The sequence below is a fragment of the Cyclobacterium sp. SOCE241 genome (genome assembly GCF_056867545.1).
This window is the reverse complement of sequence record NZ_CP149779.1, coordinates 4,383,024-4,440,694: the sequence shown is the minus strand read 5'-3', so window position 1 is coordinate 4,440,694 and position 57,671 is coordinate 4,383,024. Positions and strand designations below refer to the sequence as shown.

Sequence of the window (57,671 nt, the reverse complement as noted above, 5' to 3'; positions counted from 1 at the left end):
TGTGAAGCAATTTTCACAAAAAGATTCCATTGAAAAAATAGTTCAAATAAAAGAACATCTCCATGTATTACCAACAAAGCTTAATATTTCTGGCAATATAAATCCCGAAAAACGCCATAGAGGCATCTACGAAATCGTTGTCTACAATTCTAAATTGGATATTTCTGGAACATTTAATCAATTTGACCTGAAAGCACTTGATATCCAAACTGAAGACATTTTATTTGATCAGGTGCAATTTGTAGTGGGAATAAATGATCTCAGAGGAATCGAAAAACAAGTAAGTTTGAATTGGAACAAGGAAAAAGTCTCTTTCAATTCTGGTGTACCTACCAATGATATCGTGGGTAGCGGCATCAATGCTTCTTTGGCGATCAACCCAAATGTTGATAAAATCTACAATTTTGATTTGAGTCTAGACTTAAAAGGAAGTCAAAAATTGTATTTCACCCCGGTTGGCAAAGTAACGGACATCAATTTATCCTCAGAATGGTCCAATCCAAGTTTTAATGGCGCATTTCTTCCGGACAATAGAGAAGTTAATGATAAAGGGTTCAATGCGGATTGGAACATCCTGCATTTAAATAGAAACTACCCTCAAATATGGGCCGGAAGCCGACATTCCATTGATCCCTCTTCTTTTGGAATAGACCTACTCCTGCCAGTCGACAATTATCAAAAAACCTACAGATCCATCAGATATGCAATCTTATTTATTGGCTTTACTTTTCTTGTATTTTTCTTTATTGAGGTCCTAAATAAAATTTTTATTCACCCAATCCAATACATCCTGGTTGGGGTTTCATTGATTGTTTTTTACACGCTTTTACTATCCATTTCCGAACACCTGAGATTTAATCTCGCCTTTATTGTTTCGGCTATTGCAACTTTGTCCCTAATCGCGGGATACGTAAGGGCCATCTTAAAATCCGGTAAATTAACGATGCTGATCACAGGAATTTTAGCAGTGCTTTATACCTTCATTTTTGTAATTATTCAGCTTCAGGACTATGCGCTTCTGATTGGAAGTATCGGTTTATTCATTATTCTGGGGTTGGTAATGTACTTCTCACGTAAGATTGATTGGTACAATATTAACTTGGAGGGAGAAAAATAGTAATCCTACCATTCACTGCGAAGAGTAATTGTCCAAGGTTTCACATATCCTTTCTCGGAAAATGCGGAATCTTGGTTTGAAAGACTGATACCTCCATGCGGTGGGGGGAACCCATGGGTACTAATACCTATTATTCCGCAGGCTATGACTAGAGGAAATATTTTACCTTTTAAATTTAATGAATCATCCTCCCAAAAGAAGAAATAAAGAACTACAACCCATTTTGAGGAATTAATTATTTATCGTAATATTGCAATCAAACAATAAGAAAAGATGGGTTTAGCCAAAACAGAGATATTTACCGACAAACAAAACGAAATTGCCTTGTTTGCAAAAGCATTTGGGCATCCTGCGCGCGTATCTATTTTACAATTTTTGTTTAAAATTGACTCCTGCGTTTGTAGAGATATTGTAAATGAAATTGGACTGGCCCAACCCACCATATCCCAACACCTAAAAGAATTAAAACATTTAGGCTTAATCAAAGGAAATGTGGAAGGAACAAGCGTTTGTTATTGCATAAATGAGGAAAAATGGGCGGCCATGAAATCAATTATGTCCGAATTTCTAAATCAAGATGCCTCAAACAATTCAAATTGCTGCTAAACTGAAATTAATACTATCCATGTTAGCCATAAATGCCTATTTGAAACTATCCAATACTCAATAGGCCGAATGGCACCACAAAACAATAAAGAAGCAACCAGAGTATTTTAACATTCGATTTATATCGTCCAATCACTAGAAATTTATAACCCTGAGCTACTATGTTAACCAGCCAACCACAACTTTTTCCAGAAATTATTACTACCATCCGGAATTTAAAACCGAAGAATATTACAGCTGAGCGAAAATTGATTCTGAAGCCACTCATAGATTTTATTCAGGCCAAAGTTGAAAGCCAACAAGAGATTCAGCTTAATTTTATTTGCACCCACAATTCCCGTAGAAGTCATCTTTCTCAGGTTTGGGCTCAAGTGATGGCCTATAATTTTAAAATAAATAATTTGTATTGCTATTCCGGAGGAACAGAAGCTACTGCACTTTTTCCCAAAGTAGCGGAAACCCTTCAAAAATCTGGGCTTCTTATTCAAAACCTCTCCGAGCAAGAAAATCCTGTATATGGCATCAAATACGCATCCAATCAACATCCAATTATAGGGTTTTCAAAAAGTATGACGATGCATTCAATCCCACATCCAATTTTGCAGCTATAATGACATGTTCTCAAGCTGATGCAGGCTGTCCTTTTATCCCGGGGGCTGAGAAACGGATACCTATCACTTTTGATGATCCCAAGGCATTTGACAACAGGCCGGAACAAGATGAAAAGTACATGGAGAGAAGCCTGCAGATTGCTACTGAGATGTACCATGTTTTCTCTGAAATCAAGTTGTAAATAGCAGCACTAGTTCAACAATGCCTCAGACCTACCTATTGATTGCTACCATGCTTTCTATAAATTGGGGCTTGAAACTTGTAAGGAATAAAATGAAGATCATAAATATTGGGCAGACCCAAGCGTGAAAAGGTAGTAACCCAAATTAAATCTATTTTGAGATAAAGTTTTGCTGACACACTGTCCCTTTTCCGCTATTAAATTTTCATTTTTTAAATCTTTTACTTAAATCCAATATCTGCCATATTGCTGGGCTAATTCCCGTCGATTGTCAAAGAATTGCGTTATTTTTGTGGTTGAGCAAAATTCAACGTCGTGTACAAAAAAATCATAAAGCCTCTTCTTTTCCTAAAAAACCCGGAATCTGCACATCATTTTACATTTTCCTGGATCAAGACATTGTTCAACCTTCCGTTGCTTAAACAAACCATCCGAGGGAGCTTTGCCTTCGAACATAAGACGTTGGAGAGGGAAGTGTTTGGTCTAAAGTTTAAAAACCCAATAGGTTTGGCTGCAGGTTTCGATAAAGATGCCAAGCTTATAGATGAAATGTCACTATTGGGTTTCGGTTTTATTGAAATTGGAACCTTGACTCCAAAGCCACAGGAAGGAAACCCCAAGCCTAGAATGTTTCGATTGCCACAAGACCAGGCATTAATCAACAGGATGGGCTTCAATAATGGAGGGGTTGCTGAAGCTGTAGAAAGGCTAAAAAACAGGAATTCCGATGTTTTGGTAGGAGGAAATATCGGAAAAAATAAAGTCACCGCAAATAAGGATGCCATTTTAGATTACCTTTTTTGTCTACATGCATTGCATGCCCATGTAGATTATTTTGTGGTGAATGTTAGCTCTCCCAATACCCCCAATTTGCGGGAATTGCAGGAAAAAGAGCCCCTAAAGAAACTATTGTCGGTGGTGAATGAAGCCAATTATACCTATGACAAACCTAGGCCTATTCTTCTAAAAATTGCTCCGGATCTAACAAACGGACAGTTGGACGATATTATATCAATTGTGAAAGAAACCAAGATTGCGGGTGTCATTGCTACCAATACGACCATTGACAGGGAGGTATTGAAAACTCCTACGAAAGAAGTTGAAGCCATAGGTGCAGGTGGAATTAGTGGGAAAGTATTGAACGAAAGAAGCACAGAGGTCATTAGGTACCTTACCCAAAAATCAGAAAATGCCTTTCCAGTAATAGGAGTCGGGGGAATTTTTACAGTGGAAGACGCCAAAGCAAAATTGGAGGCAGGGGCTAGTCTAATCCAGATTTATACTGGTATGATTTATGAGGGGCCCAGCTTAGTAAAGCGATTGAAAAAAGGCCTGGTAAATAATTCAGTACAATAGCAGAACTTTTATATTACCATAGCAAGCATTAAATTACATCCCTACAGTGGAGAAAGGAAGGACCATGGCTGCAAATACATATAAGAAAAATACATTCAAAAAGAAGGAGACTTCTGGAAAATCAGCCCCTAAAAGTAAAAAGAAATTCAACTGGGCATTTTTCAGTGATAAGCGATGGAGTTTATCTTTTGGAATCATCTTTATGATGTTTTCAGTATTTATGTTTTTGGCTTTTTGAGCTATTTATTTGTTGGGCAAGCAGATCAAAGCCTGGTCAATGCCTCAGGTATGCCTGTTCGCACCAAGGCCGGTGAAACCCAAAACCTATTGGGCTATACAGGTGCTGTGATGAGTTATTTTATGATATATCGCTGGTTTGGCATCGCTGCATTATTCTTCCCCCATTTTTATTTTTTGGGGATACAAATTATCATTCAAAAACTCCTTGGTTTCACTTACTAGATATGCAGGATTTTCCCTTTTCTTTTTGGTATGGTTGGGGCTATTAATGGGTTATTTGGTTCACCTTATTGATGGTTACAATTATCTGGCTTTTCTTAGCGGGGGTTTGGTTATGAACTGGCCATCCTTTCAGACGCATTTCTTGGCTGGGGAACTTTTATCCTAATATTTGGGTCTTTGTTGATCTTTGTTATCGTATTTTTCAATGTAGATCAAATCACATGGTTTAATCATTCTGAAAAGGAGAACTTACAAGACGAGGATTCGGAAAATGAACAAGCAATGCTTGATCGACAAACCTTTATTTCAGAAGAAGAAATTGAGGAAAAGGACAATTTTGAACATCTTGAAGCTGAAGACTTAGAAAATACTGAACCCTTGGAGGAAGAAGATAAAGCTGAAACAAACAGCTGGAAAGTCACCCATTCCAAAAAGCCTAATCCTCCAGCAAAAAAAGACGCAGCGGAACCGGCTTTCAAGGTCGAAGACACCACAAAAGACGGTCCTGTGGAAACAAAAGATCCATTGGCAGAAAATAATTTTGTAGTCAAAAATAAAGAGAATGAGGAAAAAACAGCGGAGATGGTTGAAAACCTGGATCCTTATGATCCTACAATCGACCTGCCCAGCTATCAGTTTCCTACCCTCTCCCTACTCAATGAATACGATCAACAGAAGGTAACTGTAACCAGACAGGAACTCGAGGAAAACAAAAATAAGATCGTTGAAACACTGGTGAATTTTAAGATCGGCATCCAAGAGATCAAAGCTACAATAGGTCCAACGGTCACATTATATGAGATCATTCCTGACCCCGGTGTAAAAATCAGTAAGATTAAAAATCTTGAGGATGACATTGCCCTTAGTTTAGCTGCTTTGGGGATCCGGATCATTGCTCCTATCCCCGGCAAAGGCACAATAGGTATAGAAGTTCCAAACAAAAACAGGGAATTGGTGGCTGCCCGTTCAGTATTGGGTACAGAGAAGTTTATGAAGAGTGATAAGGATCTTCCTGTGGCTCTGGGTAAAACCATTTCCAATGAAGTGTTTGTAGTTGATCTGGCCAAAATGCCTCACCTACTTATGGCAGGTGCAACGGGTCAAGGTAAATCAGTAGGCTTAAATATGATTCTTGCTTCCCTAATATACAAGAAGCACCCCTCCCAGCTAAAACTTATTTTGGTGGATCCTAAAAAAGTGGAATTAACACTTTTCAATAAAATAGAAAGACATTTCCTAGCCAAACTTCCCAATGCTGAAGAGGCCATTATCACAGATACCAAGAAGGTAATTTATACTTTGAATTCCCTCTGCATAGAGATGGACAACCGGTATGATCTATTAAAAGATGCGGGCTGTAGAAATTTGAAGGAATACAATGCAAAGTTTGTTTCAAGGAAGTTAAATCCTGACAAAGGGCACAGGTTTATGCCCTATATTGTTTTGGTAATTGATGAATTGGCAGACCTTATGATGACTGCTGGAAAAGAAATTGAAGGCCCTATTGCCAGGCTCGCCCAATTGGCCAGAGCCATCGGTATCCACCTTGTGCTTGCCACCCAAAGGCCATCAGTAAATGTGATTACGGGTATAATTAAAGCCAACTTCCCTGCTAGATTATCCTTTAGGGTAACCAGTAAAATTGATAGCCGGACCATCCTGGATGCAGGAGGGGCAGAACAGTTAATTGGCATGGGAGACATGCTTCTTTCAATGGGTTCTGATGTGATTCGTTTGCAGTGTGCCTTCCTCGACACGCCAGAAGTGGATGCTGTTTGTGACTGGATAGGTGACCAAAGGGGTTACTCCGATGCCTACCTCTTGCCGGAATTTGTTGGCGAGGATGGAGAAAGTGGCTTGGGAGAAGTGGACCTTTCTGAGCGGGATGCACTATTTGATGATGCAGCCAGACTTATTGTGATGCACCAACAAGGGAGCACTTCTTTAATCCAAAGAAAACTGAAGCTGGGATACAATCGTGCAGGGAGAATAATTGATCAATTGGAAGCAGCCGGAATTGTAGGGGCTTTTGAGGGTAGTAAAGCTAGGGAAGTATTGGTCCAGGATGAAAATACTTTGGAACAGTTATTGAATAACCTTTAAAATATATTGATTTGTAAAATGTTTAGTAAAAAAATAATCACCATAATTCTGCTTTTCCACTGCTTTTCCACTGCTTTATTTGCGCAAAGCGATGCCAAAGCTGTAGAAATACTTTCTAAGGTTAGCGAAAATTATAAAAGCCTTAACGGTTTCACTGGGCTTTTTGAATACAGTTATTCTACAGAAGATGAAGGACTTATTCAAACCAACACAGGAAATGTAACTGTAAAAGGAAATAAATACAGGCTTACACTTGATGACCAAGAAATATTTAATAACGGAAAAACTGTGTGGACGCTTATAAAATCTACCAAATACAAAGAGGTCACCATAAACAATGTTGAAGATGATGCAGATGAACTCACACCATCCAATGTATACAACATTTACAAGAAAGGATACACCTCTCAACTAATTGGTAGCAGTGAAATCAATGGGACTCCGGCGCATGAAATATTACTGACTTCTGATAAAACCAATGCCAGATTTAAACGAATCAAGCTTTATATCGATAAAGCTAAAAATGAAATATTGGCTTGGGAAATTAAAGATGATGTAGGAGGAACATTTAAATATACTTTTAAAGAGTTGAATCCCAATGTAAAGATTGTGGATGATTACTTTGTATTTAAAGTAAGTGAAAATCAAGATGTAGAGGTAATTGACTTGAGGTAATCTCTCGGATTTAATATTTCCCATCTCTTTTTTATAAATTTGCCCCATGACATCTCAAGAAATTTTTGCCCAAATACAAAAAAATCCTCCTTTTTATGTGTTGGCTTAGACCCGGACATACAACGAATCCCAAAACACTTACTAAAGGAAGAAGACCCTGTTTTCACCTTTAATAAGGTAATTATCGACCAGACCATAGATCAAGCTGTGGCTTACAAGCCTAATTTAGCATTCTATGAGGCAATGGGTCCTGCAGGTTTAGAAACGTTAGCCAAAACATTGGAATACCTTCCTAAAGATGTGTTTACCATAGCTGACGCAAAAAGAGGAGATATTGGAAATACCTCCCGCCTGTATGCCAAGGCATTTTTTGAACAAATGAATTTTGATGCCATCACAGTAGCTCCCTATATGGGAGAAGACAGTGTGGGACCTTTTTAGAGTTTGATGGGAAATGGGTAATCCTTCTAGCCCTGACTTCAAACCAAGGCAGCAAAGACTTTCAAGTCATAAAAAACCAATCCAACCAACCCCTATATGCTTCTGTTTTAGAAAAAAGCAAAGCTTGGGGAACCACTGAAAACATGATGTATGTGGTAGGCGCCACTAGGGGTGAGTCTATTGCTGAAGTAAGGAAGTTGGTTCCTGATCATTTTCTCCTTGTTCCGGGAGTCGGTGCCCAAGGAGGTAGTTTGGAAGAAGTAGCCAAGTTTGGAATGAACAATCAATGTGGCCTATTGGTAAATTCATCAAGAGGAATTATTTATGCCTCCTCGGGCGAAGATTTTGGTAAAGCTGCCAAAAAAGAAGCGATCCTCCTCCAAGAGGCTATGGCACAGCAACTGAACATTTACTGTAAGTAAATTATTCAGTCCGATTATTTCGATTTCTTTATATTTTTAGGTAATTTCATACAGGAGATATGAAATAAACCTATGTTTCGTTTTCAAGAGGATTTTCTTCAGCTTATTTGGAAATACCAGTATTTTGATAAAAATACATTGGAAACTGAAGGAGGTAGCCCCATTCTTATTCACAAAATTGGTTTTCATAACCAACATGAAGGTCCTGATTTCAAAGAAGCAGAAATTTCCCTAGGAGGCATCCGCCATTTTGGTCATATAGAAATACACCTTCGCACTTCCGATTGGAAAAACCATAAGCATGACGCAGACAACGCCTATAATGCAGTAATTCTACATGTAGTTTGGCAACATGATGAGGATGTGAAAAGAAAGGATGGGACCGTGATACCCACCTTGGTTCTAGAAGGAAAAGTATTGCTGGATGTAATCAGGAATTACCAAAGACTACAAAATTCCACTAAAAAACTTCTATGTACAGATAGCCTCCCTGAGCTTTCTTCAATTTTAAAATTTTCCATGTTGGAAAAAGCCCTTGTCGAACGGCTCCAAAGCAAAAGTGACCAAGTATTGGATCTATTAAAAGAAAACGGAAACGATTGGGAGGAAACGGCCTATCAATGGCTATTTTTTCTTTCGGTTTTAAAACCAACAGCATCCCCATGCTAAAATTGGCACAAAGCCTACCTTATAGGCTGATTAAAAAGAATGCAGGCAATATCAAACAAATAGAAGCGCTGATCTTCGGTCAGGCCGGCTTGTTCACTCCTTCCTTAGATTTAGACCAAACCTATGAAAAGGGCTTACAGGCAGAGTATGGTTATTTGCAAAACAAATATTCTCTTAAAAGAAATCTCTTCCCATCAGAATGGAAGTTTATGAAGGTGAGACCTAGCAATTTTCCATCCCTTAGATTGGCACAGCTTTCAGACTTGCTTAACCGAAGTCCCCATCTTTTCGACTTGGTACTTCATGAATTGGACAGCAGCCAATCCATTGCACGCATCTTTGACTTGACTGTTAGTGAATACTGGAAAAAGCATTATCACTTTGGTAAGCCAAAGACCCAAGCTACCCATGGAAAATTAACCCAAAACATCTTGGGACTTTTGGTTATCAATTATGTAGTGCCCCTTTGGTATGCCTACGGGAGATTTGCAGACCTCTCAGTCTGGCAAGAAAAATGCTTTAATCTACTCCAGGAAATTTCCGCAGAAAACAACAGCATAATTCAAATTTATCAAGCTGTGGGCTGGCCGGCCCTTAATGCCTATGACAGCCAAGGCATGCTTGGACTCTACCATCAGTATTGTTCCAAACGCATGTGTTTGCATTGTAAAATAGGCCAAAACCTACTTAGACCCAATTTAAAATGATCTTTTGCATAGGTTGGTAATTTCCATTAATTTTGTACTTCTAAAACTATATTATGGAAAAACCAATCATTATCTTCGGTGCCAAGGGAATTGCACATCCTGCATTAGAAATTTTCAATAGTCATGATGCTGTAGTCTATGGTTTTTTGGATGATGATGCGAGCCTTCACCAAAAGAAATTAACAATGTTGCCATTCTTGGAAAGCTGGAAGACGACGGCTTTCTTAAACTTATCGGAAAAAAATGTGAAGCATTTGTTGCTGTAGATGATCCTAAGTACAGAGAAAGTTTGGTAAAACTACTCAATGAAAGAAGGAAAGTGCAGCCTGTAAATGCGCTTCACAGGTTGGCTTATATTTCTACTGATGCAGGCATTGGTCATGGTAATTTTATCAATGCTAAAGTAACAATAGGTGCAGGGGCAGAAATTGGGAACCACTGTATTTTACATACCAATGCAACCATAGAGCATCAAGCCAAAATAGGTGATTTTGTACAAGTAGGTGCAGGAGCTGTGATTAACTCCGGTGTGACCATAGAAAATGGAGTATTTATAGGCTCTGGTGTGACCATTGTCTCAGGAGTTAAAATAGGTAAGAATGCCAGAATAGGTGCAGGTTCCGTAGTCATAGCGGATATTGAAGCCAAACAAACTGTGTTTGGAAACCCGGCACAAGTGATAGATAAATAAATTTATTTCTTTTATTAAACAAGTAACACCCTGTCGGAAACAGGGCTTAAGTTATGGATTACAACATTTTATTGTATTACTGCTATGCCCAAATCGAGGATTTGGAAGCATACCGTGAAGAACACCACTTATTTTGTGTTGAAAACAATATAAGGGGACGCATTATCATTTCTTCTGAAGGTCTAAATGGAACAGTTTCAGGTTTGAAGGAAGACTGTGAAAAGTACATGGCCTATGTAAAAGCCGACCCTCGATTTGCCGACACGGAATTCAAAATTGATGAGCACAACGAACATGCTTTTGCAAAAATCAATGTTCGCGCCAAGGAAGAAATAGTTCACTCAGGCCTACGACACCTTAACCCCAGAGAAAAGACAGGAAAGCACCTAGAACCTGCAGCTTTTAAGGCCTTAAAAGACCAAGAAGATGTAGTTATTTTAGATGTTCGATCAAATTACGAGCATGAGTTAGGTCATTTTAAGAATGCTGTACGACTGGACATTGACAATTTTCGGGATTTTCCCGAAAAAGTAAAAGAACTGGAACACCTCAAAAACAAAAAGTACTTACCTACTGTACCGGAGGAATCAAATGTGAGAAGGCATCAGCTTTCTTGTTAGAGCAAGGTTTTGAAGATGTATATCAGCTTCACGGGGGAATTATCAAATATGGAATGGAAGCCGGCGGAGAAGACTTCGAAGGTAAATGCTATGTATTTGACAATAGGCTGGCTGTGGATGTAAATAAGGTAAACCCCAAAACAGTTTCACAGTGTTTTGTTTGCGGCACCTTGTCTGACAGGATGGTCAACTGTGCAAACCCTGAGTGCAATGTTCATGTTCCCATTTGTGAGTCTTGTGGTTGGGAAATGGAAGGTGCTTGCTCAGAAAGCTGCAAGACTTCCCCACAGAAAAGACCTTATAATGGTACCGGTTACTACCAAAAAAACACCAATGGCTATAATCCATACAAGGGGTTGTACCAAAAGCCAAATGCAAATAAAATAAAAACCACCCTCCATGCTAAGTCCGATACCTGAGTCGGAACTTATCATCAATCCTGATGGAAGTATTTACCACCTCCGCCTCAAACCGGGGCAGGTGGCAGATACGATCATTACGGTAGGAGACCCAAACCGTGTGGCAAAGGTATCTTCTCACTTTGACCGCATCGATCTTCAAGTCAGTCACCGAGAATTTGTCACCCATACCGGCTGGTACAAAAATAAAAGAATCAGCGTAATCAGTACCGGCATGGGAACTGACAATGTGGAAATCTTTATGACGGAGTTGGATGCCTTATTTAATGTGGATTTTAATTCTCGCCTACCCAATTCTAGCCAAAAAAAGCTAAATATTGTAAGAATTGGTACATCCGGAAGCATGCAAAGCACCTTACCGGAAGGGAGTATTCTTGCCAGCTCAAAAGCCGTAGGCTTAGATACCTTAATGGCTTTTTATTCCATCCCTCAAACCGATATCGAGCAGCAAATCGCCGATGAAGTTCAATTGCGGCTGGGATTACCATTTAAGCCTTATTGCGTTAGTGGATCTGAAGCGCTTCTAAAGAAAATAGGTAAAGACCTTCCTTCAGGTATTACTGTTACTTGTCCGGGATTCTTTGGCCCTCAGGGCAGAGAAGTAAGATTAAAGCCTCGAATACCTGAAATCTTCGATTTATTAGGGAAGCATCCATTTCAAAATGAAGCCTTTACCAATTTTGAAATGGAAACTGCAGGTTATTATGCCATGGGTAAAATGCTGGGCCATGAAGTCCTTAGCATGAATGCCATTGTTGCCAATCGCATCTCCGGAAAATTCTCTGCAGATCCTAGTGGGGTCGTTGACAAGTTAATTGTTTCAGTCTTGGAAAAACTCTAGCGCCTCCCATTGAAACCGCAAGCTTACAAATTTGCCAATCAATCAGGAAATTCCGTCAAGTTCACTAAGTTCCAGCCATCTCATCTCCAAGGCTTCTATTTTTTCGTCCAAGCCTTCTATTTCAATTGACCATTCCATAAGTTCCTCGTGATTCTCAGTCCCTTGATTGATCTTTTGAATATAAGTTTCTTTTTTTGCCGTCAATTGCTCTAGCGTTGCCGAAATTTCCTCAAACTCCTTCTTTTCTTTAAAAGTAGCTTTGGTGCTTTCCTTTTCTGATGTTTTCGCTGCAACAGCTTTTTTTCTGCCCCCTGCTTAGGTGCCTCAGCTTTAGCCGCCTTTTGTTTTTCCCTTAGGTCTGTATAATTTCCCGGAAAATCACTGATCTGCCCATTCCCTTCAAAAACAAAGAGGTGGTCAACTAGCCGATCCATGAAATACCTATCATGGGAAACAATTACCAAACATCCCGGAAATACATCCAAAAACTCCTCAAGAGTATTGAGGGTTACAATATCTAAATCATTGGTTGGCTCATCCAGAATAAGGAAGTTGGGGCTCTTTACTAAAATCAATAGCAATTGAAGCCTTCTTCTCTCTCCCCCACTCAGCTTGGCAATGTGTGTATGTTGTTGCTTGGGTGGAAAACCAAATTGAGTCAAGAATTGGCTAACGGTGATAGTTGCCCCTCCGGCTACCGTAACTACTTCTGCCACTTCCTTTACAATATCAATCAACCTTAAGGTTTCATCAAAGCTATCCTCCTCTTGCTTGTAATAACCAAAGGCGGTGGTTTGCCCGATGGTTACGGAGCCCTTATCAGGATCATTTTTCCCAATGAGCATATTCAAAAAAGTGGTTTTCCCTGCTCCATTTGGGCCTACTATCCCTACCTTGTCTCCCTTTTTAAAAGTGTAACTAAAATCTTCGATCAGCTTTAGGTCACCATACGATTTATGGATTTTCTCTATCTCCACTATTTTCTTTCCAAGTCTTTGAGCAGTTACCTCCAGACTGATGTCTCTTTCCTCTTGTTTTTTGAAAGCTTTCTCCTTGGTATCATTGAAGGCTTCCACCCTATATTTGGCTTTGGTTCCTCTTGCTTTGGGTTGTCTTCTTATCCAATCAAGTTCCTTTTTATAAAGACTTTTTGCTTTTTCCTGTTCTGTGGCCTGATTGGCTTTTCTTTCTGCCTTTTTCTCTAAAAAATAACTGTAATTTCCTGCATACCGATACAATTCACCATTTTCTAGTTCTAGGATATTATTGGTCACCTTATCCAAAAAATACCTATCGTGTGTCACCATTAAAAGTGAGAGGTTAGATTTGGAAAGGTATTCTTCCAGCCATTCGATAGTTTCCAAATCCAGGTGGTTGGTGGGTTCATCGAGAAGCAATAAGTCCGGGAAGTGAAGAATAGCTCTGGCAATGGCTACTCTTTTTCGCTGCCCTCCACTGAGTGCAGACACTTGAAGCCCCGTATCATGAAGCCCAAGTTTTCCTAAGACTTCATTGATCTGGTATTCAAAATCCCAGGCTTGCAGCCGATCCATCTTTTCGAAGATTGGTTGGAGAGCTTCACTGTTATCTTCTCCTCCTTCTGCTTTAAGCATCAGGGCCTGGTACTCATGAATTACTTGAATGATTTCATTGTCAGGGTCATCAAATATGGTTTGATAAATGCTTTTCTCTCCGGCAAAAACCGGGTTTTGATGCACATAGGCCATTTTGATTTCCTGGTTGATGACCACTTGTCCTGCATCCGCAATTTCCTCCCCCATAATGATTTTCATCAAGGTGGATTTTCCTGCTCCATTTATTCCAACTAAAGCGGTTTTTTGTCCTTGGGCGATTCCGAAGGAAATTTCTGAGAACAAGACTCTTTCTCCAAAGGACTTGCTAAGTGTATCAACTGAAAGGTAATTCATGTCACAAAATTACAACGGTATTTCGGATATTCCCGAATTATAAGGTGGGTTTCGTCGTTCATTTTGAATTTAAAAATAATTAGCTCCTTCCTAGCATATAATTTTTTACAAAGGAAATGACATAGTAAATATTCTGAGAACCATAAATTAATATCAGACATCCCGAATACAGGCTTGCTTATAATGGCCTACAATCTATAAACAAATACTCTATGAAATCTTGTACAGCAGTTGGGACCTAATGCCAGATCCCTGTAACGGGAAATACTGTTTTTTACCAAAAAGCTTACTTATTAATAGCTGAATTTATAAGCTACTATCCAAATCTCAGAATCAACTAAAAAGTAATTATTAATAGTGATATTGATTGATTTTCAGTATATTCCCAAGAGATTTTATACAAATAAAACCTTTTCCCAGCCTTGTAAACATAACAAGTTAAATTAAAATGCTCTGCGCAAGAATCATGGCAAATATTTAAAATTACTATTACACAAAAACCAGAAACACCTATTTTATGCACCATTTCATGAAAATCATCCTTGGTTTTTTAATACTTAGTTTGCTTACTTTTTCCTGTAAAGAAAAAAACGAATCTCAAAATAAACAGAAAAAAATCACAAAATCCCCTATTGAAGTTAATGTTATAAATCAAAATACTGTTAAAAGAAATATTCTTAATCAAGTAAGGAGTTTTGAATTTTTAGCTTTAAAAGGCATCCCTGTAGATAAATCAATTCTTAAAGTAAATAAGGCTATAGAATATAATGGAAAGCTCCTACTGCTTGATAAAATGCGCTCTAATTTGCATTTATTTACCTTAGATGGTGATTTTATAAAAATAATTGGTGTAAAAGGTGATGGACCAGAAGAATTTAAGTCAATTAAAGATTTTTCTGTACATAAAAACAGAAATGAAATCATAATTATCGACCATGAAAGCATGCTTATCTATGATTTAAATGGAAATTTCAAAAACAAAGTTTATTTAGGAAGTAACCTATCCCCTCACTCATTATCTATATTAGACGATGATCATATCGCATTTAATGTGAGGGTGGATAGTAATGAATATTATAAGATATTAATAACTGACATACATGGGAATGTCAAAGGAAAAGCAGCGAAATTTCCTGAGGCAGGGAAATATTTGAATTTCGAATTCACTGGGGGGATGAATGGAGATGGATTGGACACCTATTATAATGCGCCAACATCGTCTTTAGTTTATAAAATAATTCCACCTACAGATCTTTTACCTCTTTACCAATTAAATTTTGGAACAAATACATGGCCTGAAAATAAAAAATATTATCACCAAGAGTTTGATAAAGAAATAATGAATCTCAATACATCCTATTTAAATCATAGTTATAAGATTACGACTGGCTGGTTTATATTTAGTTACACAGATAAAAACAGGAATTTATACGGCTACTATAACATAAATAATCAACAGGTTTATACGTCAAATAACATCAATAATTCTCAACGTTTAATTCGTTTTCTACTACCAGTTCCAATAGGGCTGGACAGCAAAAATAGATTCATAAATTCAATTGAATTTGAAACGTTTTTATCCTTTAAAAGGAATGGTAATGGAGAATTTATGAAGGATTTAAAAAATTTTAATCTTGACTTATTCCATGAATTGGATAAAATGAACTACGATAACTCAATAATTTTAACTTTTTATCAACTAAAATAAGTGTTCAGATACTGAAAAATGCTTAATTAAATTTTGCCTTCAAGATTAATCCTTGGTCACTTCATTTTTTTTAATAATTCCTAAACCGAAATAGTAGAGAAATTAATTACTAGAAAACTTTATAAATTAAAAATAAGTCAAAATTTATTCAACACAAAAAAGCAAATTCACAGCCAATCCCTCAATGAAATGGTATTAGTGTTGAGCCTATTATAAAATTCTATCCTATTTCAGCATTTCATTGATGGCATGTACCAATGACTTTACTCCTTGCTTAAAATGCGCCATAGAATCTTCCAAAAATGGTTTGGCTGTACTTGATTTACTTTGGTATTTTTCCTCAAACTTGGCCTTCTTTTCCTGAAATTCCTTTTCCAGTTTTTCTTTGTTTTTATGCAGGTCTTTGATTTTTTCTCAATTTCCTCACTAGCCTCCCCGTAGCCTTGGTTCCTTTTTCGATCAAGGTCTCTATTTTACTTCCAACTTCCTGAAGCATTTTTTCAATATCCTCAAATCCGGTGTTCTTTTTATCCATCGCTTAACAAAGTTTAACTTTTTTTAAAAGTAAGTAAAAAAATGTATAAAACACTCAATAAAAGGTCTTCTATAATGTATCTTTAAATAAGGCCCCATAAAAAAAGCCCCATTGTACAGGGGCTAATGGTTGTTGGTTAACCTGCCAATAAGATAAAATATTTATTTAATATTGGCTCATATGCTTTTGAAAAAGTGCCATAACACCACTTTCTGAATTCTTCCAGTTCACCAGGAACCAGCATATTCAGACCCTTTCTCAACTCTTTCTCGAAGAGCTTACTGTCAAAACTTACTTTTACTAAAATAGTCTTAACATATTCCATCATGGTTCAAGATATTTTAATTTTTAGGTTTAATTAAAAAGATTGATTTAAATACTATTAACGGTTTTCCTCTAGATTTGTTACGTATAAAATATACTTGTTAATTTGCAGTTATTAAATTACGAAAACACAATCGTATTATATGTATTCAACGAAAAACCATTTTCTTTTTGTATGCCTGCTGGGTCTTTTTTCACTAACTGCTCATGCTCAGGATGTCAAAATCGAATTGGGCGAAAATGAAGTTGCTCTCAACGAAACCTTCACCATAAAAGTAATTGTATCGGGGGATAAAATTAGATCTTACGACCAATTGCCTGATATTCAAGGATTCCAAAAGCAAGGTATTTCCCAAAGTTCATCGATGAATATCATCAATGGTCAAATGAGTAGTACCAACAGTGTCATACAATATTATAAACCCCTCAGGAAAGGTCAGTTTACACTTCCTGCATTCGAAATAGATGTGAATGGAATCTCCGCCTCCTCTCCAGGCACCACCATTACAGTAGTAGATGCCCGATCAAATGCTCAGAGCAATCGGGCATTGGACCCTTTTGATGATCTTTTTGGAAGAAACAATACTGAACAGCCGGAATATGTGGAAGTAGAAGACGATGCTTTTTTCTCACTCTCTGTAAGTAAAGATGAAGTATATGTAGGGGAAGGTTTCAGTGTAAGTTTTGCTTTTTATATGTCTGAGAGCAATCAAGCACCTTTTAACTTTCATGAACCCGGTAAGCAATTGGAACGGATCATTAATGAGATAAAACCGGGAAATGCATGGGAAGAGAACTTCAACATTACCAGCATACAACCTGAACGCGTGGAATTTGGAGGCAAAAAGTGGACCAAATACAAAGTTTATGAAGCCAATTTTTACCCTTTTAATGCGGGAACTGTGGATTTCCCCTCTGTAGGATGGGAAATGATAAAATACAAAGTGGCCAAGAACCCTAGTTTTTTTGGCAGCAATAGGTTGCAAGATTTTAAGACATTTTATTCCCAACCCAAATCCATCCAGGTCAAAGAACTTCCGCCACATCCACTTAAAAATGAAGTAAGTGTCGGTAATTATAGACTCAGGGAAAACATCAGCGATTTAGAGGTAAAAACCGGAGAAGGTTTTACCTACGATTTTATCATCACAGGAGAAGGGAATATAAGCTCCATTCGCCCCCCAAAAATAAAAAAAGGCCAAAAGTTGAATACTTTTGACCCCAATGAGCAAGTACAAATCAACAGGGGAAGAGGAAAAGTGACGGGAATGAAGGAATTTAGCTATTTCATGACATTAAATGAAGCAGAGGTAGTACCTTTGAAAGATCATTTTGAATGGATTTATTTTAACCCCGAATTGGCCAAATACGATACCCTTGTTCCACAAGCTGTAGTACGAGTTACCGGAGAGAGTCGAATTAACCAGGCCATTTCTTCCTCCAGGCTGGGAGGATTATATGACCTGATTGAAGTAGAAGACAATAAGCTTTTAAACCAAGGATATAAGTCTTATTTTTCCGGCCTAATTAATATTTTGCTAGTGCTGGCCTTGGGATTATTGGCCTATTTGATTGTAAAGAAAAAGTAATTCATGCGTAATACATTTGGAAATATATTCACCATTACCACCTTCGGAGAATCTCATGGTAGAGGTCTCGGCGTAATTATAGATGGCTGTCCGGCAGGCGTTAAGATAAACGAGGATTTTATCAGAATGGAATTGCAGCGGAGGAAACCCGGTCAATCTAAAATAACTACCCAAAGAAAAGAGGAGGACAATTTTGAGATCCTCTCCGGAGTATTTGAGGGCCTGAGCACGGGTACACCCATTGCTATGGTTATCTACAATACTGACCAGAAAAGTAAAGACTATTCACATATTGCCGATAAATTCAGGCCTTCTCATGCTGACTATACTTACCACGAGAAATTTGGCGTTAGGGATTATAGAGGAGGAGGAAGAAGTAGTGCCAGAGAAACAGCCGCTAGGGTGGCTGCAGGAGCTGTTGCCAAACTTTTGCTGGCAAGCTATGGCGTAGCAATCAATGCTTATGTAAGCCAAGCAGGAGCTGTTAAATTAGAAAAATCCTACCAGGAATTAGACTTTAATCTAACTGAATCAAATATAGTAAGGTGTCCTGATGCAGACACTGCTGATAAAATGATTGAGCTGATCGATCAAGTCAGAAAAGAAAGAGACACCATTGGAGGAGTTGTCAGCTGTGTCGCAAAAGGCGTACCTGTTGGATTAGGAGAACCAGTGTTTGATAGGTTACATGCGGTTTTAGGCCATGCCATGCTAAGCATCAATGCTGTAAAAGGTTTTGAGTTTGGAAGCGGTTTCGAAGGAGTTACCATGAAAGGCTCCCAGCACAATGATGCATTTTATACGGAAGGGGATAAGGTAAGAACAAGGACCAACCACTCGGGAGGCATCCAAGGAGGAATTTCCAATGGTGAAGACATCTATTTTAAAGTAGCGTTTAAACCGGTGGCCACCATTATGCAGGATCAGGAGAGTGTCAATGCGCAGGGTGAAAAAACCACCGTATCAGGCAAAGGGCGTCATGACCCTTGCGTGGTTCCACGTGCTGTACCAATAGTAGAAGCCATGTGTGCCTTGGTTTTGGCAGACCACCTTTTATTGAATAGGTCAAGTAAAATTTAATTTGCACAAATCAATGCGTATGAAAAGAAAAATACCACTGCACACCAAAATAATCATCGGGCTGATTTTGGGATTGCTGGTTGGCTTGGGCGTTGTCAAATTAGGACTCTCTCCTGAATTCATTAAGGATTACATCAAGCCAATAGGTACTATTTTCATCACAGCACTTAAAATGATTGCCGTTCCATTGGTTTTGGCCTCTTTAATTGTGGGGGTCTCTAATCTGGGTGATATTACCAAACTCAGCAGAATTGGAGGCAAAACCATCTTGACTTATATATTCACCACAGCTTTATCTGTATCGGTAGGCCTGCTTTTGGTGAACCTATTCAACCCCGGCAAAAGCCTTCCCGCAGAAACCAGAGAGAAACTGATGGAACTTTACGATGAAACTGCCGGAAGTAAATCTCAAGAAGCTGAACAAATTAAAGAACAAAGCCCCCTACAACCCCTGGTGGACATGGTGCCGGAAAATGTCTTTCAGGCGGCTGCAGCCAATGAAATGATGTTGCAGGTAGTGTTTTTTGCAATCATAATGGGAATTGCATTGATCCGGATCCCAAAGGCAAAATCTGCTCCTGTGATTGCCTTTTTTGAAGGTATCAATGATGTCATCATCGAAATTGTAGGCTTTATTATGATCTTAGCCCCTATGGAGTTTTTGCTTTAATGGCCTCATTGATAGTTGACATTACCGGAGATAATCCTGATTCGGCTGTAGAGTTGCTCTTGGCCTTATTGAAATACAGTGCAGTGGTTGTTGGAGGTCTATTACTGATGGTTGTTTTCTTTTACCCGATGATTCTTAAAATTTTTACGAAGGTAAAATACCTGGATTTCTTTAAAGCGCTTCAACCTGCCCAGTTATTGGCTTTCTCTACAAGTTCTAGTTCAGCTACGTTACCTGTTACCATGAAACAGGTGGAAGAGGAGATCGGCGTATCCGAAGAGATAAGTAGCTTTGTCCTACCTCTTGGTGCTACCATCAATATGGACGGAACCAGTTTATATCAAGGTGTCGCTGCCGTATTTATCGCTCAGGCCATGGGTTTTGACCTCAATCTAAGTCAACAATTGATGATTGTGATGACAGCCACCCTTGCCTCTATAGGAACGGCCGGCGTTCCCGGCGCCGGTATCATTATGCTAATCATTGTTCTAGAGTCCATCGGTGTGCCTTCGGCAGGAATTGCCTTGATTCTTGCTCCTGATAGAATTTTGGATATGTTTAGGACCATAGTAAATGTAACAGGTGATGCCATGGTATGCACCGTAGTAGCCTCCACAGAGGGTGAATTACCGGATGGATTGATAAGAAAATCCAATCCACTGACCAATTCATAAAGCAAAATTTGGGGAATTGTGCGGCATCCGAACCAAGATGTGCCCACTTTCGTTCTAAGACTACAAAGGAAAAAATAGAAATAATAAATAGGATATAATGTTAGAAGCACAAAAAAGACCTGTACACTTGTACATGGAGGCAAACCCAAATCCGAATTCTTTAAAATTTGTCGCCAATTTTATGTTGACAGATGATGGGGTAAGTTTTGATTTCCCGGACGAAGAAAGTGCGGCAAATTCTCCCCTTGCTTTAGAATTGTTTAATTTTGCTGCCATTGAAAGGGTATTCATTGCATCCAACTTTGTAACAGTCACCAAGAAAGGAGACATTCCTTGGGAAGACATTCAGCAACATATTCGAGATCAAATTAAAACTTTCCTTGAAAGTGGAAAGCAACCTATTTCCACTCAATTTGATTCTGATCCTCTTTTCGATGAAAATGACAGTGAGGTTGTCAAAAAAATCAAAGGCATACTTGATGAATACATTCGTCCGGCTGTAGAACAAGATGGAGGAGCAATTGTCTTCCATAGTTTTCAAGACGGAGTAGTCAAAGTACTATTACAGGGTGCATGTTCCGGCTGTCCTTCAAGTACAGTTACCCTAAAATCAGGTATTGAGAACCTTTTGACTAGAATGCTACCGGAAGTAAAAAGTGTGGAAGCTGAGGGTATTTAAGTATAGGTAAGTCCTACTATTTATACCTTTGATTAGGAGAATGAAAATTGGCAAATGGACAGGTGTATACCTAGGGATAATTGCGCTAATGCTTAGGTACTTGGCGACATCATCCCCTTACCTTACTGAAAAATGGTATACAACCGGCCTTTACCCTTTGATTAGAGGTTTGCTCGACCATACCATTGTCGTTTTACCTTTTCCTACCGTTTACCTTTTAATTCTTCTCCTAATTTATTTAGGGTATCGCTTTTTTCGGAAACTCTTTAAAATAAAAAGCCACAAGCAACGATTTTTTCTCTTTTCCAGGCATATTTTAAATTTCTTGGGTTGCTTAATTTTTTCCTTCCTGATCCTTTGGGCTTATAATTATTACCGCATACCACTTTACCAAAAACTTAATTTAAACCCAAGTCCTCTTTCTATCGACTTATTAATCGAAGAAATGGAAACCACCCAACAGTTTCTACATACTTTGAGGGAAAATGTGCATCCAGATTCAACAAATTGGCCTGATATTTCCGATTTCACCGTTCAAAGCACCATGATTAGAGATGAAATGAAGTCTATGCTTAAAGACTGGCAACATGGAGGAAAAGGTTCTCCGGTAGTCAAGCAATTTTACCCTGAGGCCACCTTGAGAAAGCTTGGGATTTTCGGCATTTATTTCCCTTTTACTGAGAAGCTTACTTGGACCCAAGTCTTCATCCATTGGAAAAAGGTTTTACTATGGCACACGAGTTGGCACATGGTTTTGGTATAACCGATGAGGGAGAGGCAAATTTTATGGCATGGTTGGTTTGCTCCCAAAGTTCCAAGGCCTTTTTCAATACGCTGCGACCATGAAGTTATTTAGGTATCAGCTCAATGATCTTTACAGAATGGATAGTGAGCGATATAAGGAATTTCTGGTACATATACCTGAGCCAATAAAAAATGATATAAGAGAAATTCAGGAAAGCAACCGAGCCATTGTTCCCTTTGCTTCGGAGCTGAGCCGAAGATCAAACGATTTGTATTTAAAGTCTCAGGGGGTAAAGGCCGGTGTAAGGAGTTATGCCCAACTCCCCATGCTTGTTTATGCTTGGAAAGGAAAACAATGATGGTGAAACTTTCTTGCAAGAGGGGGCGGGTTATTAAATCTCATTAAATTAAAAATTTATTATAATGCTTTTTAATGAGTTCCTGTAGGAATCACTAGCTTAAAGGTTGAACCTTCTCCTTCTGTACTTTCCACCTCCAATTTCCCGCTGAGCTTATGCGCACTTTGATTGCAAAAATGGAGCCCCATTCCGGTACCCTTTTCTTGTTCCGTTCCATAGGTAGATTTTATGTCTTGCTCAAAAATATTTTTTAACCTTTCTGGCGAAATGCCTATCCCATTGTCCGACACCTCAAGTATTAAGAAACCTTCTTCGCTATTTATTGAGATAACAATTAACCCATCAGCAGGCGTGAACTTAATGGCATTTTGCACCAAATTTCTGAAAATAAGCATCAACCTGTCTGTTTCTATGTTAACCAATGGGTTCTTATGGTAATTGACCTCAATGTTTATTTTTTTGTCTGGCAATTACTTTCAAAATCTCTACCGTGTCATCAATAAGGTCTTTTATTAGGATTTTTTTATTTGAGAAGTTTCATTTTTCAATTCAAAGGAGGACCATTCCAAAATATTCTCCATCATTTGAAAAGTCCGATTGGTTGTATTTAACAATTCTTCATTGAGGAGTTTGACTTCTTCTTCATCAAGCATTCCGGAATTCACCAGCTTTAAGGTTTGAATAATCGACTGCAAGGGATTTTTAAGATCATGTGAAATAATGGTAATGATTCTGTCCTTTTGAGCACTTGTCTTCTGCAAGCTACTGTTGGTCTTAGCCATAGTAACCGTTTGTTCCTTCACTTTACTTCTTTGATTTTCATAAAATTGCCTAACACTATTTATCAATAAGGTAAACCCAATTATGGTAACAATATAAGTAAAGCCATGGTCAATAAAAACGGCATCCTTGTTGGTATAACTTTGTGTAATCAATTCATCGTGGTAAAGGCCAATATAAAAAAGGCCTAAAAAAAACAATCCATTAACTATACTCCAAAAAAAATGGTACTTTAATTTCACAATGCTATGAATAATTAAATGCACAAGTAGAAGCATGTAAAATGTTGGCCCATAAATTCCTTCATGGTTTAGAAAAGTAAAGACAAAAACAAGGTAACTCATTGAAAGAGCTAGATAAAAAGATGTTTTAAAGGCATTTTTCACCCTTAATAAATAAAAACAGCCTAATAGAAACAGTGCCGCCCCCAGACTAGCCCATAGCAATACAATATTGGATAAAACCAAATTAAAAATAACGAATATAAGACAGCTGAAAATAGTAATAATCAAAAGCGCATTATAAATCTGTAATTCCATGGATGGGTCTCCCTCCAGGTAAAACAAATGTTTGCCTAATCTTCTAATTTTTGTCCAGTAACGCTCTATCAAAATATATCATTAAGTATTTACATTTATACAAAAAAATAGTTTTGAATATATATAAGACTCCTCGCCCACTAACCTAAATGCACAATTAAAGATGAGGAATAACCATCAATGCAGTAATATATAAGGTCATAAAGTGCACAAAAAATGAGTCCCCCAAGCCTGTTGCCTTTTAAGCAACTTCAATATAATCTTTAGTTATCAAAAAACCATTAGAAGGATATATTTTTTCCTTTATTCGTTTAATAGTTAGCAAAGGATTTTAACTATAGTGACAATAGTCAGGTGGCAAGTCCGGATACAATTATAAAGAACAGCCTTTCAGAGGATTAATATAATCAATAGTATCGCTTATTTCATGATTGGACAAAGAGGGAATTTAAATAAAGCCTGATATATGCTCCTTTAGCCTCTATAAAATTACCGGTGAAAAATATCACACCTAATTTTAGTAAAAAAATGCAGAGAAAATTGCTAAACTATAGAAAAGATTTCCAAGAAGAATTAGGTATTAATTCCTGTAGGAATCACTAGCTTAAAGGTTGAACCTTCTCCTTCTTTACTTTCCACCTCCAATTTCCCGCTAAGCATATGGGCACTTTGAAAGCACATATGAAGCCCCATACCAGTTCCTTTCTCCTGTTCGGTACCGTAAGTAGATTTTATATCTTGTTCGAAGATAGTCTCTAAGCGTTTGGGAGAAATTCCAACCCCATTATCCGTTATCTGCAGGGTCAATTGTTCTTCTTGACTGTAAATATCAACCATAACATGCCCGCCTGAAAGCGTAAACTTTATGGCATTCTGCACCAAATTTCTAAAAATAAGGAGCAGCCGATCTGTTTCTAAATTTAATAGAGGGTTTTGATGGTAATTGACCTCCAAATCTATGCTTTTTTGCTTGGCAATCACATTCAAAATCTCTACAGTATCTTCAATGAGGTCTTTAATGTGTATTTTCTTTTCCTTTTTGTGCGTTTTTTAATTCAAAAGAAGACCATTCCAATATATCTTCCATCATTTTATACGTGTTTTTGGTTGTTTTAAGCAATTCCTGACGAAGGTATTTGATATCTTCTTCAGTAAGGTCTCCAGAATTAATCAACTCTAGGGTTTGAATAATAGATTGAAGTGGGTTTTTTAGGTCATGTGAAATTATGGCTATGATTTTGTCTTTTTGGTTGTTGGTTTGTTTTAGGTCTTTATTTATTTTCAACAAGGCCGATGTTTTTTCTTTCACCTTGCGTTTCTGAATAGAAATAAAACGTTTCAAGGCAAACATTATCATCGTAATCCCAAGAATGGAAGCACTATAGGTAAGCAAATGGTCTGTTAAGATTTCAAACTGACTGTTATAATTTTGAGGTATCAGTTCTCCATAATAGAGTCCAAAACAGTAAAGTAAAAAATAATACAAAACATTTAGGGTACTCCAGAAGGCATAATGCTTGGTCTTCACTATGCTAAGAACCAGTAAATGAATCAAAGAAAGAATGTAAAAAGTAGGACCAATTATGCCGTCATTGTGAAAAAAGTTAAAAAGCAAAATCGGATAAGTACTAAAGCTTGCCAAATAAAATGCTGTTTTAAAAGCATGTTTAACCCGCAAAAGATAAATAAATATAGATAGGCTGACTGCAACAACAACACAAAGCTTCACCAAACTATAGTTCAACAACCATAAATTAATTATGGCCAGAAAAAGGACGAAAACAATTAAAATAACCAAGGTGGCATTGAAAACTTGTATTTCTAGGGATGGACTCTGATCCCAGAAAAACAATTTCTTACCTTGACGTTTTAACCTTGCCAAAAAACCTTTTTTCAAAACTATAATTAATTAAAATGCTTCCCCTATCCAAAAACCTTTTCAAACTTAAATAAGTCACTATCAAACAATCCCTTGTCACTTAATTTTAAATGAGGGATTACCAATAAGCCCATAAAACTCAAGGTCATAAAAGGGGATTGCAAACCACTTCCAAGCTCTTTCGCTTTTTTATCTACTTCAATGTAACTACTTGCGACCAAAAATCCATCAGAATTACTCATTAATCCTGCTACAGGTAAGTTCAAGACCTTATTTCCTGTTGGCCCTACAGCTGATAATCCCCCTTTTCTTGGATAATTAAGTTAGTAGCTTCAGCCATCAGCACATCGCTTGTGCCCACCACTATGATATTATGTGAATCATGTGCTACAGACGAGGCAATGGCCCCATTTTTTAATCCGAAATTTTTTACCAAGGCTACCGAAGGCTTAACATCCGGCAGGTACCTGTTTAGAATGGCAATTTTAAGAATATCTTTTTCGATATCCACTATCACTTTTCCATCTTTTTCGGGTACATCACTGAAAATCTTACCGGTGATCAATTGAGAGTCTTCTACCACTATCACTTTAGCCTGTCCACCATCATGATTCAATTCAAAATCATTGGCAGAAAGCGGATTGACATTGAAATTATTAATCGGCTCGGTCTTGGTGGACAATATTTTACTTTCCCCCTCTTTGGCCACCAAAATTCCAGAAATATAAGTTTCTAAAACATTAAAATTAATCAAATCTTTCACCACAATAAAGTCAGCCGGCTCATTAGGTTTTAATCTACCAACTGCTAAGTTATAATGCTGAATCGGTGTAATACAGCAAGCTTTTAGCACAGCAAACAAATCCTTCCCTTTTTCAATAGCTCTAGCCACCAATTGATTGATGTGTCCTAGCAACAAACTGTCGGGGTGTTTGTCGTCTGAACAAAACATAATTTGATCCGGGAATTCATCAATTAAATCAATTAGGGCATCAAAGTTTTTTGCAGCACTCCCTTCTCTAATGGCTATTTTCATTCCTTGCAGGGCTTTAAATCGGGCCTCTTCCAATGCAACACACTCATGATCTGTAGTAATCCCTGCATTTATATACCTAGCTGCCTCATCGCCTGTCAATGCCGGAGCATGTCCATCTACAGGTTTACCAAACTTTTTGCCAATTCAATTTTTTTAAGAACCTCCTCATCACCTGAAAGTACACCCGGCCAGTTCATCATTTCTGCCAAATAATAAATATCATCCCTTTTTAAAAGCTTGGCGATGTCAGTGCTATCGATTGTTGCACCGGCTGTTTCAAACTGCGTTGCAGGCACACAGGAAGGTGCCCCAAAGAAAAACTTAAAAGGTGATTGATTCCCATTTTCCACCATGTATTCGACTCCTTTGAGCCCACAAACATTGGCAATTTCATGGGGGTCAGAGACAGTGGCCACAGTACCATGAATACTTGCCAAGCGTGCAAATTCTGTAGGTATAAGCAGGGAAGATTCGATATGGACATGTGCGTCAATAAAGCCGGGAAGAATGTATTGGTCAGGAGAAGAATCAATCCGATCTATCCTGTTGATCTTACCCTCAGACACCTGAATTTCTACAGGATAAACTTCCCGATTTTCTATATCAACAAGTTTACCTTGAACCCTAAAAGCTTTAGACATTCTTACCTAAAAATTAAAATAAAATATTTCATTTTCTTGCAACAGATTCATTATTGGGAATAAAAATCAATTCAAATAAAGCTTACTGCCAAGAATACTTATAAATATACTATATTTGCCAATGAAAAGGAAAGCAGTAAGCAATTTCATTTTTCTTTAATGAAAAAAATTATCGTTGCCATCGATGGGTATTCAGGATGCGGAAAAAGCACTACAGCCAAAGCTGTAGCCAAGGTTCTGCAATATACTTATTTGGATTCCGGCGCCATGTATAGGGCAGTCACCCTATATTTTTTAAGAAACAATACCGATCTATCTGGTAATGAAGAGGTTAAAAAAGCCCTTAAAAACATAAAAATCACTTTCCATTTCAATGAAGCCAAAGGTATTCAGGAAATTTTTATGAATGGAGAAAATGTAGAAAGTGAAATCAGGGGAATGGCCGTATCTACTTATGTGAGTCAGGTAAGTAAATTATCAATTGTTCGTCAAGCCATGGTGGATATCCAAAGACGCATGGGCAATGAAAAAGGCATTGTAATGGATGGCCGTGACATTGGCACTGTTGTTTTCCCCGATGCCGAGCTAAAGATTTTCATGACTGCAGACACCACCATACGTGCAGAAAGAAGGCAGAAAGAGCTCTTAGAAAAAGGTGAAAAAATTAGTTTAGATATCGTTAAGCAAAATCTTGAATCAAGAGATAAGATAGATTCTGGAAGATCAGTAAGCCCATTAAAAAAGCAATAGATGCCGTAGAGATTGATACCAGTTATCTTGATTTTAAGGAGCAGGTGTCAAGAATAATTGAATTGGCCAAGGAAAGAATGAACTAACTTTATGGAAGTCACAATAGATAAAAATTCCGGATATTGTTTTGGTGTTGAATACGCAATCCAAATGGCAGAGGATGAGATGGAAAGCAGTTCTAAGCTCTATTGCCTTGGAGATATTGTGCACAATGCCATGGAAGTAAACCGCCTAAGTGACAAGGGTTTGGTGGTTATTGACAGGGAAAACTTAGAAGAATTGCATGATTGCAAAGTCCTGATTCGTGCCCATGGCGAACCACCGGAAACTTACAGAACAGCCATCAAAAATAATATTGAGCTAATCGATGCTTCTTGTCCAGTGGTATTAAAATTACAACATCGGGTAAAGAGTGCCTTTGACAAGATGGAAAGTCAGGATGGTCAAATTGTAATTTATGGTAAAAAAGGGCATGCAGAAGTGATTGGTCTTACCGGCCAAACGCTTGAAAAAGCAATTGTAGTAATGGATGATGAAGATTTGGACCAAATTGATTTTTCCAGACCTGTAACCTTGTTCAGTCAAACTACCAAAAGCACGAAGGGTTTTTACGAATTGAAAGCAAAAATTGAAGCTCGGATAAAAGAAGCAAGAGGGAGCATGGAAGAAATGGATTTCTATGCCAATGATTCTATTTGCCGTCAAGTATCTAACCGTGAACCTCAACTCCAAAAATTTTCCAAAGACAATGATGTAATAATTTTTGTAGCAGGAAAAAAGAGCTCAAATGGCAAAGCCTTGTATCAAGTCTGTAAGCACATCAACCCAAGAAGTTATTTTGTGGAAAATGAAACTGAAATTAACTCGGATTGGCTCAATCCTGCAGATAAAATAGGTATTTGTGGGGCCACATCCACTCCAATGTGGTTAATGGATCAGGTAAAAGAACACATTTTATCTTATAATAAAATCAGTATCAAGGCAAACAATTAAGAATCCGTTAAAATAATTGGGTTTTACAGATAAAAAATAGCTAAATAATCGCCGAATTATCTTCTAATAACTAATGTAATTTATTAGATTTGAGGCGTTTTTCATAGGATCAAAAAGTTTCAAAAATTAAATATGTCAAAACAAGTCAAGCTTAAAAGAGGGTTTGATATACGCCTGGTAGGTAAAGCCGAAAAAAAGTCGGTGATTATCAACCTGTCAAAACCTTTGCCATCAAGCCCACAGATTTCATCGGAATGCAAAGACCTAAGGTCCTTGTGAAAGAAGGTGATACGGTAAAGGCAGGCACTCCTATTTTATTTGATAAAAAACTGGAAAAGGTAAAGTATGTTGCACCTGTATCAGGAGAAATCATCGAAATAAAACGAGGAGAGAAAAGAAAGTTATTGGAAATAAAAATCCTTGCTGACGGCGAAATTAATTTTGAAAACTTTGAGAAATTAACCTCTTCAGGGATAAAGTCGGCGAGCAGAGAGACAATTGTTGATAAACTTACTACTTCTGGTGTTTGGCCTCAAATTATTCAAAGGCCTTACGGAATTGTAGCAAATCCTGATGACAACCCTCGCGCTATTTTTATTTCCGGATTTGATTCCCATCCTTTGGCTCCGGATTATGATTACATACTTAAAGGTCAAAGCAATTATTTTCAAGCAGGAATTGATGCCCTAAAACAACTTACCGATGGTAAAGTTTACTTAGGCTTGTCTGCTGACAATAAATCAACTGAGTTGGGAGCTATACAAGGTGTTGAAACCACTACTTTCTCAGGTCCTCACCCGGCAGGAAACGTAGGTGTACAAATTCACAATACTGCCCCAATCAATAAAGGAGAAACTTTATGGACCGTCAACCCTTATGGGGTGGTTCAAATTGGTAAATTGTTAATCAATGGAATTTATGATGCCTCCAAATTGGTAGCCATCACAGGTTCTGAGGTGAAAACTCCAACTTATGCCCAGACTTACATAGGTAGCTGTGTAGATAGCTATGTAGAAGGAAATACCAAATCCAATCATTTTAGGGTTATTTCCGGAAATGTATTGACAGGAGAAAAAATTAGCAAAGACGGATATCTAGGCTTTTATCAGCACCAATTGACAATCATCCCTGAGGGTGATTATTATGAATTTATGGGCTGGATGAAACCTACCGCAGATAAATTAAGCTTTCACAAGGCATTGGGATTATTGTCCTTTTTATTCCCGAAAAGGAATATGCATTGGACTCCAATGTAAGAGGGGAACCTAGAGCATTTGTACAGACAGGGGTTTTTGAAAAGGTGACACCAATGGATATTTACCCTGTGTATTTGCTTAAAGCCATCATGGCAGAAGATTTTGATGAAATGGAGGAGCTGGGAATTTACGAGGTTATAGAAGAAGATCTTGCATTGTGTGAATTTGTAGATGTTTCCAAACACCCGGTTCAGCAATTAATTAGAAAAGGTATAGAACTCATTCAATACAGTTAAGAAATATGAAGTTTTTACGAGATCTGTTGGATAAACAGAAACCCTTATTCCAAAAGGGAGGAAAATTGGAAAATCTTTATTACCTGTATGAGGCAGGAGAAACATTTATGTTTTCACCCAACCATACAGCTGCCACAAAAGGCGCTCAGGTAAAAGATGCCATCGACCTGAAAAGGATGATGATTACAGTGGTCATTGCCATGATCCCCTGTTTGTTATTTGGTATTTACAATACCGGCCACATGCACTATTTGGCAGTAGGAGAAGCGGCCACCTTTGGTGACAAGTTTGTATTAGGTTTGACCCTAGTATTACCTATAGTATTGGTAGCTTACACTGCAGGGGGTATCGTAGAGGCAGTATTTGCCGTAGTAAGGAAGCACCCAATCAATGAAGGTTTCTTAGTAACAGGAATGTTGATTCCTTTGGTAGTTCCCGCAACTACTCCATTATGGCAAGTTGCATTGGCAACAGTGTTTGCTGTGGTTATTGCCAAGGAAGTGTTTGGTGGAACAGGAATGAATATTTTAAATGTGGCGATGACTGCCAGGGCATTTTTATATTTTGCCTACCCTGCTCAAATATCAGGTGATCAGGTATGGACCTATTTAGGAGACAAAATGCCTGTTGATGGATTTTCAGGTGCTACTGCTTTGGCTGTAGCTTACCAATCCGGACAAGAAGGCGTAAATGCAGTAGCTAATTTGGCTAGTCATAATTCAGTTTTGATGGACAATATGTTTAGCTTTCAAAACTTATTTATGGGATTTATTCCCGGATCAATTGGAGAAACTTCCACATTAATGGTGCTTATCGGCGCTGCAATTTTAATATTTACCGGAGTAGGTAGTTGGAAAATAATTTTCAGTGGATTTGCAGGCGCTTATCTAATGGCAGTAGTCATGCAAGCCCTTGCGGTAAACGAATTTATGGCAATGCCGGCGCATTATCATTTGGTAATGGGAGGTGTAGCTTTTGGTATAGTATTTATGGCTACAGATCCTGTTTCAGCCGCTCAAACGGAATCTGGAAAATGGATTTATGGTTTACTAATAGGTGTCCTCACAATTATTATTCGGGTTACTAACCCTGCCTACCCTGAGGGCATCATGCTCGCTGTGTTATTTATGAATGTATTTGCACCGCTTATTGATTATTATGTAGTTAAAGCTAACAAGAAAAGGAGGTTACAACGTGCAACAGTCTAACGCTTATATTATTACATTTTCGGTCATTTTGACCGTCGTATTGGGTTTATTATTGTCAGGTACCTCTGAAGTTTTAAAGCCAATTCAAAAGAAAGCTGAAGAACTTGATACTAAAAAACAAATTCTAGGTGCAGTTTTGCCGGCTGAAGAAATAGCCGAAATGAAGCCGGAAGAAGTGAATGAGTTTTACGCAAGCAGAATTTCTTCAAAAGTAGTTAACATCCAAGGAGAAGAAGTTGAAGAACAAGACGGAGTTGCCGTATCTGCAGAAACTGTGGATGTTGGTAAAAATTACAAAAGAGCTCCTGAGGATCGATTGTATCCTGTATTTATCTTCTTAGATGAAGGAAATGAAGAAACTGCTCTTGCCTATATCTTACCGGTTTATGGTAGTGGGTTATGGGACAGTATCTGGGGTTATGTTGCTTTAAAAACTGACATGGACACCATTGAAGGTGTGACCCTATCGCATGCTGGTGAAACCCCCGGATTGGGTGCCAGAATCACTACAACAGAAGTGCAACAACGGTACAAAGACAAGTCTATCTACAATGAAGAAGGTGAACTTGTTTCCGTAAACATGCAGAAAGGTGAAGGAAAAGATTATTCAAACGATCCACATAAAATTGATGGCATGTCCGGAGCAACCATTACAGGTGATGGTGTTAACAATATGCTAAAAAACTACCTTCAGCATTACCAGTCCTATATGGAAAAAATAAAAGAAGGTGGTTCTAAAGTGGCTATGAATTAATTGTAAAAATTTCAATACAAAGAAATTATGAGTACAGAAACCGCTGAAAAAGCAATAAAAGTAAAGGATTCAGAAGCTTTTCTTTCTAAAAGGAGAAAAAAGCTAATTACTGACCCCTTGGTGGACGACAACCCTATCACCATTCAGGTATTGGGAATTTGTTCTGCCTTGGCAGTAACAACACAAATGCAGCCTACCTTGGTAATGGCCTTGTCGGTTATTTTTGTGGTAGTAATGTCTAACTTAACCATTTCCTTACTAAGGAATAAGATTCCAGGACGAGTTAGGATCATTGTTCAGTTGGCTGTTGTAGCAACCTTGGTAACTTTGGTAAATGAGGTGCTAAAAGCTTTCGCATACGATATGTACAAGGAATTGTCTGTTTTCGTAGGACTAATCATTACCAACTGTATCGTAATGGGACGTCTAGAAGCATTTGCCCTTGGTAACAAACCTTACGATTCAATATTGGATGGTTTTGGAAGTGCTTTAGGATATTCTTGGATCATTCTTACCGTCGCATTCTTTAGAGAACTATGGGGATCAGGAGCTGTATTTGGCGTTCCTGTTTTTGATTACGTCTCTGGATTATTTGGCGAAGATTTCCAGCTTGCCACCAATGGTCTTATGGTATCTCCTGTAGGTGCATTCATTATATTGGGATTGTTGATTTGGGTCCAAAGATCCAAAACAGGATATGTAGAACATTAATTAAACAGGAACAATGGAATTATTTAGCTTAGCAATTAGGTCAATTTTTATTGACAACATGGTTTTTGCCTACTTCCTGGGTATGTGTTCTTTTTTGGCAGTATCCAAAAAAGTAAGTACAGCCTTAGGTTTGGGTGCTGCCGTTATATTCGTATTGACAATCACAGTCCCGCTTAACTGGTTATTGAATGAATTTGTTTTGAAAGAAGGAGCGCTGTCTTTTCTTGGCGAATCTTTTGCCAATATAGACCTTACTTTCCTCCGATTCATAATGTTTATCGCCATTATCGCTGCAATGGTACAATTGGTGGAAATGGTTGTGGAGAAATTTGCTCCTGCATTGTATGGTGCCTTGGGTATTTTCCTTCCTCTAATCGCTGTAAACTGTGCGATCTTGGGTGGATCTCTATTTATGGCTCAAAGAGATTATACACTTGCTGAAGCAACAGTGTATGGGTTTGGGTCAGGAACAGGCTTTTTCCTTGCAATAGTAGCTTTAGCAGCCATCAGAGAAAAATTAAAATACTCCAACGTTCCAAATGGTCTTAAAGGACTAGGCATCACCATGCTGATAACAGGTCTCATGGGGATTGCATTCATGTCATTTATGGGAATTGATTTATAATATTAGGTTTATATTCAATTAGAATATTTCATTAAAAACCCTGTTCTCTATTGAGTGAACAGGGTTTTTTGATTTTTAGATTAAATTAACACTAAGCCTGCTCGAGATGTCAGATTTTACTTCTAAACGAATTCTAGGATATTTTCTTAGGGGACTTTTATTCGTTGTTCCCTTCTTTTTGACAGGATACATCATCATCCTGACTGTTCAGTTTCTGGACAATATTATTCCGGTAAATATCCCGGGCTTGGGGATATTGGTCATGTTGGTATTCGTAACCCTCGTAGGTTATTTGACAAGTATTTTCATTACGAAATCAATTTTCGAAGAACTTGAGAAACTGGTATTTAAAATACCCTTGGTTAACATTCTTTATACCAGCATCAAAGACCTTATGTCTGCGTTTGTAGGTGATAAGAAAAAATTCAATACGCCCATAATCGTAAAGCTTTCAGACAATATGTCTAGGCTTGGCTTTATGACACAGGATGATCTAAAAGTAATTGGCCAGGAAGAATTAGTGGCCGTTTACTTTCCTCATTCCTATAATTTCAGTGGTAACCTGTATTTGGTGCCTAGAAAAAATGTGGAGAGACTATACAATGTCAACAGCACAGAAGTGATGAAATTTATTGTTTCAGGTGGTGTTTCAGACCTGCACTATATCAAAAACCCAAAGCAAAATAAAGCTACAAATAAACCGGGAGACTCCATTTGACATGTATCGGATTCCTTTTAATAAACCGTATGCTACCGGAAATGAATGGAACTATATTCAGGATGCGAGTAAAAAAGGAAAATTGGCATCGGATGGAAAATACACCTTGAAGTGTCAATCATTTTTTGAAAAAAGATATGGCTTCAAAAAGACATTCTTAACTCATTCCTGCACACAGGCCTTAGAAATGGCTGCACTCTTGATGGACTTAAAACCCGGAGATGAAGTAATTTTACCCAGTTATACTTATGTAAGCACCGCTAATGCTTTTGCGCTTCGGGGTTGCAAGGTCGTATTTGCAGACAGCTGTAGGGATTACCCTGGAATAGATACCGGGAAATTAGCACATTTAATTACAGACAAAACCAAGGCAATCGTAGCTGTTCATTATGGAGGAATTGCCTGTGATATGGAACAATTATTGGCCATCAGCCAAAGATATAATTTATACTTGGTGGAAGATGCCGCAGCAGGCATTGATGGCTATTACGTAAGCAAAGATCAATCAAAAAGGCCTTTAGGTTCTTTTGGCCAATTCGCCACCTTTTCATTTCATGAAACCAAAAATATCAGTTGTGGAGAGGGAGGCATGCTTGTGATTAACGATTCAAAATTTATTGCCAAAGCCAATTTGGTTTGGAACAGAGGGACAAATAAAAAAGATTTTTCCTCAGGGAAAGCAAATAAATACGAGTGGCAAAGCCTGGGAAGTGCTTTTGCTCCTTCAGAGATTAATGCCGCATGGTTATGGGCCCAATTGGAGCAGATCGAATCAATTCAAAGCGTTCGTAAAATAAAATGGCATTGGCATCATACTCATTTACCGCAAATTTTGGAAAAATTTGATCTAGAATGGATGGCAGTCCCTAAACATGCCGCAAGAATTTTCATTTGTTTTATGCGCTGGCGAAAAATCTGAAGCACAGAGATCAAGTCCTGAATTTCTTTAAACGGAAAAAAATAATGGCTGTATTCCACTACCAAAGTCTGCATACCAGCCCTTATTATTTATCCCAATACCCACGTAAAATAGATTTATTTCAAGCCGAAAAATACAGCGAGTGCTTGATAAGGTTTCCTCTTTACAACACTCTAGATACTGACAAGCTCAATGGATTGCTTTCAAATTGACTTAGTGAACTTTATTCTTCTGTACTAGGGTCAAATTTCTCTTTCATTTTGGCCTCTAAACTTACCTTATCTGTTTTCTTAACGATATCTCTAATAATATCATCCAGCTCAACTGCCGAGTCCATTATCATCTGATGAAAATTTTCTTTACCGACATCTTCTTCCAAGGTGTCAACTGCCATTACCAAACTCATCAATCTGGCCAGTGGTGCCCTCACAACATGTGATTGCATCCATGCTATTTCCTGTAAGCGTTTGTTTTGATCCTCAATGGCTTTGATATACCGCATGCGCTCGGTAATGTCATTAGCCAAAACTACCTCTGCTTTGATCCCTTCATGTACAATTAGACTGCTTTTAATTTCAACTGTAATTATTTCCCCATTTTTCTTTTGATGGGAGAATATTCTTGAGCCTCCGGTAAATTTCCCCTCTCTAATACTTGCAATCATTTTCTCCAACTTAGAGATTTCAGATTCGGGTCGGATTTGCTTGAGATCCATTTTCAAAAATTCTTCCTTAGTATATCCATAATGATCTACTGCAGCCTTATTGACATCAATAAACGCTAAGGTCTGAAGGTTATAAAGGTACATGGGCTGAGGGCTAAGGTGAAACAATTCTTTGTACCTTAACTCAGAATGTTTGAGTTGGCGGGAAATCCTGTACCTACCTATGCTATATATAATACTTTTATAGAGTGAGGTGGGGGTCAATTCATCCTTCAATAAATAATCTGAAACACCTAGAGAAAGTGATTTCATACCAAATTCTATATTAGAATAGCCTGTCAATACCACAATACTGACATCTTCCGCAAGGGCCTTGATTTTCAATATCAATTCCTCTCCTTGTAAATCCGGTAAAGTCAAATCCAAAATGATTCCATCATAATGATGATCCTCATCTATCAAATTCTCTTGTGCCTCCTCAAAGGTTTTTGCAACCGTAAGTTTAAGGTTTAAAATTTTTTCATGGAGGTATTCTTCTATCAATAAAATATCCCCCAAATTATCCTCAACTAACAATAAATGATATCCCTCTTGATCCATTTCCAAATTTTCTAAAAATATAATTTAGCCTAAGCTGCCAACTCCTAAAACAAATTGAAATCAATTATGTTATTAATAACGCCAATTCTTGCAATAAATACAATCAATGCGCCTCATATCTATCAATAAATAAGTAAATGGTTAAACTTTTCCCTACAATATTACAACCTTGGTTTAAAAAATTTCTTTTGGCACAGTAAAATAAAAGGTAGATCCTTCATTTTCCTTTGATTTGAAATAAATATGTCCCCCCAAATTTTCAATAATTTTTTTGCACATCGCTAAACCTATGCCTGTTCCTGAATATTTACTTTTGGCATGAAGCCTTGAAAATAAGATAAAAACCTTGTCTTGAGATTTTGGAGGAATCCCTATTCCATTGTCCTTTACGGAAAATTCCCAACTATCTTTTCTTTCTTTGGCGGAGATTTTTATCCTAGGAGTAGCACCTTCGAGTTGATACTTTAATGAATTGTTTATCAAATTAAGGAAAACTTGATTTAAGGGAGACACCGGTACCTTCAATTTCGGCATAGGGCCAACAGATATATTAGCGCCTTTTTGGTCAATCAAGGTTTTCTGGAGATTCAATGCATTTGATATTATTTCTCCAATATCTGTTTCTTTTAGCTTTTCTCCCTCTCTACCTACCCTGGAATAGGTAAGTAAATCCATAATAATGTTTCTCATTCGAGTGGCCCCATCTACCACAAAGTGCATGTATTGGATTCCTTTCTCATCCAATTTTGAAGAATACTTCTTTTCCAATAAACTTACGAATCCGGTGATCATTCGCAATGGTTCTTGCAAATCATGGGAGGCAATATAAGCAAACTGTTCAAGTTCTTGATTGGACTGCTCTAGCGCTTTTGCTTTTTTGGTAAGTTCAGTATTCAGATTCTTTAAAACAGCTTCCTCCTCTTTTCTATCGGTGACATCTCTGGTCATTCCTACCAAACCTACAATTTTATTGGAAGCATTTTTAAGGGCAACCTTGCTTGTAAGAAACCACCTCAATTGACCATTTGCATTAGTATAGGATTCCTCAAGGTTTTTTACCGATTGACCCTCAATAATCACATGGCGATCAATTACAGTCATCGTTTTGGCTACCTCGTAGGGGAAGTAATCGAAAACGGTCTTTCCTAAGGTTTCTTCCTCAGTTTCTGCGCCCAAAAATCTCGGTATTGGGTTTTATTGTTAATAATATGCCTGCCCATAATGTCTTTAACATATATTTGAATCGGCAAATTATCAATGATTGATCTCAATAGAAATCGCTCTTTAAATAGAGATTCATCCGCTTTATGTTTTTCCGTAACGTCATAGCCTACCCAAATGTATTGATAAATTTTACCTGAATTATCTTTAAAGGGAGTTATCACTGTATCAATCCAAAATACACCACGTTTTTTTTTAATTCCTTTGAGCTCTCCTCTCCACATTTTCCCCTGCGAAACTGCTGCCAAACAATCTTTTAATGCCTGGTTTTCCTCATAAATAACCACAGGGGATTTTCCTGATATTTCCGCCGCTTGATATCCTGAAATGTCTAAAAATTTCCTATTAAGGTAATCTATCTTTTTATTTTCGTCTAGAATAAGCACCAAACAGGATTCGTCTAAAGCAAACCTATAATCAGAAAGTTCTTGTACACTATCCAAAAGCTGTTCTTCGGCTTCGAGCTGACTTGTAAAATCTGTTATTAGCTCCATCACACAAGATTTACCATCAATCAACAGAGGCTTGCTTTGCATTTTTGCAAAAAACTTTCTCCTGATTTTGTGAAATGCTGACATATTCTTTGTTGAACCTCCGTTCCTACTATCTCCGCCCCGGTGAAACAATTGTTTAAGTTGATGTCTTCTTTTGGAATAATATCCATGATCGACAATTCCAATAAGGCTTCCTTGGTATAGCCGTATTTCAAAATAGCTTCGCGATTGCTATCAATTATTTTTTGCGTGTCACAATCCCAAATGATGATGGGCATCGGGTTAATTTCAAATAAGTTGCCATAATAATGGGCAGAAGAAGGAGCAACCACTGATGTCTTTTCAATTGTCTCAGTGCGCTCAACTGTGCCAATAAACCGCAACCTGCCATTCTTGCTTAAGAACTTTCCTTTAAGCCTAATGCAGGTGTCATTCTTAAGTTTAAAAAATTCATCAAACCCGACCTTCTCCTTTATTAGCCTATTAAAAATCTTCTGAATAGGAGCTTTGTAAGGTTCCGCAAAGTATTCTGCAAAGTGAGAAAAGGTCTCAAATTTGGCCAATTCTATGCCGAGAATTTTTTGCCCAGAGGAGAAAATCTCAAGATTAGACTGGTAGGGTCAAGTTCCCAAGCACCGACATCACAGGATACCAATACTTCAGACCATCTTAGATTCTCTTCCTCATAAGCTGACATTTCACATATTTCCTAAATGGGAAAAAAATATTATTTCTTAAACGCTCTCCCGGGCTTTTCAACCAGAAAAGAATCAATATTACCATTGTCTTGCAATGTTACATACGCTGTTTTACCCTCCTCTCCTCCAAAAGCTATATTTGAAGGCTTGTCTCCGGACATTTTAATCTCTTTGAGAAATTCCCCTTCAGGGGATAATTTTACCACAGTACCCTTCCCATGTCTGGTAACATAAAGGTCTCCATCTATGTCTACGCGCATGCCATCCATGCCAAAATCTTCAAAGGTATGGATCAACCTTTTGTTTGATATCTCTCCGGTTTCACTTAAATCATAAGCCCAAACGGTTCGCTGGACAGATTCATTAACATACAAAGTCCTGTTATCAGGGCTAACTTCAATTCCATTTGTAGTACCCATATCCGCTTCTAAAAGAACAAATTGTCCATCAAGCCCAACTCGCCATATTTGGCCGGTACTTTCTTTCCAATTGGGATCGCTAGCAAACACGATATCATTGTCCATAATGGCAATGTCATTGGGTTGATTTAAATCATCATGATGCGCATAAACGGAAATTTCCAAGGATTGCATGTCTACCTTTAGTACATTATGACCTGTATAATCCGCAATCAACATTTCACCTTTGCTATTGAATCGAATACCATTTCCGGTACTCCCTTCAGGAAGTGTAACAAAAAGAGAAGCCTTGCCATCGGGAGTAACTTTGCCAATGGTTCCTTCTTTTCCAAAATTCACTACATAAAGATTTCCTTCTTTATCTACCGCCGGCCCCTCAATGCCACCTGTAAATTCACTTTTGCTTGTAAATGGCTGACTTACATAAAAGTTTTCTTCTGTTTCCATTTCCTTACTTTCAGTTTTGGATGATTTTGATGAGCAGGCCCCCATAGCCATCAATAAAGCCAAAAGGGACATACGATTAATAATACTTTTTATCATTTTTTTAATTATGGTTAATACTAAAATTATGGGTAATTTTTAATGATCACAAGAATTTATACAAATTTAGAATGGATCAAAAGCGAATCAATTTATTAATTTTTCCTCATTTATTGTACATATTGAACAAAATATAATAAGCCAAAAATCAAATAGAAAACCTTACTTAAGTCCGGATCAAAAATGCAGAAAAAGACAACTCAATGACTTAGCACGGTGTAAATAATAAAAATGTTTGCCCCTAACAAATAATCCACGAACAGAAAGTTAAACATTTAATTTTAAAAACATGACTATTTTCATGGCCATTTATTCTTTTTCTAACAATGTTTCACGAATTTCAGGCTTGAATTTCTAACTTAACCTTCCCCTTAAACTGGCAGTACTTATAGAATAACCGGGAAGAACTAAATATGCTATCAACAACCTAATTCTTAAGTAAATAAATTGGACTCCTTACTAAAATCAGATATGTCCATTAAAACAGTTATCAGGCTTGTTCATCCAATTAATTTTGGAGAAAAATATTATTAATTTACCTTCAATGGATAAATTGAGAATTCTAAACCTATATCTACAAAGATGAAAACAATGAAAAGAAGAAATACGATTAAAAAATTATTTGCCTCTCTAGCAGGTGTAGCCGGAATAAGCGCAGTAGCTAAAGCAAATACCGCTGAATCTACCAATATAGAAAAAGAAGCATTCAACGTTGTTGAAGATCAAAATGTACCTTTATTTTCCGGTTCAACAAAACTTGGAAATACTGTTTTTGTAGCAGGAAAAGGAGCTCACTTTGACGGAGACATCAAAGCACATACCGACCATGTCTTGAAAGAATTGGAAAAAGAATTAGTAAAGGCAGGTAGCTCTATGGAAAAAGTTCTTAAAGTAAATGTATACCTTCATGACCTTGCCGATTACAAAGGTATGAATGAAGTTTATAAAGGAAGATTTGGAAGTAAACCACCGGTTAGAACAACCGTTGCTACCTATGGTGGAGTACCAGGAGACTCTCTAGTGGAAATGGATTGTATTGCGTACATTTAATGTCGCTAACTCACTGAGAACCTGTTAACCCATGTTACCTTGAAAAAGAAATGATTTTCAAATACTTTATAGGAGCAGGCCTTTTGTGCCTGCTCTTAGCTTTAATATTTATTATCCCAGGCAATATTGAAAGTGCTGCCATTCCGCTAATATCGTTTTTTGTGCTTTTAGGCATAGGTTTTCGAGGTTTCGAAAAACTAAAAGGCTTTACTTACACTACCATGATATTTGCAGGTGTAACTGCAGCCATGTACTATCCGGAGTATTTTGTAGAATACAAAGGTTATGCTTATAGCAACTTGATCACCCCCTAATCCAAATCATTATGTTTGGTATGGGAACATCAATGGCTTTTAAGGATTTTGCAGGAGTAATAAAAATGCCAAAAGGTGTATTTATTGGCCTATTGAGCCAATTCACCATAATGCCTATCACAGGATTTATTTTGGCAAGCCTTAGTAGTTTCCCTCCGGAGATTGCAGCCGGATTAATTTTAATTGGTTGTTCTCCAAGTGGTCTAGCTTCCAATGTAATGAGCTATTTGGCCAAAGCCAATTTGGCCTTATCCATCACAATTACAGCTATATCTACACTACTGGCTCCCTTTCTTACGCCATTATTAATGAAACTATTGGCCGGACAGTTTGTAGAAATCAATGTTTTGGACATGATGTGGAGTATAATCAAAATGGTCATCATCCCTATTGGTGCTGGTCTTATATTCAATAAGTTATTTTCCGGCAAAGCAAAATGGCTTGACGATGCCATGCCTGTGGTATCTATGGCAGGCATAGGAATAATAATCGTAGTCATAACTGCAGCTGGAAGAGACAGTTTACTGGATATAGGAGGTTTACTTATCATCCTCGTATTTGTTCATAACGTCATGGGCTACAACCTTGGCTTCTGGATCAGTAAAGGTTTAGGGCTTAATGAAAGAGATGCAAGAACAGTAGCACTTGAGGTAGGCATGCAAAATGGAGGCCTGGCCTCTGGCTTGGCCAAAGAAATGGGGAAATTAGCCACCATAGGCTTGGCACCTGCAGTATTTGGTCCTTTGATGAATATTACCGGATCTGTACTGGCCTCTTACTGGCATAGAAAACCACCAAAAGAATAGAAGCCTTTGAAAAAGCAAGTCCTTTTTCGTTCAATATTGCTATTGGCAATATTGCTTCTATTAATATATCTCTACCTGATCTTTTCAGGAATTCATGAACCTTCAGGACCTTTCCTGATCGGGTTCATGGTATTATTAGGTATAGCCTTCTCAATCAACAATAAATTGAAAGGCTATACCTATACAATAATGATTTTTTGCTCGGCCACCATTGCCTTGTACTTTCCATTGCCTTTTATTTCTTATAAAGGTTATGCCCTCAGTCAACTAATCACACCACTGATTCAATTCATCATGTTTGGCATGGGAACAGCCATGTCTGTGAAAGATTTTATCCAAATCGGCAAAAACCCAAAAGGAGTGTTTATTGGTTTAGCTTGCCAGCTAAGTCTTATGCCTTTGTCAGGATGGGCCATTGCTCATTTCAGTGGCTTACCAGTGGAAATTGCCGCAGGAATAATCTTGGTAGGCTGCTCTCCTAGTGGAGTAGCATCCAATGTAATCAGCTATCTGGCCAAAGCAAACCTGGCCTTGTCAATTACCATTACAGCGTTATCAACCTTGTTGGCCCCATTTGCTACCCCATTTTTAATGAAGTGGTTGGCAGGTTCAATGATAGAAATTAATGTAGGTGTGATGATGTGGAGTATTGTAAAAATGGTCATTATTCCAATAGGAGCCGGTTTATTGATCAATCATCTCTTTAGAAATAAAATCGCTTTTCTTCAAAAAGTGATGCCAACCCTATCGATGGCAGTTGTGGCCATAGTCATCGTCCTTATTACGGCATCAGGTCGTGACAACCTCTTGGATATTGGCTTTATTCTACTTGGGTTGGTACTCCTCCATAATATAGCCGGCTATCTTTTAGGATATACTGCAAGTAAAACTTTGGGACTCGATGAAAGAGATTCCCGAACCATTGCCTTAGAAGTAGGGCTTCAAAATGGAGGAATGGCAGGAGCGCTTGCTAAGGAAATGGGCAAATTGGCCACCCTGGGTTTAGCACCTGCAGTCTTTAGCATCATAATGAATATATCAGGATCAATACTTGCCTCCTACTGGCACAAAAACGAGCCTAAATAATAACTAATAACTCCAGATCATTCCTTTTTTCAATTTCCCCATAACGGTGCTATCCTAAAATCTCCATACAGCTTTATTTTCTTACGATTGCAACATTACCTAACACTCACCACGATCCCTATTACACAATCCGGGTTAAAAAAACCGAGGAAGCATGGCTTTCCAATACTTCCCCGGCATTAAGCTGATATAACGCCCAAAGCTGGACCTCAACAATTATTATTAAAGTTTAAATATTCTAAGGGATGAATCATTAAATGCGTAAATGGCAAAGATTTCTCCTTTGATTTCCAAAGTTTGAATATCTCTAACATCTCCTTGAAAGAATAAGCCTGTCTCCTGGACAGGAACAAGATTTAAATCCAGGCTTTTCTCTTCAATATTAAAAACAAATCCGGGATTGGCATCCAATTTACCTGTACTTACACGGGTTTTGCTAACATTTCCTCCGGTCAGTAAAATTGGTTGATCACTTGTTGGTAAATTGGTATTGCTCATTGCATACAATGGAGACAATTGAAACTCAGCAGGCAATTTTTCAGAAGTAAAATTGCCTTTCCCATCATTTATCAATAGAATGGAGGACAACATATCTGCTTGCAGAGTATCTGCACCGCTTAGATCCAAAAGGCTAAAGATATCCGCCAGACTGGCTTGGGCAAATGACTTATAATCCGTGTATTTACTTTTCATTTTTGGTAATTGCCCAATAATTTCATCTCTACTGAAAGCAAAAGAACTTGTATCTGACTTATAATAACTAAAAATCGGATCGGTTCTTCCATTGTTATCAAAATCCTTAAATACAACTTGCATGGGTTGAGTTGAACTGGCCTGATAAACAATGTTTTCACCATAATTACCAGCCAATAGGTCTAAATCTCCATCACCATCAATATCTGTGGGATACAAACTCAACCACCAACCTTTGGTTGCTTCCGTTAATTCCTGTTGAGAGGCTACAAATGTCTCCCCTCCAAGGTGTAAAACTGAATCCCCATCCATTCTCCGGCAATAATCAACTCCTCTTTCCCATCACCATTAGAATCAATAAAACATGCATCACTCACCATACCGGGAGCCATTAAATTAGCATTATAACCTTCGGTAACATCTGTAAAATTTCCCTTTCCATCATTGGCTAATAGATAACTTCTAGGTGCCTCAGGGTAATTTCCGGGCAGGTAACGCCCTCCCACAAATAAATCCGGAAAGCCATCACCGGTAAAATCTGTGCTTGCCACAGTACCTCCACTTATCGGCATTAATGGAAGTGCTCCACTATTTCTACTAAAATTCCCATTACCATCGTTGATGTACAACCTATCTTGATACATCTCACTATCCTTGGGGAAATCTATGCCACCACTTACCACATAAAGGTCAAGACTACCATCTCCATTGGCATCCAACCAAATAGCATCTGTATCCGTAAATCCCTTGTCTGCTTCAAATGCCGCTTGATTACTCAAAGAAAAACGCCCTTGACCATTCTGAATATATAATTTTGCCGCCTGGTCCTTTCCACCACCAATGTATATGTCCTCCAATTGATCGCCATTTATATCTGCAATGGCCAACTTGGGTCCGAGCGCCCCCATGGAGTTGGGCATTAATCTATCTTGAGTGAAATCTAAAAATCTGGTTTCCTTATGCACAAAATCAATTCCTAGTGCCCCAGGCACTTCTTCAAAAAATTTAACCGATTGATCAACGGTAGTTTTCGCAATTTGAGCATCTTTTTGAATCAATTCGATACTTTGATTGATAGGGACATTAGTAACTACCTGAAACTCTCCTGTTGGCCAATATACCTGCAAACTATCTATGGTAATATTTTCTCCCAAACCAAACACCAATTCCTGATCTACAGAAGATTGGTAGCCCCGTGTAGGCATTAATTCTTGGTGAAATTGTTCACCATTTGAAAATAGTAATACCTTGGCACCAATACCTTTGGTATTTAAACCATCCCCCTTTAGTTTTACTTTAAGAAAAGAATTTTTGGTTAACTTCTCAGTATTATTTCTATATATAGACACAGGGTCGTTGGTATGGCAAACAATAAGGTCAAGATCTCCATCCCCATCCAAGTCGGCATAGGCCGCCGCATTGGAAACGGTCTCATCTTCTAAACCCCATTCACTGGCTTTATTTTGAAACCTTGCGTCCCCTTGATTATGGTAAAGGTAATTTTGGACATAAATAGGGGGCATTTTATCTATAAGTTGCATTAAAGCTTCTTCCTTACCTGTTTGGTTGGCCTTAATACGTTCGCTCACTACATAATTCATAAAATCCATGTCCAAGTAGTTACGAGCATAACCATTACTAATAAAAATATCCTTCCATCCATCATTGTCAAAATCTGCGGCCAATACCGCCCAGCTCCAATCGGTATGGGCTATCCCACTGTATTGTGCGGTTTCTATAAAGTTCCCATCTCCTTGGTTCAAGTGAAACATATTGCGCATACTTTGAGGATAAAATCCTTTATCCAATAGCTCACTGTATTTGTTATAATTTTCGGGGCCTAAGATGGCTTTTTGATTAAAATTAAATTCTGGCATCATATCCATGGTAAGCAAATCAGGCAAAAGGTCATTGTTCATATCTGCCGCATCTGCTCCCATAGAAAACAAGGACACGTGACCCATATGATTTCTAAGGTCTTCCTTGAAGGTTCCATCTTGCTGATTATAATAAAGGTAATCTTCCTCATTATAATCATTGCTCACATAAATATCCAGCCAACCATCATTGTTGTAATCACTCACTGTAACGGCTAAGCCAAAACCCAAAACATTATCAATAATTCCACTTTCTTGGGTAACATCCACAAATTGACCATCATCATTTCTATACAATCGGTCACCTAAAAAATCTCCTTTTCTAGTTTTAAAAGAACCATCTATTCTACTAAAACCCGCATATTCTTGGGTACTGTGGTTAAGCAAGAACATGTCCAGATCTCCATCATTGTCATAATCAAAAAAGAGGCTTGGGTGGAATATCCCGGGTCATCCAAGCCGTATGTTGAAGCATCTTCCTTAAAAGTAAGGTCACCTTGATTGATGTACAATTGATTTTTTCTATTGGTAGGGTTGTTGGCTGCTGACCTACATACATATATATCTATAAGACCGTCCCCATTTACATCAGCCATGGTAGTGCCTGTATTCCATAAACCTGAAGCTTCTACTCCGGCTTGGGCAGTAATGTCTTCAAACTCAAAATTTCCTTTGTTTAAATAGAGTTTACTAGCCATCATATTACCTGTAAAGTAAATATCCGGCATGCCATCATTGTTAATATCTCCAACAGCTACACCACCTCCTTGGTAAAAATACCCGTAAGTAAGCACATTGAAAGCATCAGATTCTTTGACCAGATTTTTAAACGAAATCCCTGATGAGGAGGAAGGAACCTTGGTAAACAAAGCATTGGAGTCTTCCTGTTGGCAGGAAAGGAAGTTTCCCAGCAAAAAAAGAATTATCAGAGGTTTGGTATTGATTTTCATGGCATTAGCATTTTGGTATAAAACTAAAAAAAGTGCCGCTATAAACGGCACTTTTTACATTATCTATATTCAATTATTTCTAATTAATCTTCTTTAGCATCCCACCAAAGTTTGGTGTTATTCTTGTTTCCGCCACGGCTAACTAATTCATCAAACTGTTCAGCAGCTTCAACAGCAGCAAGGTTATTCGAATATTCACCGGAAGCAAAGATCAATCTAGCAATTACTTCATCAGCAGCTACATCTTGGTTATCAGAATTCAAACGAGGATAAGGAATAGGGAAATTTGTTCTTCTCAACTCAGCCCATGCTTCCCATCCGTCAGGATAGATAGCAATCCACTTTTGCGTACCGATTTGTTCCAATTGTTTTTCTAAAGTACCCCCTGCCAAAAATTTAACCGGGATATCAGAATTTGCTGCAATGTTCCATTCTGGTTTATAAGAATAAGATACATCACTTGGCGTATTCTCGCTATTGATATAAGCTTCAATCATTTCAGGAGTTGCACCCACCCTAGATTCTGTTAGAGATAAGGTGATTCCTTTCTCATAAAACTCTTGAGCAGTTCCGCCCATGGCCCAACCAATAGCAGCACCTTCAGCTAACAAAAACTGAGCTTCAGCAGCACTCAATACTCTCCAAGGTTCTCCGGCTGCACTTCCTCCTCTACCTTCATTTAGGAAAATAACACCCATATCTGAATTTAGATTGTTCAAATCAGGCGTTCCCAATTCTTCTCTAGAAAGTCCATTTCTTAGACCTTGGTAAGGCTCTCCTTCGCCAGTGTTCTGATAATCAACGGTTTCGCTGAAAAACACTCCGGTTCTAGGATCGTCATAACCTACCATTACACTTTCCATCAAAGCACTCATCCTGTACTCACCCCAGTTGGTAATGATCCAATAAGGATTTCGAGAGTTAATGGTTGTAAGAATTTCAGCACTATCGTCATTGGTTTCCATTACACCATCTGAAACTGCCTTCTCTGCTTCAGTTTTGGCTAGAGCAGGCTCTACGAACCTTATTCTCATGGCTAGCCTCAACCTAAGTGTATTGGCAAATGTCAGCCATTTGTCTACAGAACCACCGAACATTTGGTCATGACCAACAAAAGCACTTTCACCGGAATTTGCCTTCAATACAGCTACTGCTTCATCAAGCGTGGTAAAGAAATCTTTGTAGATATCTTCTTGTGGATCATAAGCCACACTAGTTTCACCATTGCCAAAGTTAGAATAAATAATTGGACCCCAATAATCAGTAATTCTATGGTATCCGGCTACTTTCCAAACCTTAACCATCGCATTTTCGATTGGAAGGTCATTCTCTTCAGAGAACTCTTCAACAAATTGGATAACCGGTGCTGCTTGTCCATAGAAGTAATTCCAAGCACCATTGGACCAAGAACCTACTTGTGTATAACGATCAGAGTCAAAGTTTACCTGAGTAGTGGCAAAGTACTGAGAGTACAAGTCACCGAATAAACTTTGGGCAGTCTGAAATCCCGAAGTACCTCCTCCCGGAGCTAGGTACATGGCACGAGCTTGTGCATTTGCAAATGCATTACCCAATAAGTTTTTGTCCAAATTGTCTGCAACAAGCGCATCTGGTCGGGTATTCAACTCTTCAAAGTTTTCCGTACATGCACCAAGAGATAGTGCTGCGACGGATAAACCCATTGCAATTTTAGAAATTTTTATCATCTTCAAATTTTTTAAAATCCTAAATTAAGATTAAAACCAAAAGATCTGGCTGTCGGCGGAGCGAAGGAGTCAAATCCTACGGCCGATGCAGATGTTCCAGTGGTCACATCCGGATCAATATTTCCAGCTTCATTTAAGAAGAAGAATAAGTTTCTAGCTACGAAAGAAATACTAACAGAGCTCAAAGGCAATCCTTCTAGTTTACTAGCAGGAACAGCATAACCGATCACAGCTTCTCTCATTCTGATGTTGGTAGCAGATACAGAGAATACTTCTCCGATAGGTGCATTTCTACCTCCCATATTTACCCAAAACAGTTCAGCAGTAGTTTCTATAGTATTAGGTACGTAGCTTCCATCTGCAAGCTGCATTACAGCAGTTTCATCTGACATAAAGTTGTCACCAAAGATCAAACCACCATCTCTACCATAAAGTGTTTCTTCAGTTACACCATCAGCATAAATCACAGCATTGGTGAAAGAAGAAATGCTACCACCTTGTCTGAAGTCTATAGTAAAGTTGGCAGTGAAGTTTTTGTATTTAAAAGTATTTTGGATACCACCGGTCCAAATTGGATTATAATTTCCAACCCTTACAGTTTTACCTGCAGTAGTCAATGGAACACCATTATCTCCAACAATTACAGCTCCATCATCATTTCTCAAATAACCTCTAGAATATACTTCACCAAATGGCAAACCTTCTTCAATTCTAAATTCTCTCAAGAAATCACTTCCGACAACGATACTTGGTCTCTCATCATTGATTTCATTAACCATAGAAATATTTCTAGCGAAGTTAGTAGTGATATTCCAATCAAAATCAGCTCTTCTAACAGGAGTGATGTTAAGTACTACTTCAATTCCTTCATTCTGAATATCTCCACCGTTGGTAAAGAAGCTGGAAGCTCCGGAACCTACAGGCAAGGCAACAGTAAACAACTGATCAAATGAGTTGGTTTTGTAGTAAGTGAAATCAACACCCAATCTGTTATCCAAGAACCTTAAGTCAGCTCCTAATTCTATAGATCTTGTGGTTTCTGGAAGTAAATTCGTATTTGGTAATTGTGTACTCAAAGAAACATAACCACCTATACCACCTGCAGCAAAAGCAGCAGTTCTTTGCAATTGATAAGGATCAGTATCGTTACCCACTTCTGCAAATGAACCTCTTGCCTTAGCAAAAGTAAACCAAGAAGGAAATTCAAATAAATCAGAAATCACCGCATTAAGACCTACAGATGGGTAGAAGAATGACCAGTTCTCTTTTGGCAATGTAGACGACCAGTCATTTCTAGCAGTAATGTCTAAGAAGATGGCATTTTTCCATGCCAACTGACCAAAAGCGTAAAGTGAATTAACATCCTTAGGACTACCTACACCATAAGAAGAAACTACTTGAGAGGTGTTACTAAGAGCAAAATAGTTTGGAACGACCATGTTTTGGCCGGTATTAGAAGACAAGCTAGAGTTTCTGTTGATTCTTGAGTTACCACCTGCATTAATATTGAAATACCAATCATCACTTAATGATTTCTCATAAGAAACCAAGAAGTCCGTATTGATTTCCATACTTTCTGACTGACTCACACCATAATATCCATTCTGAGCAATGATATAAGAATCATTGTATAATATTTCTTCTCCTGTACTGAAAGTACGGTCCATAGAAACCCTACCTAATACTGTTAAACCATCCGTAACTTCGTAGTTCAATGAACTAAAAGCCACAATTCTGTCAAAAGTATTATTCTTAAGGTTTCTATTGGCTGCCCAATATGGGTTGGCTCCACCATTGGATCCAGGATTGAAATAGTTTTGACGCAAAAGTCCTGACTCATCAATGTATTCAAAATTTGAAATATCCGAAGTTGTGATATTTCTAGGTAACCTTAATATATGTCTTGTTGGATTACGATAGTTCTCACCTGTAGACAGTTGGTTGTCAATATCCTGACGGATGTAATTGATTTTAGAATCTAAAGTCAATTTATCTGTCAATTTATTTGTCAACCTCAAGTTGATACTGTGTCTTCCCAACTCATTTCCAGGTACAACACCCGCTGCATCAGTAAAAGTATAAGAGAAATATGTCTGATTTCTGTCATTACCACCACTAATAGCCAATGTAGTAGCCAAGTTATGACCGGTTTGATAGAAATCGCTTACGTTGTTAGGCTGAGCAGAATAGGAATAACTATCAGTCGCTCTGTTTGGATCCGGAGACCAATGCGCTACAGTAGAACCATCTAAGGCAGGACCCCAAGAGAATTCAGAAGTTGGAGAATAAACACCATTACTTCCTTGACCATATTCATTCTGAAAGTCTGTCATAATCAATGGTTGATCAAACATATAGGAAGTATTTAAACTTACTTTAAATCCACCTTCTGATCCTCTTTTGGTTGTAACAACGATGGCACCGTTGTTTGCACGGCTACCATAAAGTGCTGCTGCATTTGGACCTTTCAATACGTTGATACTTTCGATATCATCAGGATTAATGGTTTCAATACCTTTGGCAGGAACACCATCAACTATATAAAGCGGCTGACTGTCTCCACTAATAGATCTGTTACCCCTTAATACTACCCTAGTAGAACCACCTACACCAGTACCAGAACGGTTAATGGAAAGACCTGCTACTTTACCGGAAAGAGAGTTTACAACGTTTAGTTCTCTTGCTTGGGTAAGCTCTTCTGTATTAACTTCTTGAGTTGTGTACGTCAAAGCTTTCTTTTCTCTTTCTAAACCAAAGGCAGTTACTACTACTTCGGAAAGAGCTGATTCTTCAGCTTCAAGAGCCACGTTGATCTCACTATTGTTTCCAACTGCTCTTTCCATTTTTCCATATCCTAGATAGGAAAATACCAAAACAGCAGATGGATCAGTGACATCTACACTATAATTACCATCGATGTCAGTGATGGTACCTGTATTGGTTCCTTTTACCAATATACTGACTCCCGGTAATGGGGCATCAGCGTCTGCGTCCGTCACAGTTCCTGTGATGGTTCGATTCTGCGCCATTGCTTGTATCGTAAACAAGGCCAGAAAAAACACGAGTAATCTTTTTTTCATAAGTAAATGAACAAATTAAATTTAAATGACCATTGGAATTTTTCCAATAGTTAAATTTTTACTTGAAAATCGCTGGACCTCAGCGATACCTCTCGAATCGTTTCGAGACAAACAAAAAAAACCCAATATTAAGCAAAACACATTCAATCAGGAATTATTGGTTAAATTATGGTCCTGCTGACCTTAATTTGACCAAAAGATCAAGAAATTTATGAGGTTATTACTAATGTTGGGTGGTTTTGATGCTAATATAAGGAAAAATATATTTCCCTAACAACTCTCTTACCTTTGAAATAATTTAATTTAAAATTAATAGGCCTATAAAAGTAAAAATTTTAGCTAGGGTCTATGATAAACCTAAAAATTTTAATAATTAAATTGTGAAATTGCCAAAATTATATACACATAGACCTTATTTTCTCCTCCTATTATTCTGATTGGCCAAATTTTCATACTGTTTGTATTATTTTATGAAAATTGCAATAATTTCTATCAAGTCATATCTTTCTTGAAATTTTATAGTTTTGTCCTTAAAATTTTATTAATTAACATGAAATTATGAAGCCCGACCATGAAATCCTACAATCTACCACTCATAAAAATTTTGATTTTTTTCCACTTTTTTGTTACATACTTTATTCTTGCAACCCCCTCCAAAATTTCCACCTACATCACCGAATAATAATGGCCTTATCCTTCCTGATGGTTTTGGGGTTTTGGTGGTAGCAGACAGCATCGGAAAAGCCCGGCATCTGGCAGTAAATGACAATGGAGACATTTATGTGAAGCTGAGGTATGCCAAAGGTACAGGATCTAATGTGGCACTGCGGGATACTACCGGAGATGGTAAAGCAGACATCATTACTTACTTCGGAGATTATAATGATGAAGGCAGCCTTGCCAATGGGATGCGCATCCATGATGGCTACCTATATTATAGTGCCGCAAGAGTGGTGTACAGAAACAAACTGGTTCCCGGACAACTCATTCCTGACTCACCAATGGAAGTAGTACTGGCAGATGACCACGAACATGGAATTCATTGGCACATTACTAAGCCTGTCTCCTTTGATAATGAAGGTTACATGTATGTTCCCTTTGGGAGCCCTTCTAATGCTTGTCAAGATATGGCCAATAAACCAGGCGGGATTCCGGGTTCCACAGGCATAGACCCTTGTCCCGAATTAATCGAACACGGCGGGGTTTGGCGATTCAAAATGGACAAATTAAATATGACCCAAAAAGATGGTGAATTGTATGCCACCGGTATTAGAAGTGTAGTGGCAATGGATTTTAATCATGAAGACAAAAACCTTTACTTGGTTATGCATGGCAGAGACAACCTCCACCTGTTGTACCCTGAAAAGTATTCTCAATGGGAAAGCGCTGTTTTGCCTTCGGAAGAATTTATTCGTGTCGAAGAAGGTGGAGACTATGGCTGGCCTTATTGTTATTACGATCAGATCAAGGGAAAAAGGTACTCGCACCTGAATATGGCGGCGATGGTGAAATTATTGGTCGCTGTGCAGACATGGAGGATCCGGTAATGGGCTTTCCCGGACACTGGGCGCCCAACGACTTGCTATTTTATACCGGAGATCAATTTCCGGAACGTTATAAAAATGGAGCTTTTATCGCTTTCCATGGCTCAACTAATCGCTCACCCTACCAACAATCAGGGTATTTTGTAGCTTTTGTACCATTTAAAGATGGCCAAGTAAGTGGTGATTGGGAAGTGTTTGCAAATGGTTTTGCAGGTAAAGAACTTATTATCAATACAAATGATGCAGATTTTAGACCCATGGGTTTGGCACAAGGGCCTGATGGATCATTGTATGTTTCAGATTCAAGAGTCGGAAAAATCTGGAGGATTCTATATAAAGGTGACAAAACTACATTTGGAGAAGCTGAGTTGGCCAAAATGGAAGGACAAAAATTAGTCGCCAATATAAGAAACCCTCATCCCGAGGAAGACAACTTGGACAAAGGGCAGCTGCCTGAAGGTAAAAAGTGTACAATACCTATTGTTCCCCCTGTCATCAAAGAGATGGTAATGGGGCGAAAGGAAGAATTCCCGAATTAAGGAATACCGATTGGGTCACCGGAGATAAATCAAGACTTATTAATATTGTACTTAATGGCCTTGAAGGAGAAATTGAGGTCAATGGAGAACTATACGACAATATCATGCCGGCCCATCAATTTCTTACAGATAAACAAATTTCACAGGTGCTAACTTTTATTAGGAAAAACTTTGAAAATAATGCTTCCTCAGTCTCTAAAGAAGATGTAGCAAAAATTAGGGCTAAAATTTTAAAATAATCTGTCCACTTAAAACCGATATTGGGTGACTATGAGTTGCTTTTGAGTATAGAAAGTCAAAGAAATTTACTGGCTGAGGCCAAAATACCTACTCAGGTAACCATTTGCTTTTCCCTCCCCACTTACTGTTAATTAGGCAAAGCAGAAAAGGAATGTATTCTATCAAACCACTTATTAAATGAGGACTTCATAGAGGGCATGGGCAAACAATTATAGGAGAACTACTACAATAAGTAGTTACTAGAAATCTCAATAAGTGGTAGCATTGAAAAATTCGGATTTATTTGACACCGAAGGAAATCATGTGGCCCTTTATAAATATAGAATTGGGCTTTGAGTGATTTGTTGTCAAACCACCCAAAACCCAGAGACTAGCAATTAATTTTTTCCTCTTATAGCACAGGCTACAACAACTCTAACAATGCCAGCCCTCCGGTATAAGAAATGATACAGGCAAATACAAATGCCGCTATTAAACCAATATTCAACAATAATCCGGCTTTATGTTCTCCCATCAGAGATTTTTGATTGACGAGGTACATGATACAGGCAATGACTAATGGCAAAACAAACACTGCAGCCACCTGCGTTAGAATCTGAGCAAAGATTGGGTTGGCTCCAAGGATAGGGACCGTTAACCCTACTATACAAGCCACACCGGTCAACACCTTGAAGCGAACTGAATTGGTATCCAACTCCCCTTCTTTATAATCTGCTACTAAAAGTGGGGCAACCATTAGTATGGGGAAGACTGAAGACAATCCCGCGCTTAAAGCTCCGGTCATAAATAAAGCAACGGCAAACTTCCCTGCCACCGGCTCCAATAAATAAACCATATCCATCACCTTGTCAATGGTCTTTCCTTCGGCATGCAAGGCTCCAGTAGCAGCAGCCATAATAGACAAATTAATAATTAACATAAGCACCGCCCCTGTTAAGGCATCTTTTGATTGATCCTTAGTATTGGCAGGGCCCCACCCTTTACCTTTCATCAAGAGCGGTCTGACCACAAAGGTCGGTGCTGCCATGGTGGTCCCTACAAAAGCAGCTACAAGCAACTTACCTCCCGCTACCTGCGGGATACTCGGCAACAAACCCTTGGCCATTTCTGTAGGATCCGGTAAAACCACAAACATGGAAATAATAAAAGATACACCCATGATGGTTACAAATATCACCAACACCTTTTCAAAAAGGTATATTGACCTACCCAAAGTAAGGCATACATAATTAGGATCAATGCGATGGCAATCCCTAATATGATCCAGTAAGCATTTCCTCCGCCCATTCCAGGGAAAAAAAGCGTAACCATTTCATAAATGGCATTGGCACTTAGCCCCAATATACCTGACAAGGAATTCCATTGGGCAAGAATGATACCTCCCACAACCAAAAAGGAGATCAACTTCCCCCTTTTAATTTGGTTTTGAAACTGTAAATGGATGTCTGACCGGTGACTACCGCATACCTTCCATAAGCCTCCATCAGCACCCAAGCGAATACACAGCTCAACATTAGCACCCATAGCAATTGCATACCAAACTCACTCCCAGCCTTAGCCATGGAAGTAACACTGCCGGTACCTATGGTATATCCTATACAAAAAATACCGGGACCAATTCCCAGCATCCACAACCAAATCTTTTGAAAAAAATTGCTGTTGCCTGTTTTACTTTCTTGTTCCATCCTTACTGCTTTTGGGTAAATTTAAATGACCTGTTAATTTGGATATTTTTATTTTGAATAAAAAGAGATTACATTAGATAGATTAAATTTTAATAAAATATGGCTTTGTTTACACAATTTTTTTTGCAATATTTCCGATCCTCTTTTAAGGATAAACCCATTTTCCTTCGTGCAACAAGTGCTATATTTTCAATCACTCCCATGTCCTTGACAAAAAAATTTACTAAAAACTTCACCTTTTTCCTCATTTTTGGCCTATTTCTATGTTTCAAGGCACAATCCCAGGAAATCGACTTATTACTTAAAGGGGGCCATGTCATCGATCCTAAAAATGGAATCAATGAGCCCTATGATATTGGCATCAGTGGAAAGCATATTGTTAAGGTTGCCAAAAACATCTCAGAAAATACCGCTAAAAAAACCATTGACCTCGAAGGTTACTATGTGACCCCAGGCTTAATCGACATGCATGTCCATGTTTTTAATGGAGCAGATACAGAATCTTATATTGCCAATGCATTGACCAGTTTACCCCCTGATGGTTTTACTTTCAGATCAGGAGTGACCACCGTCGTCGATGCCGGTTCTTCTGGCTGGAGAAATTTCCGCCAGTTTAAAAAACAAACCATAGACCAATCGAAAACGAGGGTTTTGGCACTATTGAATATAGTGGGAACGGGCATGTATGGGCGCCTGGAAGAACAAGATGTAACAGACATGAACCCCACCATGACGGCCAATATGATAAAGAAGATGTTTCCGGATATCTTGGTTGGGATAAAATCAGCTCATTATTGGGGAGACTTCACGCAGGTAGACTTGGCAGTTACTGCCGGAAAATTGGCGGATGTTCCTGTCATGGTAGATTTTGGAGAACATCAGCCGCCAAACTCCATAGAGTCACTGTTTATGGAGCACTTAAGGCCCGGTGATATTTTCACCCACACCTTTTCTTATGGCCCGAATAACAGGGAAACCATTGTGGATGAAGCGCTCAAAGTCAAACCATTTGTCTTTGAGGCACAAAAAAGAGGAATAAATTTCGATGTAGGACATGGAGGTGGAGCTTTTTCCTTCCGTCAAGCCATACCTGCCATACAGCAAGGCTTTTTACCCAATGTAATAAGTTCGGATTTGCACAGTCAAAGTATGAACAGTGGCTTTAAGGATATGGCAAATTTGCTGTCTAAGTTTATGAACATGGGATTAACCATGGAAGAAGTAGTGCTTAGGGCCACATGGAATCCTGCCCAGGTAATCAACCGAAAGGATCTTGGCCATTTGGACGAGGGAGCTGAAGCTGACATTGCGGTATTCACCCTTAGAAAAGGAGATTTCGGTTTTTAGATATAAGAAGAACCAAGATAGACGGAGACAGAAGGTTAGAAACAGAAATGACCATTCGTTCAGGAAAGGTTGTTTGGGATTTAAATGGACTAAGTGTTCCTTATTGGGAGTCTGAGTTTAAATAGTATTAAGACAAAATGAGGTTTTTATTTACAATATGTCTTTGCATCGCTTACAGCTTTCAGGGAATCGGACAAGAATATGATTACCTTATAAAAGGTGCCTACTTAGTTGACGCAAAAAATAAGATTCATGACACCATGGATATCGCTGTTCTGGATGGAAAAATTGCCGCTGTAGCTAAAAATCTTTCCCAATCCAATTCAAAAAAGGTAATAGATGCTTCGGGGTTAATCCTCAGCCCAGGCTTAATCGATCCCCACACACATGTATTTGTAGGAAGTAAAAGCCGTACTTTCGCTGATGGATTCAACAGTGTTTCACCTGATGACTTCAGTTTTCGTTCTGGGGTCACCACAGTAGTGGATGCAGGCACTTCAGGTTGGAGAAATTTTGAAACTTTCAAAGCAAATGTTATTGATGCTTCCAATACCAGGGTTTTGGCATTTCTAAATATCGTAGGTGTAGGAATGAGTGGAACTGAAAGCCAGGAAAACCTGTCCGACATGGAGGTTGACAAGGCCTTTCAAACCCTACAAAAATATCCAGATGTTTTGGTGGGCGTAAAAATAGGCCACTATACCGGCAAAGATTGGCTTCCTTTTGAAAATGCATTAAAAGCTTCAGAAAAGGCTGGCAAACCTATGCTTGTAGAATGCCACTTGCCGGAATATTCACTGGCAGATCAATTGAACAAAATGAGGCCTGGAGACATTATTACTCATAGTTTTGAAGAAA

At 38.2% G+C, this 57,671-nt stretch carries 49 protein-coding genes and 11 pseudogenes (2 of these 60 cut by a window edge); 37 read left to right on the top strand and 23 right to left on the bottom strand.

All coding sequences use genetic code 11. The annotated features are described in order from the left end of the window. The 13 genes and pseudogenes from creD to WG932_RS22335 all read left to right on the top strand — a co-directional run. Positions 1 to 1,117, top strand: partial view of a cell envelope integrity protein CreD gene (creD, locus tag WG932_RS22395; protein ID WP_483085443.1) — the 3' portion only. It extends 206 nt beyond the left edge of the window; the window shows 1,117 of its 1,323 coding nt (coding positions 207-1,323); the start codon falls outside the window, past its left edge; the stop codon is at positions 1,115 to 1,117. A gap of 273 nt (positions 1,118 to 1,390) precedes the next feature. Continuing rightward, positions 1,391 to 1,723, top strand: a complete 333-nt coding sequence (locus WG932_RS22390; RefSeq protein WP_014020063.1) for an ArsR/SmtB family transcription factor — start codon at positions 1,391 to 1,393, stop codon at positions 1,721 to 1,723. A gap of 161 nt (positions 1,724 to 1,884) precedes the next feature. Further along, the gene (locus WG932_RS22385; RefSeq protein WP_483085442.1) at positions 1,885 to 2,334 is read left to right on the top strand and encodes a hypothetical protein; all 450 of its coding nucleotides are present in this window, start codon (positions 1,885 to 1,887) and stop codon (positions 2,332 to 2,334) included. Continuing rightward, entirely contained in the window at positions 2,334 to 2,516 is a 183-nt protein-coding gene (locus tag WG932_RS22380; RefSeq protein WP_483085441.1) for a hypothetical protein, read from the top strand. The genes WG932_RS22385 and WG932_RS22380 overlap by 1 nt, the downstream gene beginning before the upstream one ends. A gap of 315 nt (positions 2,517 to 2,831) precedes the next feature. After that, complete coding sequence (locus tag WG932_RS22375; protein ID WP_149393753.1) at positions 2,832 to 3,872, top strand: quinone-dependent dihydroorotate dehydrogenase; 1,041 nt, start codon at positions 2,832 to 2,834, stop codon at positions 3,870 to 3,872. A 174-nt stretch (positions 3,873 to 4,046) separates the two neighbouring features. Further along, positions 4,047 to 4,334, top strand: coding sequence for a hypothetical protein (locus tag WG932_RS22370; RefSeq protein ID WP_483085440.1), 288 nt, complete (start codon positions 4,047 to 4,049; stop codon positions 4,332 to 4,334). 177 nt (positions 4,335 to 4,511) lie between these two features. Next, entirely contained in the window at positions 4,512 to 6,437 is a 1,926-nt protein-coding gene (locus tag WG932_RS22365; RefSeq protein ID WP_483085439.1) for a DNA translocase FtsK, read from the top strand. An 18-nt stretch (positions 6,438 to 6,455) separates the two neighbouring features. After that, positions 6,456 to 7,112: an outer membrane lipoprotein periplasmic chaperone LolA1 gene (gene lolA1 / locus WG932_RS22360; protein WP_483085438.1), complete on the top strand. Its 657-nt coding sequence runs from the start codon at positions 6,456 to 6,458 to the stop codon at positions 7,110 to 7,112. 46 nt (positions 7,113 to 7,158) lie between these two features. Then, positions 7,159 to 7,975, top strand: a pseudogene (gene pyrF, locus WG932_RS22355) (orotidine-5'-phosphate decarboxylase). 72 nt (positions 7,976 to 8,047) lie between these two features. Then, a pseudogene (locus WG932_RS22350) lies at positions 8,048 to 9,351 on the top strand (DUF2851 family protein). A 53-nt stretch (positions 9,352 to 9,404) separates the two neighbouring features. Continuing rightward, positions 9,405 to 10,042, top strand: a pseudogene (locus WG932_RS22345) (acetyltransferase). Positions 10,043 to 10,095: 53 nt separating this feature from the next. Beyond that, positions 10,096 to 11,081, top strand: a pseudogene (gene trhO, locus WG932_RS22340) (oxygen-dependent tRNA uridine(34) hydroxylase TrhO). Beyond that, positions 11,062 to 11,922, top strand: coding sequence for a nucleoside phosphorylase (locus WG932_RS22335; protein WP_483085437.1), 861 nt, complete (start codon positions 11,062 to 11,064; stop codon positions 11,920 to 11,922). Before trhO ends, WG932_RS22335 begins: the two are co-directional and overlap by 20 nt. A gap of 42 nt (positions 11,923 to 11,964) precedes the next feature. Here the strand turns inward: WG932_RS22335 and WG932_RS22330 are convergent, their stop codons facing one another. Both WG932_RS22330 and WG932_RS22325 read right to left on the bottom strand, forming a co-directional pair. Next, the gene (locus tag WG932_RS22330) at positions 11,965 to 12,126 is read right to left on the bottom strand and encodes a hypothetical protein (protein WP_483085436.1); all 162 of its coding nucleotides are present in this window, start codon (positions 12,124 to 12,126) and stop codon (positions 11,965 to 11,967) included. Positions 12,127 to 12,131: 5 nt separating this feature from the next. After that, positions 12,132 to 13,850: an ABC-F family ATP-binding cassette domain-containing protein gene (locus WG932_RS22325; protein WP_483085435.1), complete on the bottom strand. Its 1,719-nt coding sequence runs from the start codon at positions 13,848 to 13,850 to the stop codon at positions 12,132 to 12,134. 529 nt (positions 13,851 to 14,379) lie between these two features. Between WG932_RS22325 and WG932_RS22320 the strand changes: the two genes are divergently transcribed. After that, a complete protein-coding gene (locus tag WG932_RS22320; RefSeq protein ID WP_483085434.1) occupies positions 14,380 to 15,558 on the top strand; it encodes a 6-bladed beta-propeller in 1,179 nt (392 codons plus the stop codon). A gap of 391 nt (positions 15,559 to 15,949) precedes the next feature. On the opposite strand, the gene WG932_RS22315 is transcribed toward WG932_RS22320, so the two are convergent. Together WG932_RS22315 and WG932_RS22310 are read right to left on the bottom strand one after the other, a co-directional pair. Then, complete coding sequence (locus tag WG932_RS22315; RefSeq protein WP_483085433.1) at positions 15,950 to 16,093, bottom strand: hypothetical protein; 144 nt, start codon at positions 16,091 to 16,093, stop codon at positions 15,950 to 15,952. Positions 16,094 to 16,229: 136 nt separating this feature from the next. Continuing rightward, positions 16,230 to 16,421, bottom strand: coding sequence for a hypothetical protein (locus WG932_RS22310; RefSeq protein WP_014020050.1), 192 nt, complete (start codon positions 16,419 to 16,421; stop codon positions 16,230 to 16,232). A 139-nt stretch (positions 16,422 to 16,560) separates the two neighbouring features. On the opposite strand from WG932_RS22310, the gene WG932_RS22305 reads away from it, so the two are divergent. From WG932_RS22305 to WG932_RS22285, 5 genes and pseudogenes are all read left to right on the top strand, one after another. Next, positions 16,561 to 18,006 (top strand): BatD family protein, encoded by a 1,446-nt coding sequence (locus WG932_RS22305; protein ID WP_014020049.1) that lies wholly within the window; start codon positions 16,561 to 16,563, stop codon positions 18,004 to 18,006. Between the two features lie 3 nt (positions 18,007 to 18,009). Then, a complete protein-coding gene (gene aroC, locus WG932_RS22300) occupies positions 18,010 to 19,086 on the top strand; it encodes a chorismate synthase (protein ID WP_483085432.1) in 1,077 nt (358 codons plus the stop codon). A gap of 19 nt (positions 19,087 to 19,105) precedes the next feature. Then, a pseudogene (locus tag WG932_RS22295) lies at positions 19,106 to 20,430 on the top strand (dicarboxylate/amino acid:cation symporter). Between the two features lie 97 nt (positions 20,431 to 20,527). Further along, positions 20,528 to 21,109: a NifU family protein gene (locus WG932_RS22290; protein WP_014020046.1), complete on the top strand. Its 582-nt coding sequence runs from the start codon at positions 20,528 to 20,530 to the stop codon at positions 21,107 to 21,109. A 40-nt stretch (positions 21,110 to 21,149) separates the two neighbouring features. Continuing rightward, a pseudogene (locus WG932_RS22285) lies at positions 21,150 to 22,212 on the top strand (DUF3810 domain-containing protein). A 71-nt stretch (positions 22,213 to 22,283) separates the two neighbouring features. Here WG932_RS22285 and WG932_RS22280 read toward each other — a convergent pair. The 5 genes and pseudogenes from WG932_RS22280 to ade form a co-directional block, all read right to left on the bottom strand. Further along, a complete protein-coding gene (locus WG932_RS22280; RefSeq protein ID WP_483085431.1) occupies positions 22,284 to 22,682 on the bottom strand; it encodes a sensor histidine kinase in 399 nt (132 codons plus the stop codon). 42 nt (positions 22,683 to 22,724) lie between these two features. After that, positions 22,725 to 23,603: a histidine kinase dimerization/phospho-acceptor domain-containing protein gene (locus WG932_RS22275; protein WP_483085430.1), complete on the bottom strand. Its 879-nt coding sequence runs from the start codon at positions 23,601 to 23,603 to the stop codon at positions 22,725 to 22,727. 501 nt (positions 23,604 to 24,104) lie between these two features. Next, positions 24,105 to 24,512, bottom strand: coding sequence for a sensor histidine kinase (locus tag WG932_RS22270; RefSeq protein WP_483085429.1), 408 nt, complete (start codon positions 24,510 to 24,512; stop codon positions 24,105 to 24,107). 34 nt (positions 24,513 to 24,546) lie between these two features. Beyond that, the gene (locus tag WG932_RS22265; protein ID WP_483085428.1) at positions 24,547 to 25,413 is read right to left on the bottom strand and encodes a histidine kinase dimerization/phospho-acceptor domain-containing protein; all 867 of its coding nucleotides are present in this window, start codon (positions 25,411 to 25,413) and stop codon (positions 24,547 to 24,549) included. 41 nt (positions 25,414 to 25,454) lie between these two features. Further along, positions 25,455 to 27,087: pseudogene (gene ade / locus WG932_RS22260) on the bottom strand (adenine deaminase). A 159-nt stretch (positions 27,088 to 27,246) separates the two neighbouring features. Between ade and cmk the strand changes: the two are divergent. The 10 genes and pseudogenes from cmk (at position 27,247) to WG932_RS22210 (ending at position 35,469) form a co-directional block, all read left to right on the top strand. Continuing rightward, positions 27,247 to 27,923 (top strand): annotated as a pseudogene (gene cmk, locus WG932_RS22255) ((d)CMP kinase). 4 nt (positions 27,924 to 27,927) lie between these two features. After that, positions 27,928 to 28,830 (top strand): 4-hydroxy-3-methylbut-2-enyl diphosphate reductase, encoded by a 903-nt coding sequence (locus tag WG932_RS22250; protein WP_483085427.1) that lies wholly within the window; start codon positions 27,928 to 27,930, stop codon positions 28,828 to 28,830. A 132-nt stretch (positions 28,831 to 28,962) separates the two neighbouring features. Beyond that, positions 28,963 to 30,322 (top strand): annotated as a pseudogene (locus WG932_RS22245) (Na(+)-translocating NADH-quinone reductase subunit A). Positions 30,323 to 30,327: 5 nt separating this feature from the next. After that, positions 30,328 to 31,530 (top strand): NADH:ubiquinone reductase (Na(+)-transporting) subunit B, encoded by a 1,203-nt coding sequence (locus WG932_RS22240; protein WP_014020038.1) that lies wholly within the window; start codon positions 30,328 to 30,330, stop codon positions 31,528 to 31,530. Continuing rightward, entirely contained in the window at positions 31,517 to 32,284 is a 768-nt protein-coding gene (gene nqrC / locus WG932_RS22235) for an NADH:ubiquinone reductase (Na(+)-transporting) subunit C (RefSeq protein WP_014020037.1), read from the top strand. The genes WG932_RS22240 and nqrC overlap by 14 nt, the downstream gene beginning before the upstream one ends. A 27-nt stretch (positions 32,285 to 32,311) precedes the next feature. After that, a complete protein-coding gene (locus WG932_RS22230) occupies positions 32,312 to 32,995 on the top strand; it encodes an NADH:ubiquinone reductase (Na(+)-transporting) subunit D (protein ID WP_014020036.1) in 684 nt (227 codons plus the stop codon). 13 nt (positions 32,996 to 33,008) lie between these two features. Further along, the gene (gene nqrE / locus WG932_RS22225) at positions 33,009 to 33,620 is read left to right on the top strand and encodes an NADH:ubiquinone reductase (Na(+)-transporting) subunit E (RefSeq protein WP_014020035.1); all 612 of its coding nucleotides are present in this window, start codon (positions 33,009 to 33,011) and stop codon (positions 33,618 to 33,620) included. Positions 33,621 to 33,726: 106 nt separating this feature from the next. Then, positions 33,727 to 34,338 carry a DUF502 domain-containing protein gene (locus WG932_RS22220; RefSeq protein ID WP_014020034.1) on the top strand — a complete coding sequence of 204 codons (612 nt, stop codon included), beginning with the start codon at positions 33,727 to 33,729 and terminating at the stop codon, positions 34,336 to 34,338. Between the two features lies 1 nt (position 34,339). Continuing rightward, a complete protein-coding gene (rffA, locus tag WG932_RS22215; protein ID WP_483085426.1) occupies positions 34,340 to 35,257 on the top strand; it encodes a dTDP-4-amino-4,6-dideoxygalactose transaminase in 918 nt (305 codons plus the stop codon). After that, the gene (locus tag WG932_RS22210; RefSeq protein ID WP_483085425.1) at positions 35,230 to 35,469 is read left to right on the top strand and encodes a DegT/DnrJ/EryC1/StrS family aminotransferase; all 240 of its coding nucleotides are present in this window, start codon (positions 35,230 to 35,232) and stop codon (positions 35,467 to 35,469) included. The genes rffA and WG932_RS22210 overlap by 28 nt, the downstream gene beginning before the upstream one ends. 11 nt (positions 35,470 to 35,480) lie before the next feature. On the opposite strand, the gene WG932_RS22205 is transcribed toward WG932_RS22210, so the two are convergent. From WG932_RS22205 to WG932_RS22180, 6 genes are all read right to left on the bottom strand, one after another. Next, positions 35,481 to 36,521, bottom strand: coding sequence for a PAS domain S-box protein (locus WG932_RS22205; RefSeq protein ID WP_483085424.1), 1,041 nt, complete (start codon positions 36,519 to 36,521; stop codon positions 35,481 to 35,483). Between the two features lie 174 nt (positions 36,522 to 36,695). Next, complete coding sequence (locus WG932_RS22200) at positions 36,696 to 37,697, bottom strand: sensor histidine kinase (protein ID WP_483085423.1); 1,002 nt, start codon at positions 37,695 to 37,697, stop codon at positions 36,696 to 36,698. Next, complete coding sequence (locus tag WG932_RS22195; RefSeq protein WP_483085422.1) at positions 37,667 to 38,278, bottom strand: PAS domain-containing protein; 612 nt, start codon at positions 38,276 to 38,278, stop codon at positions 37,667 to 37,669. The genes WG932_RS22200 and WG932_RS22195 overlap by 31 nt, the downstream gene beginning before the upstream one ends. Further along, positions 38,257 to 38,799 carry a PAS domain-containing protein gene (locus tag WG932_RS22190; RefSeq protein ID WP_483085421.1) on the bottom strand — a complete coding sequence of 181 codons (543 nt, stop codon included), beginning with the start codon at positions 38,797 to 38,799 and terminating at the stop codon, positions 38,257 to 38,259. Before WG932_RS22190 ends, WG932_RS22195 begins: the two co-directional genes overlap by 22 nt. Before the next feature lie 2 nt (positions 38,800 to 38,801). Then, positions 38,802 to 38,933: a hypothetical protein gene (locus WG932_RS22185; protein ID WP_483085420.1), complete on the bottom strand. Its 132-nt coding sequence runs from the start codon at positions 38,931 to 38,933 to the stop codon at positions 38,802 to 38,804. 30 nt (positions 38,934 to 38,963) lie between these two features. Beyond that, positions 38,964 to 39,896: an SMP-30/gluconolactonase/LRE family protein gene (locus WG932_RS22180; RefSeq protein ID WP_483085419.1), complete on the bottom strand. Its 933-nt coding sequence runs from the start codon at positions 39,894 to 39,896 to the stop codon at positions 38,964 to 38,966. A 582-nt stretch (positions 39,897 to 40,478) separates the two neighbouring features. On the opposite strand from WG932_RS22180, the gene WG932_RS22175 reads away from it, so the two are divergent. From WG932_RS22175 to WG932_RS22165, 3 genes and pseudogenes are all read left to right on the top strand, one after another. Beyond that, positions 40,479 to 40,946 carry a RidA family protein gene (locus tag WG932_RS22175; protein ID WP_014020029.1) on the top strand — a complete coding sequence of 156 codons (468 nt, stop codon included), beginning with the start codon at positions 40,479 to 40,481 and terminating at the stop codon, positions 40,944 to 40,946. A gap of 50 nt (positions 40,947 to 40,996) precedes the next feature. Next, positions 40,997 to 42,066: pseudogene (locus WG932_RS22170) on the top strand (bile acid:sodium symporter family protein). A 6-nt stretch (positions 42,067 to 42,072) separates the two neighbouring features. Then, positions 42,073 to 43,152 (top strand): bile acid:sodium symporter family protein, encoded by a 1,080-nt coding sequence (locus WG932_RS22165; RefSeq protein WP_149393768.1) that lies wholly within the window; start codon positions 42,073 to 42,075, stop codon positions 43,150 to 43,152. A gap of 222 nt (positions 43,153 to 43,374) precedes the next feature. On the opposite strand, the gene WG932_RS22160 is transcribed toward WG932_RS22165, so the two are convergent. The 5 genes from WG932_RS22160 to WG932_RS22140 all read right to left on the bottom strand — a co-directional run bounded on the left by WG932_RS22160 (position 43,375) and on the right by WG932_RS22140 (position 51,458). Beyond that, complete coding sequence (locus WG932_RS22160; protein WP_483085418.1) at positions 43,375 to 44,157, bottom strand: hypothetical protein; 783 nt, start codon at positions 44,155 to 44,157, stop codon at positions 43,375 to 43,377. Beyond that, positions 44,112 to 46,115: a VCBS repeat-containing protein gene (locus WG932_RS22155; RefSeq protein WP_483085417.1), complete on the bottom strand. Its 2,004-nt coding sequence runs from the start codon at positions 46,113 to 46,115 to the stop codon at positions 44,112 to 44,114. Before WG932_RS22155 ends, WG932_RS22160 begins: the two co-directional genes overlap by 46 nt. Further along, positions 46,064 to 46,672 carry an FG-GAP repeat domain-containing protein gene (locus tag WG932_RS22150; RefSeq protein WP_483085416.1) on the bottom strand — a complete coding sequence of 203 codons (609 nt, stop codon included), beginning with the start codon at positions 46,670 to 46,672 and terminating at the stop codon, positions 46,064 to 46,066. The genes WG932_RS22155 and WG932_RS22150 overlap by 52 nt, the downstream gene beginning before the upstream one ends. 83 nt (positions 46,673 to 46,755) lie before the next feature. After that, complete coding sequence (locus WG932_RS22145; RefSeq protein ID WP_014020025.1) at positions 46,756 to 48,378, bottom strand: SusD/RagB family nutrient-binding outer membrane lipoprotein; 1,623 nt, start codon at positions 48,376 to 48,378, stop codon at positions 46,756 to 46,758. An 11-nt stretch (positions 48,379 to 48,389) separates the two neighbouring features. Next, a complete protein-coding gene (locus WG932_RS22140) occupies positions 48,390 to 51,458 on the bottom strand; it encodes a SusC/RagA family TonB-linked outer membrane protein (protein ID WP_483085415.1) in 3,069 nt (1,022 codons plus the stop codon). 641 nt (positions 51,459 to 52,099) lie between these two features. On the opposite strand from WG932_RS22140, the gene WG932_RS22135 reads away from it, so the two are divergent. Genes WG932_RS22135 through WG932_RS22125 form a run of 3 tightly spaced genes read left to right on the top strand, consistent with a single transcriptional unit; the run spans position 52,100 to position 53,780 of the window. Further along, complete coding sequence (locus tag WG932_RS22135) at positions 52,100 to 53,005, top strand: PQQ-dependent sugar dehydrogenase (RefSeq protein WP_483085414.1); 906 nt, start codon at positions 52,100 to 52,102, stop codon at positions 53,003 to 53,005. Continuing rightward, entirely contained in the window at positions 52,990 to 53,541 is a 552-nt protein-coding gene (locus tag WG932_RS22130) for a PQQ-dependent sugar dehydrogenase (RefSeq protein WP_483085413.1), read from the top strand. The genes WG932_RS22135 and WG932_RS22130 overlap by 16 nt, the downstream gene beginning before the upstream one ends. Then, complete coding sequence (locus tag WG932_RS22125; RefSeq protein ID WP_483085412.1) at positions 53,469 to 53,780, top strand: c-type cytochrome; 312 nt, start codon at positions 53,469 to 53,471, stop codon at positions 53,778 to 53,780. Before WG932_RS22130 ends, WG932_RS22125 begins: the two co-directional genes overlap by 73 nt. A gap of 404 nt (positions 53,781 to 54,184) precedes the next feature. Here the strand turns inward: WG932_RS22125 and WG932_RS22120 are convergent, their stop codons facing one another. From WG932_RS22120 to WG932_RS22110, 3 genes are read right to left on the bottom strand one after another with little or no spacing between them, the layout of a single operon-like run. Further along, positions 54,185 to 54,964, bottom strand: a complete 780-nt coding sequence (locus WG932_RS22120; protein ID WP_483085411.1) for an NRAMP family divalent metal transporter — start codon at positions 54,962 to 54,964, stop codon at positions 54,185 to 54,187. Continuing rightward, complete coding sequence (locus WG932_RS22115) at positions 54,955 to 55,185, bottom strand: hypothetical protein (protein ID WP_483085410.1); 231 nt, start codon at positions 55,183 to 55,185, stop codon at positions 54,955 to 54,957. The genes WG932_RS22120 and WG932_RS22115 overlap by 10 nt, the downstream gene beginning before the upstream one ends. After that, positions 55,182 to 55,466, bottom strand: a complete 285-nt coding sequence (locus WG932_RS22110) for a divalent metal cation transporter (protein ID WP_483085409.1) — start codon at positions 55,464 to 55,466, stop codon at positions 55,182 to 55,184. Before WG932_RS22110 ends, WG932_RS22115 begins: the two co-directional genes overlap by 4 nt. A 99-nt stretch (positions 55,467 to 55,565) precedes the next feature. Between WG932_RS22110 and WG932_RS22105 the strand changes: the two are divergent. Further along, a pseudogene (locus tag WG932_RS22105) lies at positions 55,566 to 56,938 on the top strand (amidohydrolase/deacetylase family metallohydrolase). A 12-nt stretch (positions 56,939 to 56,950) separates the two neighbouring features. Beyond that, positions 56,951 to 57,671 carry the 5' portion of an amidohydrolase/deacetylase family metallohydrolase gene (locus tag WG932_RS22100; protein WP_483085408.1) on the top strand. The gene runs 500 nt beyond the window's last position, so only the first 721 of its 1,221 coding nucleotides appear in the window; the start codon lies at positions 56,951 to 56,953; its stop codon lies off the right edge, out of view.

What these genes read in the sequence shown, in the direction of transcription:
- WG932_RS22160 (WP_483085418.1), bottom strand. Translation starts at nt 44,157, where the DNA reads ATGGATGGGGATTCAGTTTTACACCTTGGAGGGGAGACATTTGTAGCC.
- WG932_RS22305 (WP_014020049.1), top strand. Translation starts at nt 16,561, where the DNA reads ATGTATTCAACGAAAAACCATTTTCTTTTTGTATGCCTGCTGGGTCTT.
- WG932_RS22180 (WP_483085419.1), bottom strand. Translation starts at nt 39,896, where the DNA reads ATGATAAAAAGTATTATTAATCGTATGTCCCTTTTGGCTTTATTGATG.
- WG932_RS22130 (WP_483085413.1), top strand. Translation starts at nt 52,990, where the DNA reads ATGGAGGATCCGGTAATGGGCTTTCCCGGACACTGGGCGCCCAACGAC.
- WG932_RS22390 (WP_014020063.1), top strand. Translation starts at nt 1,391, where the DNA reads ATGGGTTTAGCCAAAACAGAGATATTTACCGACAAACAAAACGAAATT.
- WG932_RS22320 (WP_483085434.1), top strand. Translation starts at nt 14,380, where the DNA reads ATGAAAATCATCCTTGGTTTTTTAATACTTAGTTTGCTTACTTTTTCC.
- WG932_RS22385 (WP_483085442.1), top strand. Translation starts at nt 1,885, where the DNA reads ATGTTAACCAGCCAACCACAACTTTTTCCAGAAATTATTACTACCATC.
- WG932_RS22315 (WP_483085433.1), bottom strand. Translation starts at nt 16,093, where the DNA reads ATGGATAAAAAGAACACCGGATTTGAGGATATTGAAAAAATGCTTCAG.
- WG932_RS22230 (WP_014020036.1), top strand. Translation starts at nt 32,312, where the DNA reads ATGAGTACAGAAACCGCTGAAAAAGCAATAAAAGTAAAGGATTCAGAA.
- WG932_RS22310 (WP_014020050.1), bottom strand. Translation starts at nt 16,421, where the DNA reads ATGATGGAATATGTTAAGACTATTTTAGTAAAAGTAAGTTTTGACAGT.
- WG932_RS22250 (WP_483085427.1), top strand. Translation starts at nt 27,928, where the DNA reads ATGGAAGTCACAATAGATAAAAATTCCGGATATTGTTTTGGTGTTGAA.
- WG932_RS22335 (WP_483085437.1), top strand. Translation starts at nt 11,062, where the DNA reads ATGCTAAGTCCGATACCTGAGTCGGAACTTATCATCAATCCTGATGGA.
- WG932_RS22195 (WP_483085422.1), bottom strand. Translation starts at nt 38,278, where the DNA reads ATGCAAAGCAAGCCTCTGTTGATTGATGGTAAATCTTGTGTGATGGAG.
- WG932_RS22145 (WP_014020025.1), bottom strand. Translation starts at nt 48,378, where the DNA reads ATGATAAAAATTTCTAAAATTGCAATGGGTTTATCCGTCGCAGCACTA.
- rffA (WP_483085426.1), top strand. Translation starts at nt 34,340, where the DNA reads ATGTATCGGATTCCTTTTAATAAACCGTATGCTACCGGAAATGAATGG.
- WG932_RS22150 (WP_483085416.1), bottom strand. Translation starts at nt 46,672, where the DNA reads ATGAAAATCAATACCAAACCTCTGATAATTCTTTTTTTGCTGGGAAAC.
- WG932_RS22205 (WP_483085424.1), bottom strand. Translation starts at nt 36,521, where the DNA reads ATGGATCAAGAGGGATATCATTTATTGTTAGTTGAGGATAATTTGGGG.
- WG932_RS22220 (WP_014020034.1), top strand. Translation starts at nt 33,727, where the DNA reads ATGTCAGATTTTACTTCTAAACGAATTCTAGGATATTTTCTTAGGGGA.
- nqrE (WP_014020035.1), top strand. Translation starts at nt 33,009, where the DNA reads ATGGAATTATTTAGCTTAGCAATTAGGTCAATTTTTATTGACAACATG.
- WG932_RS22380 (WP_483085441.1), top strand. Translation starts at nt 2,334, where the DNA reads ATGACATGTTCTCAAGCTGATGCAGGCTGTCCTTTTATCCCGGGGGCT.
- WG932_RS22155 (WP_483085417.1), bottom strand. Translation starts at nt 46,115, where the DNA reads ATGTTCTTGCTTAACCACAGTACCCAAGAATATGCGGGTTTTAGTAGA.
- WG932_RS22290 (WP_014020046.1), top strand. Translation starts at nt 20,528, where the DNA reads ATGTTAGAAGCACAAAAAAGACCTGTACACTTGTACATGGAGGCAAAC.
- WG932_RS22175 (WP_014020029.1), top strand. Translation starts at nt 40,479, where the DNA reads ATGAAAACAATGAAAAGAAGAAATACGATTAAAAAATTATTTGCCTCT.
- lolA1 (WP_483085438.1), top strand. Translation starts at nt 6,456, where the DNA reads ATGTTTAGTAAAAAAATAATCACCATAATTCTGCTTTTCCACTGCTTT.
- WG932_RS22110 (WP_483085409.1), bottom strand. Translation starts at nt 55,466, where the DNA reads ATGGAACAAGAAAGTAAAACAGGCAACAGCAATTTTTTTCAAAAGATT.
- aroC (WP_483085432.1), top strand. Translation starts at nt 18,010, where the DNA reads ATGCGTAATACATTTGGAAATATATTCACCATTACCACCTTCGGAGAA.
- WG932_RS22325 (WP_483085435.1), bottom strand. Translation starts at nt 13,850, where the DNA reads ATGAATTACCTTTCAGTTGATACACTTAGCAAGTCCTTTGGAGAAAGA.
- WG932_RS22240 (WP_014020038.1), top strand. Translation starts at nt 30,328, where the DNA reads ATGAAGTTTTTACGAGATCTGTTGGATAAACAGAAACCCTTATTCCAA.
- WG932_RS22370 (WP_483085440.1), top strand. Translation starts at nt 4,047, where the DNA reads ATGGAGTTTATCTTTTGGAATCATCTTTATGATGTTTTCAGTATTTAT.
- WG932_RS22140 (WP_483085415.1), bottom strand. Translation starts at nt 51,458, where the DNA reads ATGAAAAAAAGATTACTCGTGTTTTTTCTGGCCTTGTTTACGATACAA.
- WG932_RS22185 (WP_483085420.1), bottom strand. Translation starts at nt 38,933, where the DNA reads ATGTCAGCTTATGAGGAAGAGAATCTAAGATGGTCTGAAGTATTGGTA.